Source organism: Natrarchaeobius chitinivorans, assembly GCF_003841505.1.
Taxonomy (GTDB): domain Archaea; phylum Halobacteriota; class Halobacteria; order Halobacteriales; family Natrialbaceae; genus Natrarchaeobius; species Natrarchaeobius chitinivorans.
Genome location: NZ_REGA01000015.1, coordinates 1 through 57671 on the forward strand (window position 1 = coordinate 1; position 57671 = coordinate 57671).

55 protein-coding genes and 1 tRNA gene (1 of these 56 running past the window's edge) are annotated in these 57671 nt (G+C 61.6%); 31 read left to right on the forward strand and 25 right to left on the reverse strand.

Going from position 1 to position 57671, the window contains the following annotated elements; translation table 11 throughout:
* The first annotated feature begins 757 nt into the window (after positions 1–757).
* Positions 758–2425, forward strand: a complete 1668-nt coding sequence (locus EA473_RS15400) for a DUF7845 domain-containing protein (RefSeq protein ID WP_243645275.1) — start codon at positions 758–760, stop codon at positions 2423–2425.
* A gap of 488 nt (positions 2426–2913) precedes the next feature.
* Here EA473_RS15400 and EA473_RS15405 read toward each other — a convergent pair whose 3' ends face one another.
* Together EA473_RS15405 and EA473_RS15410 are read right to left on the reverse strand one after the other, a co-directional pair.
* On the reverse strand, positions 2914–3237 hold the full coding sequence (locus EA473_RS15405; RefSeq protein ID WP_124196548.1) for a hypothetical protein: 324 nt from the start codon (positions 3235–3237) through the stop codon (positions 2914–2916).
* A 67-nt stretch (positions 3238–3304) separates the two neighbouring features.
* The gene (locus tag EA473_RS15410) at positions 3305–4435 is read right to left on the reverse strand and encodes a DUF1214 domain-containing protein (RefSeq protein WP_165875302.1); all 1131 of its coding nucleotides are present in this window, start codon (positions 4433–4435) and stop codon (positions 3305–3307) included.
* 324 nt (positions 4436–4759) lie between these two features.
* Here EA473_RS15410 and EA473_RS15415 point away from each other — a divergent pair, with 324 nt between their 5' ends.
* Positions 4760–5014, forward strand: a complete 255-nt coding sequence (locus tag EA473_RS15415; RefSeq protein WP_124196549.1) for a cupin domain-containing protein — start codon at positions 4760–4762, stop codon at positions 5012–5014.
* A 207-nt stretch (positions 5015–5221) separates the two neighbouring features.
* Here EA473_RS15415 and EA473_RS15420 read toward each other — a convergent pair whose 3' ends face one another.
* Positions 5222–5575 (reverse strand): winged helix-turn-helix transcriptional regulator, encoded by a 354-nt coding sequence (locus EA473_RS15420; protein ID WP_124196550.1) that lies wholly within the window; start codon positions 5573–5575, stop codon positions 5222–5224.
* A 75-nt stretch (positions 5576–5650) separates the two neighbouring features.
* The gene (locus EA473_RS22590; protein ID WP_207890198.1) at positions 5651–6907 is read right to left on the reverse strand and encodes a CHRD domain-containing protein; all 1257 of its coding nucleotides are present in this window, start codon (positions 6905–6907) and stop codon (positions 5651–5653) included.
* A gap of 256 nt (positions 6908–7163) precedes the next feature.
* Between EA473_RS22590 and EA473_RS15430 the strand changes: the two genes are divergently transcribed.
* Complete coding sequence (locus tag EA473_RS15430) at positions 7164–8036, forward strand: DUF4397 domain-containing protein (protein WP_243645276.1); 873 nt, start codon at positions 7164–7166, stop codon at positions 8034–8036.
* Between the two features lie 239 nt (positions 8037–8275).
* Here the strand turns inward: EA473_RS15430 and EA473_RS15435 are convergent, their stop codons facing one another.
* Complete coding sequence (locus tag EA473_RS15435; protein ID WP_124196552.1) at positions 8276–9400, reverse strand: HAD family hydrolase; 1125 nt, start codon at positions 9398–9400, stop codon at positions 8276–8278.
* Positions 9401–9883: 483 nt separating this feature from the next.
* Here EA473_RS15435 and EA473_RS15440 point away from each other — a divergent pair, with 483 nt between their 5' ends.
* The 4 genes from EA473_RS15440 (at position 9884) to EA473_RS23260 (ending at position 13269) form a co-directional block, all read left to right on the forward strand.
* The gene (locus tag EA473_RS15440; RefSeq protein WP_124196553.1) at positions 9884–10498 is read left to right on the forward strand and encodes a GAP family protein; all 615 of its coding nucleotides are present in this window, start codon (positions 9884–9886) and stop codon (positions 10496–10498) included.
* A 200-nt stretch (positions 10499–10698) separates the two neighbouring features.
* Positions 10699–12027, forward strand: coding sequence for an ABC transporter substrate-binding protein (locus EA473_RS15445; RefSeq protein ID WP_124196554.1), 1329 nt, complete (start codon positions 10699–10701; stop codon positions 12025–12027).
* A gap of 137 nt (positions 12028–12164) precedes the next feature.
* Positions 12165–12539 (forward strand): cupin domain-containing protein, encoded by a 375-nt coding sequence (locus EA473_RS15450; protein WP_124196555.1) that lies wholly within the window; start codon positions 12165–12167, stop codon positions 12537–12539.
* 466 nt (positions 12540–13005) lie between these two features.
* Positions 13006–13269, forward strand: coding sequence for a DUF7386 family protein (locus EA473_RS23260; protein WP_124196556.1), 264 nt, complete (start codon positions 13006–13008; stop codon positions 13267–13269).
* On the opposite strand, the gene EA473_RS15460 is transcribed toward EA473_RS23260, so the two are convergent.
* Both EA473_RS15460 and EA473_RS15465 read right to left on the reverse strand, forming a co-directional pair.
* Positions 13211–13474: an IS1096 element passenger TnpR family protein gene (locus tag EA473_RS15460; RefSeq protein WP_124196557.1), complete on the reverse strand. Its 264-nt coding sequence runs from the start codon at positions 13472–13474 to the stop codon at positions 13211–13213. The genes EA473_RS23260 and EA473_RS15460 overlap by 59 nt on opposite strands.
* Before the next feature lies 1 nt (position 13475).
* Complete coding sequence (locus EA473_RS15465; protein ID WP_124196558.1) at positions 13476–14438, reverse strand: DUF2800 domain-containing protein; 963 nt, start codon at positions 14436–14438, stop codon at positions 13476–13478.
* A 93-nt stretch (positions 14439–14531) separates the two neighbouring features.
* Between EA473_RS15465 and EA473_RS15470 the strand changes: the two genes are divergently transcribed.
* Positions 14532–14846: a ribbon-helix-helix domain-containing protein gene (locus EA473_RS15470; protein ID WP_124196559.1), complete on the forward strand. Its 315-nt coding sequence runs from the start codon at positions 14532–14534 to the stop codon at positions 14844–14846.
* A 5-nt stretch (positions 14847–14851) separates the two neighbouring features.
* On the opposite strand, the gene EA473_RS15475 is transcribed toward EA473_RS15470, so the two are convergent.
* Both EA473_RS15475 and EA473_RS15480 read right to left on the reverse strand, forming a co-directional pair.
* Positions 14852–15217, reverse strand: a complete 366-nt coding sequence (locus EA473_RS15475) for a cation:proton antiporter domain-containing protein (RefSeq protein ID WP_243645277.1) — start codon at positions 15215–15217, stop codon at positions 14852–14854.
* A 216-nt stretch (positions 15218–15433) separates the two neighbouring features.
* Positions 15434–17383, reverse strand: coding sequence for a glycoside hydrolase family 15 protein (locus tag EA473_RS15480; RefSeq protein ID WP_124196560.1), 1950 nt, complete (start codon positions 17381–17383; stop codon positions 15434–15436).
* A 389-nt stretch (positions 17384–17772) separates the two neighbouring features.
* On the opposite strand from EA473_RS15480, the gene EA473_RS15485 reads away from it, so the two are divergent.
* The 3 genes from EA473_RS15485 to EA473_RS15500 all read left to right on the forward strand — a co-directional run bounded on the left by EA473_RS15485 (position 17773) and on the right by EA473_RS15500 (position 22882).
* Positions 17773–18732 carry a TIGR03885 family FMN-dependent LLM class oxidoreductase gene (locus tag EA473_RS15485; RefSeq protein ID WP_124196561.1) on the forward strand — a complete coding sequence of 320 codons (960 nt, stop codon included), beginning with the start codon at positions 17773–17775 and terminating at the stop codon, positions 18730–18732.
* A 595-nt stretch (positions 18733–19327) separates the two neighbouring features.
* Positions 19328–20074 (forward strand): helix-turn-helix domain-containing protein, encoded by a 747-nt coding sequence (locus tag EA473_RS15495; protein WP_124196563.1) that lies wholly within the window; start codon positions 19328–19330, stop codon positions 20072–20074.
* Between the two features lie 198 nt (positions 20075–20272).
* On the forward strand, positions 20273–22882 hold the full coding sequence (locus EA473_RS15500; RefSeq protein ID WP_124196564.1) for a heavy metal translocating P-type ATPase: 2610 nt from the start codon (positions 20273–20275) through the stop codon (positions 22880–22882).
* A 106-nt stretch (positions 22883–22988) separates the two neighbouring features.
* On the opposite strand, the gene EA473_RS15505 is transcribed toward EA473_RS15500, so the two are convergent.
* Entirely contained in the window at positions 22989–23525 is a 537-nt protein-coding gene (locus EA473_RS15505; RefSeq protein ID WP_124196565.1) for a metal-dependent hydrolase, read from the reverse strand.
* Positions 23526–23557: 32 nt separating this feature from the next.
* Between EA473_RS15505 and EA473_RS15510 the strand changes: the two genes are divergently transcribed.
* On the forward strand, positions 23558–24115 hold the full coding sequence (locus EA473_RS15510) for a hypothetical protein (protein ID WP_124196566.1): 558 nt from the start codon (positions 23558–23560) through the stop codon (positions 24113–24115).
* Between the two features lie 78 nt (positions 24116–24193).
* Here the strand turns inward: EA473_RS15510 and EA473_RS15515 are convergent, their stop codons facing one another.
* Together EA473_RS15515 and katG are read right to left on the reverse strand one after the other, a co-directional pair.
* The gene (locus EA473_RS15515; protein ID WP_124196567.1) at positions 24194–24802 is read right to left on the reverse strand and encodes a DNA-3-methyladenine glycosylase family protein; all 609 of its coding nucleotides are present in this window, start codon (positions 24800–24802) and stop codon (positions 24194–24196) included.
* Positions 24803–24946: 144 nt separating this feature from the next.
* Positions 24947–27130: a catalase/peroxidase HPI gene (gene katG, locus EA473_RS15520; protein ID WP_124196568.1), complete on the reverse strand. Its 2184-nt coding sequence runs from the start codon at positions 27128–27130 to the stop codon at positions 24947–24949.
* A gap of 236 nt (positions 27131–27366) precedes the next feature.
* On the opposite strand from katG, the gene proC reads away from it, so the two are divergent.
* Genes proC through EA473_RS15535 form a run of 3 tightly spaced genes read left to right on the forward strand, consistent with a single transcriptional unit; the run spans position 27367 to position 30293 of the window.
* A complete protein-coding gene (gene proC, locus EA473_RS15525; RefSeq protein ID WP_124196569.1) occupies positions 27367–28146 on the forward strand; it encodes a pyrroline-5-carboxylate reductase in 780 nt (259 codons plus the stop codon).
* Complete coding sequence (gene proB, locus EA473_RS15530; protein WP_124196570.1) at positions 28139–28972, forward strand: glutamate 5-kinase; 834 nt, start codon at positions 28139–28141, stop codon at positions 28970–28972. The genes proC and proB overlap by 8 nt, the downstream gene beginning before the upstream one ends.
* Positions 28965–30293: a glutamate-5-semialdehyde dehydrogenase gene (locus tag EA473_RS15535; RefSeq protein ID WP_124196571.1), complete on the forward strand. Its 1329-nt coding sequence runs from the start codon at positions 28965–28967 to the stop codon at positions 30291–30293. The genes proB and EA473_RS15535 overlap by 8 nt, the downstream gene beginning before the upstream one ends.
* Positions 30294–30322: 29 nt before the next feature.
* On the opposite strand, the gene EA473_RS15540 is transcribed toward EA473_RS15535, so the two are convergent.
* The 4 genes from EA473_RS15540 to EA473_RS15555 all read right to left on the reverse strand — a co-directional run bounded on the left by EA473_RS15540 (position 30323) and on the right by EA473_RS15555 (position 34682).
* Positions 30323–30556: a PRC-barrel domain-containing protein gene (locus EA473_RS15540; protein WP_124196572.1), complete on the reverse strand. Its 234-nt coding sequence runs from the start codon at positions 30554–30556 to the stop codon at positions 30323–30325.
* Positions 30557–30663: 107 nt separating this feature from the next.
* Positions 30664–32007, reverse strand: a complete 1344-nt coding sequence (locus tag EA473_RS15545; RefSeq protein WP_124196573.1) for a RimK family alpha-L-glutamate ligase — start codon at positions 32005–32007, stop codon at positions 30664–30666.
* Between the two features lie 83 nt (positions 32008–32090).
* Positions 32091–33560 carry a flippase gene (locus tag EA473_RS15550; RefSeq protein WP_124196574.1) on the reverse strand — a complete coding sequence of 490 codons (1470 nt, stop codon included), beginning with the start codon at positions 33558–33560 and terminating at the stop codon, positions 32091–32093.
* Positions 33561–33932: 372 nt separating this feature from the next.
* Positions 33933–34682, reverse strand: coding sequence for a GNAT family N-acetyltransferase (locus EA473_RS15555; RefSeq protein WP_124196575.1), 750 nt, complete (start codon positions 34680–34682; stop codon positions 33933–33935).
* 147 nt (positions 34683–34829) lie between these two features.
* Between EA473_RS15555 and EA473_RS15560 the strand changes: the two genes are divergently transcribed.
* The 6 genes from EA473_RS15560 (at position 34830) to EA473_RS15585 (ending at position 40021) form a co-directional block, all read left to right on the forward strand.
* Positions 34830–35915 (forward strand): succinylglutamate desuccinylase/aspartoacylase family protein, encoded by a 1086-nt coding sequence (locus EA473_RS15560; RefSeq protein ID WP_124196576.1) that lies wholly within the window; start codon positions 34830–34832, stop codon positions 35913–35915.
* Between the two features lie 171 nt (positions 35916–36086).
* The gene (sdhC, locus tag EA473_RS15565) at positions 36087–36551 is read left to right on the forward strand and encodes a succinate dehydrogenase, cytochrome b556 subunit (RefSeq protein ID WP_124196577.1); all 465 of its coding nucleotides are present in this window, start codon (positions 36087–36089) and stop codon (positions 36549–36551) included.
* Positions 36552–36917, forward strand: a complete 366-nt coding sequence (locus EA473_RS15570) for a succinate dehydrogenase (RefSeq protein ID WP_124196578.1) — start codon at positions 36552–36554, stop codon at positions 36915–36917.
* Position 36918: 1 nt separating this feature from the next.
* Complete coding sequence (locus EA473_RS15575; RefSeq protein WP_124196579.1) at positions 36919–37809, forward strand: succinate dehydrogenase/fumarate reductase iron-sulfur subunit; 891 nt, start codon at positions 36919–36921, stop codon at positions 37807–37809.
* 1 nt (position 37810) lies between these two features.
* Positions 37811–39646 (forward strand): FAD-binding protein, encoded by a 1836-nt coding sequence (locus tag EA473_RS15580; protein WP_124196580.1) that lies wholly within the window; start codon positions 37811–37813, stop codon positions 39644–39646.
* A gap of 159 nt (positions 39647–39805) precedes the next feature.
* Entirely contained in the window at positions 39806–40021 is a 216-nt protein-coding gene (locus EA473_RS15585; RefSeq protein ID WP_124196581.1) for a hypothetical protein, read from the forward strand.
* 67 nt (positions 40022–40088) lie between these two features.
* On the opposite strand, the gene EA473_RS15590 is transcribed toward EA473_RS15585, so the two are convergent.
* Positions 40089–40283, reverse strand: a complete 195-nt coding sequence (locus EA473_RS15590) for a XapX domain-containing protein (RefSeq protein ID WP_124196582.1) — start codon at positions 40281–40283, stop codon at positions 40089–40091.
* Positions 40284–40492: 209 nt separating this feature from the next.
* On the opposite strand from EA473_RS15590, the gene EA473_RS15595 reads away from it, so the two are divergent.
* On the forward strand, positions 40493–40726 hold the full coding sequence (locus tag EA473_RS15595; protein WP_124196583.1) for a helix-turn-helix domain-containing protein: 234 nt from the start codon (positions 40493–40495) through the stop codon (positions 40724–40726).
* Between the two features lie 10 nt (positions 40727–40736).
* Here the strand turns inward: EA473_RS15595 and EA473_RS15600 are convergent, their stop codons facing one another.
* Positions 40737–41552, reverse strand: a complete 816-nt coding sequence (locus tag EA473_RS15600; RefSeq protein WP_124196584.1) for an HD domain-containing protein — start codon at positions 41550–41552, stop codon at positions 40737–40739.
* 136 nt (positions 41553–41688) lie between these two features.
* A complete protein-coding gene (locus EA473_RS15605; RefSeq protein ID WP_124196585.1) occupies positions 41689–42168 on the reverse strand; it encodes a redoxin domain-containing protein in 480 nt (159 codons plus the stop codon).
* A gap of 384 nt (positions 42169–42552) precedes the next feature.
* Here EA473_RS15605 and tatA point away from each other — a divergent pair, with 384 nt between their 5' ends.
* From tatA to EA473_RS15650, 9 genes are all read left to right on the forward strand, one after another.
* Positions 42553–42861 (forward strand): twin-arginine translocase TatA/TatE family subunit, encoded by a 309-nt coding sequence (gene tatA / locus EA473_RS15610; RefSeq protein ID WP_124196586.1) that lies wholly within the window; start codon positions 42553–42555, stop codon positions 42859–42861.
* Positions 42862–42875: 14 nt separating this feature from the next.
* Positions 42876–42948, forward strand: a tRNA-Arg gene (locus EA473_RS15615).
* 748 nt (positions 42949–43696) lie between these two features.
* Positions 43697–47125, forward strand: coding sequence for a type II/IV secretion system ATPase subunit (locus EA473_RS15620; RefSeq protein ID WP_124196587.1), 3429 nt, complete (start codon positions 43697–43699; stop codon positions 47123–47125).
* On the forward strand, positions 47122–49188 hold the full coding sequence (locus tag EA473_RS15625; RefSeq protein WP_124196588.1) for a type II secretion system F family protein: 2067 nt from the start codon (positions 47122–47124) through the stop codon (positions 49186–49188). The genes EA473_RS15620 and EA473_RS15625 overlap by 4 nt, the downstream gene beginning before the upstream one ends.
* Before the next feature lies 1 nt (position 49189).
* Positions 49190–49747 carry a DUF7287 family protein gene (locus tag EA473_RS15630; RefSeq protein WP_124196589.1) on the forward strand — a complete coding sequence of 186 codons (558 nt, stop codon included), beginning with the start codon at positions 49190–49192 and terminating at the stop codon, positions 49745–49747.
* Position 49748: 1 nt separating this feature from the next.
* Complete coding sequence (locus EA473_RS15635) at positions 49749–50375, forward strand: DUF7288 family protein (protein ID WP_124196590.1); 627 nt, start codon at positions 49749–49751, stop codon at positions 50373–50375.
* Positions 50376–50401: 26 nt separating this feature from the next.
* Positions 50402–51280 (forward strand): hypothetical protein, encoded by an 879-nt coding sequence (locus EA473_RS15640; protein ID WP_124196591.1) that lies wholly within the window; start codon positions 50402–50404, stop codon positions 51278–51280.
* On the forward strand, positions 51277–51744 hold the full coding sequence (locus EA473_RS15645) for a DUF7266 family protein (RefSeq protein WP_124196592.1): 468 nt from the start codon (positions 51277–51279) through the stop codon (positions 51742–51744). Before EA473_RS15640 ends, EA473_RS15645 begins: the two co-directional genes overlap by 4 nt.
* Positions 51741–52538, forward strand: a complete 798-nt coding sequence (locus EA473_RS15650) for a DUF7289 family protein (protein WP_124196593.1) — start codon at positions 51741–51743, stop codon at positions 52536–52538. Before EA473_RS15645 ends, EA473_RS15650 begins: the two co-directional genes overlap by 4 nt.
* Here the strand turns inward: EA473_RS15650 and EA473_RS15655 are convergent.
* The 6 genes from EA473_RS15655 to EA473_RS15680 all read right to left on the reverse strand — a co-directional run.
* Positions 52517–53764, reverse strand: a complete 1248-nt coding sequence (locus EA473_RS15655) for a hypothetical protein (protein WP_124196594.1) — start codon at positions 53762–53764, stop codon at positions 52517–52519. The two genes, EA473_RS15650 and EA473_RS15655, sit on opposite strands and share 22 nt — an antisense overlap.
* A gap of 158 nt (positions 53765–53922) precedes the next feature.
* Complete coding sequence (locus EA473_RS15660; protein WP_124196595.1) at positions 53923–54723, reverse strand: CheR family methyltransferase; 801 nt, start codon at positions 54721–54723, stop codon at positions 53923–53925.
* Positions 54720–55238, reverse strand: coding sequence for a chemotaxis protein CheD (locus tag EA473_RS15665; RefSeq protein WP_124196596.1), 519 nt, complete (start codon positions 55236–55238; stop codon positions 54720–54722). The genes EA473_RS15660 and EA473_RS15665 overlap by 4 nt, the downstream gene beginning before the upstream one ends.
* A complete protein-coding gene (locus EA473_RS15670) occupies positions 55235–56494 on the reverse strand; it encodes a chemotaxis protein CheC (protein ID WP_124196597.1) in 1260 nt (419 codons plus the stop codon). The genes EA473_RS15665 and EA473_RS15670 overlap by 4 nt, the downstream gene beginning before the upstream one ends.
* A complete protein-coding gene (locus tag EA473_RS15675; RefSeq protein ID WP_124196598.1) occupies positions 56491–57096 on the reverse strand; it encodes a chemotaxis protein CheC in 606 nt (201 codons plus the stop codon). The genes EA473_RS15670 and EA473_RS15675 overlap by 4 nt, the downstream gene beginning before the upstream one ends.
* 28 nt (positions 57097–57124) lie before the next feature.
* On the reverse strand, positions 57125–57671 hold the 3' end of the coding sequence (locus EA473_RS15680) for a chemotaxis protein CheA (protein WP_124196599.1). 3038 nt of this gene lie beyond the right edge of the window; the window shows 547 of its 3585 coding nt (coding positions 3039–3585); its start codon lies beyond the right edge, outside the window — the gene reads right to left on this strand; the stop codon is at positions 57125–57127.

Here is a 57671-nt window from a genome sequence, read left to right on the forward strand (position 1 = left end):
ACCATCTCCGCGACGGGACGCCAGAGGAGATTGTCGGTGATCGCATGAACGTCTCGAGCGACGTCCTCGAACAGCACTACGATCGGCGCACTGAACGCGAGAAAATGGAGCTTCGACGCCAGTTCATCAAAGAATCATGATCCGACCAATTACGAACGAAACCAGTACTGCATCGACGAATATCCGTCGCTTGGGAGACCAGCGTTCGCCGAATTATGTCTCCCCCGGCGAGTCCACTTGTAATTAAAAGCCATGGAGAGGGTTCTCTACCGCAAGGTAGGACCTTCGAAACGGCTGCATTCGCCACTTTTGGGCTGAGAACTACTCCCTCAGAGAATAGACTTCATCAGAAAATCAGACGCGGGCTAGCGCCTGCTGGCGGTTATTTGAGGGAACCGAGGTGGTTAGCGTGATCCGACGCTGGAACGGCGTCGATCGCGCGCCACTGATCTGTGAGTTCTGCGGCTGCGAGATCGATTATCCTGAGAAGCGCTGCGCGGCGCTCGAGGATGGGAGGTGTCGGCCGTGACTCGAGAGGCAACCGCGAGGGCCGGTCACAGTTTCCAGGCTACGACGGCCCCCAGCGGCGCACCGCTTCGATCTCCAAAACCGATCACCGGCCATTCAGTGGGGGTGATCGGGCGTGCGTGACGGCTACCTCGAGCGAGTTGAACCTTCTGCTGAGACGAGTCTCAGCACGTCGCTCGAGACAGTCGCCGATCCCACGCGTCGGCGGTGTACGGGGGAGGTGGTCTAAGTGGCCTCCCAGCAGTTCCTCGAGACCCAGTGCCACGAGTTCGACGCCTACCTCAATTTCGACGAGTACGGGCTGAAGCCGTACTACGGGCTCACCACCTTCCGGAAGGAGCACGACTGGGTCAATAACGGAAAGCCGTCGACGACGTTCGAATTCGACGGACGGGAATGGGCGGCCGTCCTGGACTACGACGATCAGCCGATTCTCCCGTGGTCAGATCCGTCGTACACGCTCGAGACGGCGTACCTCTATCGCGTCTACGTCGTCTGCATGGACGAGACGTACGACGAGAAGAGCGCCGACACCAGCCAGCGGGTGAAAGGTGGCACGTTCACCGTCTATCCGCGCTGGCCGGACATGAAGAAACGCGACGATGAGACGGGCGAGATCAGCAAGGTCAACGGCTACATGGATCTGGGTCGGCCGTATCTCACCGTCCGCGCTCAGGCCTCGAATATCGACTTCGCGAAGTACGTCGATCTCACGGCCGAGGCGTTCGCGGCGTTCGACGTTCCGCGTCGGTATTTCTCGAACCCGCACGAGTCGAGTACCGTCAACGACACCGCGGTGTACGTCCGCCCGAAGCGAGACGTGTCCGGGCCGATCTACGCGGCCGACGGACCGATCGCGCGCATTCACCAGCTGCTCGAGTCCGATCGATCGGGCTATCGCAAGCACGTCGAGGACAATCGGGAACGTCCCGGCGACCAGGTGACGACGATGGTCGATTCCGAGCGCGCGGCGAAGCTCATTCGGGGTCACAAGATCGGGAAGGAGGTGAAGCACTACTACATGCGGAACCCCGACAACTACAATCCCGATCAGTTCGGGTGGCATCCCAAACTCGAGGTGTCGTTCCAGACCTCGATCACGGACGAAACGATCTACTGGGACCGCGAGGATGCGCTCGACATTGAGCAGTGTCGGCGCGAGCTTGAGGAGATGCTGATGAACGTTCTCGACTGGGCCGGTCTCGACGTGACCGGCGGCGACGAGTACCACGAGGACGCGTACTTCGATCCAGAGCGTCGAAAGCGGCGTAGCCTGAAGCTCGTTGACTGTCCCCTTCCGGAGATCGAGAGCGAGCAGGAGAACGCCGTGATGCGTCTCTGGGGCGATATGAACGGAAGCGATCGGGAAGTCACCGAGCTGTTGCTCACGGATGGCGGTGAGATCTCGCCGAAGGACGCAGCCGAGAAGACCGGCTACTCCTACCGGACGATCCGGCGAGTGGTCGACCGACTCGAAGACTTCGTCCGGCACACCTACGGCAAGCTCGAAGTCGAGAGCGACTCGCTGCCCAGGAGATGCTCAAGCGCGTCATATCGGCCGAGGAGCAGTTCCGACGGGCGGTCGGAGCGACGACCATGCAGGTCGCCGAAGACGCGTCTGGATTCGAGAGCGGGCCGTTCGATCGGTTCAAGCGGTCGTATGAGGTCGGCGTTCGCGAGACAGACAGCCGAAGCCGAAAGCTCCTCCAGGTCCGGTACACACCAGCCGACCGAGATGAGGCCCTCGAGATCGCCCGCGAGGCGGTCACCAGTTACCAGCAACAGTACGATGATGAACTCGGTATCAGCGGTATCTGGATCAAATTCGAGTATGCCGACGGATCGACCGAACGGTTCCATCTCACGAACGTCTTCCAACTGTCGAAGGCTCGCGTGAACGTCAGCCGATCTCGAGAGGATCGTCCCCTCGACAGGACGCGGCGAAAGCTGCTCGAGGAACGCGAGAACCTCCCGCGACGGATGAAAAGCCGAAACGCGCTCGGCGGCTGAGCACCGCTTAGTGAGTGGCAACGCTATTTCTTCCTTTAATTTCGTCTTTTATCGAGTGATTTTTGCGTGGTTTCGTAGCTCGTCAGAGCAATCGCGTCGCTTCGACTCGATCGACTCGGTGAGGCTTGCGTGAGAAACCGGACGCGACGCGTCCGGGTCCCCCTTAGGGGGTGTGACTAAGGCCAACAGACCAAACTAACCGCTGCACCTTCGAAAAACTGGAGTGGAAACAGAGGATGGTGAGGATACGATTTAGCGAAGAACAGTTCAGGTCTCGATTTTTCAAGAAGACCTCCGTCCAGATGGCGAGGGATCCCATTGATCCGTTTCGACAGCATCACTTGGACCAATCGTCGCGAGGTCGCCCTCTCATCCCTAGTCACAAACGAGCGAACGGGTGTTGGTTTCGTCACGCTTCTCCGTTTGCTTCGATAACCGGACCGTCTTCTCATTCTTCTCTCGAATCACTTTCATGAACTGACCCCGAACAATGGACTCCTGGAAGCGGATGGGGGTCTCTTTTCGGGCCCATAGCTTGTGCTCGTGGTCGTCGTCACGCTTGCGTTCCAGCTGGCGATTCTCTATATCCCGATCGGCGTCCTGTTCGGGGTGACACCCCTCGGAGCCGTTCACTGGATGCAAACCGGCGTCGCGGTTGCCGCGTTCGTCGTTCTGATAGGTGCGTTCGCTCAGGTTCAAGATCGGCTGTTCGATCGGTATTGACCGTTACAACCTTCGAAGTTAGATTGAGGTCTGCACACGTGTCTCACTCGAGCGGCTCGGCTTCGGGGAACTGATAGCTCCCGTCGAGAATCTCCTCGCGGGGCCCGTAGAGCCGGACCAAGTAAAACCAGTCCTCTGGGGTGTAGAGGTAGTTCGGTTGATCGGGGTCACCGCCGAAATGAATTGTGATACTGCCGTCGTCGTCGGGCTCTGCAGTCACGTTGTTGAACGAGTACGCGTCGTACTCGTTTGCCTCGAGAAATCCGTCTCTGTTGTAGACGGTGACCGACCAGAACCCGTCGACGGGGACGTCGTCGACGGTGAGTGTGTGTGGCGTGTCGCCGTCGTTCTGGTCGGGGACCTCTGGCATATAGATCGTGTCCGGCTGCGGAACTCCGCTCGGTGTCACACTAACGAGCAAGTACTCCACGGGGTCGACCTCGTCGACGTCGCCAATCCCGCCGCCGAAGTCGTCCATCGTTTTCATGAGTGTGACGAGCGCGGCGAAGAGTTCGTCGTGTGCTTGGCGGTCCCAGTTGGGGACCTCGAACGTGCCGGCCGAGTCCTGGCTCACTGCGAGTTCGTCCTGTAATCCGTGGACGGTCTCTACGTCGTCCGGATCGGTCGGGTCGACGAACGTGCGGATCATGACCCACGTGTACCGCGTCCCGATCTCGTCCTGGGTCAACGTGTACTCGCCGGGATCGTGGTGCGTCTCTTTCACATACGCGTCCTCGTCGAGGACGACCATCGACTGGTGACGGTCACCGACGTCCGGTTTGGTAACGGTGACCGGTTCGGTCAGGTCGAAGACTCCACTCGAATAGAACGTGTCACGATTGGGTAGGGCTAAGAACCGCACGTCAGGTTCGACTACCGTTCGGAAATGATGAAGCTCCCCGAACCCGCCCTGTTCGACGATGTTCTCCATTATTAGATGTATCTCTGACCGTGGGAAGTTTTCCCACGTCACTGGGACTGTCTCGTCATCTGCTGACGTCTCGTTTTCAGCCCCCTGGGTGTTCGCCTCCGAGGGGGTTTGGCTGGCAGTAACGCTGCCGACGCCCATCGCGAGCAGTCCGGCGAGGCCCGCCCCGCGAAGCGCGGTTCGGCGCGTTGCCCGCAGCAGTTTGGCGTCTGATTCTGGCGTCGTATGGTGTGTTTCGTTGCTCATGGCTCATACCGCTCCGAGTGGCACACAGCAGCAGTTGGGGCCAACCCACACGTTCGCACTCCAGCATTCCATATAATACAGTGGCGAGACTCGAGAATACTATCACGACACGATGATAGTGGTGGACGGATGACAATCTCTGCGTTCTCGATCGACTATCTGTACGTATAGTGAGCGGTCACGGACCGCAGTTCGTGTTGTACTCCCGCTGAGTATCTCGCACGTTTCGCCCGGTCTATCCACAAATTATCAGAAACTGTCTACAAGATACAGAGGGCAGAGGATGAGTTAGCACGACCGTCAGTACGAAGCGGAAGACGAGCGATGGCCGAATCACGCCGATTTAGACGCCAGAACATACACCCACGCCGGGTACAGATCCTCTACGTTACGGAGGGGGACGGAATCGTCGCAACGCGCGACGAAGAGCGGGAGGGCTCGGAAGGTGATTTGATAGTCTTCCCTCCCGGTAAAGAACACTGGCATGGGAACACAGAGGATGCGACGTCTCCGTTCACCCACGTCTACTTCCTCGCTGAACCGGGGGACGGTGAGCTGACGGTTCTGGACTCCCCGTAAGCCCGAGGAGCGAGACTCTCGACTCGGTTGGAACGATGGTTGGGCGGCGGTGGCTTACCAATCTGGGGAGATGAAGGCGTCTACTCGGGCGTGCGCCTGAACAGCGCAGGACTGCTGCTCCGGCGAATCACGTGCGGGATTCTCCTGCCGAGACACGGGACAGAGAGGGAGATCAGGTCGAATCCCACAGTATCGACAGTGGGTCGCTCACGGTTCTGAGGACTGGTACACACGACCCCATCGGTCGAGCTCCTCGATAACCCCCTGCAACTCTCGGCCGGTGCTCGTGAGTGAATATTCCACTCGTACTGGCTTCGTCTCGAGAACGCGTCGCTCGGCTATTCCCTGTTCCTCGAGATCGGTTAGCGACTCGGAAAGCACCTTCCCCGAGATGCCGTCGATCTGGGTCTTGAGGTCGCTGAACCCTTGTGGTCCGACCTCCAGTAGTTGGCGGACGATTGTCGGGTGCCACTTCCGTCCGAGGACGGTCGATGCTGTGATCAGTGGGTTGTTGCCCGCACCTCTTACCAGTTCCTGAGGCTGCTCTTTTGCCGTCGACATCGCTGGTACTCACACTCCGAACCCCTATGTAGCAACGGGGGTAGCGATACCGACCGAAGTGAGATCTAGACGGACTTACTCGTCGGTATCGTCGTCAGTCCCGGGTTCGTCGGGTGCGTCGTCGTCCTCGCCGTTCTCGTCCGGGTCTTGCTCGGGTTCGTCCGCCGAGTCGTCGTCTTCCTCGGCATCGTCGACCGGTTCTTCGGCATCAATTTCGTCGTCGAGATCTGCGGTCGGTACCTCCCCGAAAGCTTCCTCCGGGGGTTCGACGCCAGCGTCGACGAACAGCTGTTCGATACACTCGTCCAGGTTCGGGTTGAGCCGCTCGTAGATCGACTCGCCCATACCGAACCCGTCGTCGAGGACGTCGACCGCCGAGATGATGACCCGGTCGCCGAGATTCAGGCGGAACTCGCCCTCGACTTGCTCCTCGGCGGGCTCTGGCTCCCGAACGTCGATCGTTCGCTCACCCTCGACCGGACCGGCAGGGAACGAGCCCATCGCGCCGATCGTCCACTGCTCGAGTTCGGGGTACTCGTCGGGCCCCATGAGCTCGAGGAGGTAGAGTACGGCTTCCGGAAAGTCTCCGACGATCCGAACCGTGTGGCAATCGAGGAACTCGATCACGTCCTCGGCGTCGAGATCGTCGTCCGGCTCCTCGTCATCGGGATCGACCTCGTCGGGGTCTTCGTCATCAGGGTCCCCCTCCTCCGGGATATCGACAGCCGGCTCGCCCTCGAGGATCGCTTCGGCGGCGTCCTCTACCGTCACGAGCTGGCCGCGAATCTCGCCCTCGGGATGGTCCTCCGTGTGAACGTTGACGTACGCGTTTCCGTCCCGAATCTCGCCGACGAGTCCCTCGATGGTCCCGCCAGCCTCACCGCCGACGTGTTCGTCTGTGATCCGATCCGTCGCGAGGACCCCGTCGAATCGACCGTCGAGCAGTTCGGGGGTATCGGCCTCGGGTTCTGGATAGAGCCAGGCGACGACGGGACCGTCCTCGTCGACCTCCCCGAGGTGGACGTGCGCCTGATCGACGTCCTCGATCGCATTGACGAGAAGTGCGAACTCGAGTTCGGTCCCCCCTTCGGTGAGGGCGAACACCGCTCCGCCCGTCGCGTCGGTCTCAACCGGCTCGGGCTGTTGGCCACCGGTCATGGCGGCGAGGAAGAGGCCTTCATCCTCGAGATCGGCGTCCTGTACATTTAGGGCAGAGACAGTCGCCGGGCCAAGTGCAGCCCCCACTGCAGCGGCCCCACCGAGCGCCAGTAAATCGCGCCGTCGAACGTCGGAGTCGTTCCGGTCTTCAGTGCTGGGACGTGAATCATCCATGGTCCGTTGCGTTGCACGCAACTTACGGTAATAATACCGTACTGTCTCATCGGTTACCTGGTGACCTAACGGTAAGGCAGGTCAGGGGCATTTCGACGCCCCGTACTGTTTTGTTTGTCTCCGGCTCTGCTATGCAGTCGCTAAGCCGGGCCACAGCGTTGGATATCGACACTCCGGACTACATCGGCCTGCGTCTGCAGGTGGGAGCACTATTACCGATATCGGCGTCGATGACAAGCGCATGATTGGAGATGGCGTGAGCCGACGGCGAATTATACAGATCGGCGGCGGCCTCGTGGTGGTCAGTGGCGTCGGAGGTACTACGGTCGCCTCGAGTGACCACGAACCGGACGACCAGCCAGCCGATACCGACTTCCGCACTCGAGTTGCACACCTCTCACCCGACGCACCCAACGTCGACATCTACGTCGACGGAGAGCGGGTCCGCGAGGGCATCCCGTACGGGACGGTCACCGACTACCGCGACCTCCCGCCTGGCACGTACACGGTCCAGGTCGTTCCCGCCGGTGAAGATCCGTCCGAAGCAGTGCTCGAGGAGACCGTCGAGGCCGGCGACGTGGATCCCACCGTCGACGGACTCCTCGCAGTGATCGGCGAAGTGGCCGCCGAAAACCAGCCCCTCGAGGCGCTGTTTCTCGACGACGACAACAGCCCGGTGGATCCGGGTACCGCTCGCGTTCGCGCCCTCCACGCCTCACCCGATGCGCCTGCGGTGGACGTCGTTGCCGGTGAAAACGGTGAGGCGCTGTTCGAGAACGTCGCGTTCGGTGAATCCGGCTACACCGAGGTCCCGGAGGGCGAGTATCCACTCGCCATCTATCCTGCGGGTGACCGGGAGAACAGCGTCTTCGAAATCGACGTTTCCCTCGCCGGCGGAACCGTCTACTCCGCGTTCGCGATTGGCTACCTCGAACCGGAGAGGGCACCCGCCGATGAGCCGTTCGATATCCTCCTCACGGAGGACTCCCTCCCGGACGAAGAGGACGTCGAGCCGGACGAAGCGAAGCCTGATGAAGACGAACCGGAGAAAGAGCCTGAAGAGGAGCCGAAAGAAGACGAACCAGAGAAAGGCTGCGAGAAGGACGAGGAAGAGAAGAAGGCTACGTGATACTGCCGCCGCCCACCGTGGAAAATTCTCGCTGCCATGGGGTAGTGAGTGTATTCATACAGGTACAGCCGAACGTATGAGCAAACGCGATACGTTTGCGATGTTCGAAGCACTCACAGCGATATGAGTGAGGTGAGAGGAGAGCAGACGCGCAGGAACGCCACCGAGTTTCCCGTCGATGTCGCCGTATCGGCCGTTCAGCGGTGGTGCCCGATCGAGATACATCGGATGGGGTCGCCTCAGCTATCTGCTTGCTCGAAGGGGAAGACGTACTTCCAGTCGTCTTTCATACTGGTGACGACCCAGCCCCGCTCCGCTGCGACGTCGATAAATGGCTGGGCAGACTCGTCGACCACCTCACCTGTTAGGTCTTCGTCCATACTATAGGTATACTCACGCTCGGCGTCGTCGTGGTTAACCAGCAGGTACAGCCGTGGGCCGTCCCCTGCATCGGCCCACTCGAGCATCTCGCGGTCTCCAACGTAGTTGCCGAACGCCGCGATGGGTTGCCTGCCGATGAACTTTTGGATGCCGATTGGCTTGCCATCCTCGTCGTCGACGAAGTCGATCTCCGGAAGCTTTACCAGCACCGGCTCGCCGTCCCGGATCTCGTAGCGGGTCTTCCCAGTCGAGCCGACCACCTGCTCTGGTGGAATTCCGTACGTCGGTTCACTCATCGGTCGCATGAAATCGACGCCACCGCCGGAGACGATGAACGTCTCGAACTCGTTCGCCCGCAGAAACGAGAGAAGCTCCAGCATCGGCTGATAGGCGAGTTCAGTGTAGCGCCGGTCGAAACGCGGATGGCGCGCGGTGTTCAGCCAGTCGGTCACGATTTCTTCAAACTCGGCTGTGGTCATTCCGGCGTGCGTGGCAGTGAGCAGTTCGACCAGCTCTTGCTGGCTCACCGCCGCCAGCGTCTCGAGGTCGTTCTCCAGCGCCGCCTGGAAGTGTTGCTCGTCCTCCCACTCCGGGTGCTGGGGAGCCAGCTCTTGTATTCTGTCCACTGTAAAGGCGAGTTGGGCGTACACTGGCCGCTCGACCCACAGCGTGCCGTCGTTGTCGAACGTAGCTATGCGCTCAGCGGGTGGCACGAAGTCGGGGGAGTCTGGCGTGGTCACCGCCTCGACGAACGTGAGGATGGCCTGCTTGGTCTGGCCGTCGTTCCAGGACGGAAGCACCTCAGCGGTCTCGTTTCGACTCAGGTGGGCGTTCGCACTCGGATCAGTTCGCTGGGCCGTGGCGCTACCGGCGCCCAGCGCGAGTAAGCCGGCGAGACCTGCCCCGCGAAGTGCGGTTCGGCGGGTTGCTCGCAGCGGTTCGAAGTCCGATTCCGCAGTCGTGTCTGGTGGTTCGTTGCTCATGGCTCGTGTCTCTCTGAGTGTCCCACCGCAGCAGGTACGACCAACTCACACGCCTCCACTCCAGCATTCCATATAATCCAGTAACGATACTCGAGAAGGATTTCACGACACGATGATAGTGATCGATGGATGACTATCTCTGAATTCTCGATCGACTACCTGATTCTGTAGTGACCGACCACGGACCGTAGTTCGCGCTTCACTCGTGCCTTCTATTCGACTCGTCGTGATTAACACCGCTGAACGGTGTACTCGTTCATTTCGGCCTTCAGCGACAGCGCTGGCTAGCAATAGCAACAACCTCCTTCTAAAGATCGGGGTATAATGTCGGTGGAACGTGTATTCGGACGAAGGCTGCATGAGTACAGTTGACAATCACCAACACTCGGCACGTGGTGTTCCAATCGACGTCAGTCATAGTCGTGAGCCGGAACTCTCGAGTGTCGACGGACAGGCCGCGATCACGCGTGTAATCCTCGAACGATGAACTTCCTGGTGATTCTCCCGCTGGTATTCGTCATGATCGGAGGGCCGCAGATCCTCAGCGCCATCTTTCTGGCCACGAGCGAGGATTGGCGGCGGAATTCGGCCGCGTTCGTCTTCGGCGCCTCCCTCTCCATCAGTCTCGTCGTCACGCTCGCGTATTATCTCGGCAGTGGCGTTCGTCAGGGCGGGTCGAACCGAATGCTGCAACTGCTCGTGCTCGTCGTTCTCCTCGCCGCGATGGTGCACGTCTACCTGAAGCGCGAGCAATCGGAGCCACCGACGTGGATGGGCAAACTCGAGACGGCGAATCCGAAGTTCTCGTTTCAGCTCGGATTCCTGCTCATGGGGTTCTTTCCGACCGACATTCTCACGTCGATCACCGTCGGAGCCTACCTCGCGAGTCACGGCGATCCGCTGTGGTACGCGACCGGGTTCGTCTTACTGACGCTACTGTTCCTGGCCGTTCCATCGCTTTCCCTGGTTATGATCGGTGACCGTGCGGAGACGCTCCTTCCGAAGGTTCGCACGTGGATGAACACACATTCGTGGATCGTGAGCGAAATCGTGATCCTCATCTTTGTCGTGATCACCATCAACAACATCGTCGGGTGACTCTCTATCGAAGAGGACAGTGGCGCCGGGACACCACGAAAAGGCGGTGCTTCCGGGTACCGTGTACACGGATAGCGACCGTCGCGGTCAGCACTGAGACGTTACCGTCGACGTTCCTCGAGTACAGGTTCAGGTCGAGGAAACTCACGCTAACCGCCGGAAAGCTACTTTGCGAACTTTGTGGGGAGTTGGAGTGGACGATGTCGCGAAGATCTAACGCCAGTGAACAGGAGCGGCGGAGCACGAATCGTCGACGGTTTTTGAAAGCGACCGGGGGAGCAGGCGTCGTCGCTCTCGCAGGCTGTCTGGGTGTCGAATCGACGGTAACCGCCACCACTTCCGAAACGGACGATAGGAGCGACGAAGACGACGGGGGTGACGAGATGCCGATGGACACGATTACGCTCGGCGGATCGATGAGTCTCTCCGGCGACCTCTCCGACCTCGGACGGCTGTATGCGGACGCGTACGAACTGACCATAGAGCGCATCAACAACGCCGGCGGCGTCGAAGCGGGCGACGGGACCACCTACGGCCTCGAGTTGGTCCTGCGAGACGACGAGAGCGACCCCTCTAGGAGCGAAGCCATCTATCAGGACCTCGTCAACCAGGCGGGGATCGACTACCTGGTGGGGCCGTACTCGAGCGGGATTACATTGCCGGCCAGCGACGTGGCGGCGAGCGCCGAGCGGGTGATGGTTGCGGGTGGCGGCGCCAGCAGCCAGATATTCGAACGCGACAACGAGTGGATTTTCAGCCTGTTACCGACCGCCGACACCTACTCCACCACGAGTATCGAGATGGCGATGGCGCAGCCGGATCCACCGTCATCGGCAGCGATCCTGGCCAAAGCGGATCCGTTCAACCAGGACGTTGCGGAGGGCGCACGCGGAAACCTGCAGTCGGCGGGAGTTGACGTCGTCGTCGACGAGACGATTCCGGATGAGACGACCGACATCTCGACGTATCTCGCGCTCGTCGAGGATGCCGATGCGGACGTTCTCCTCCTGTGCGGCTATCAGGACGACGTGGTGATCACGGCCGACCAACTGGCGAGCGAGAACGTCGACGTCGACGTGGCGTGGGCGCCGGGTGGCAACTTGACTGACTCGTTCAGGGAACAGACCGGAGAGAACAGCGACTACTGGTATGGCCCGTCACCGTGGGCGACCACCGTCGACTCTCCGGACGACGTTTTTGAATCGACGAGCGAGTTTATCTCGGCCATCGAGAGCGAGTACGGGTACGAACCCACCTATCACAGTGCGGCAGCCAGCGCCGTCGTCCAGACGTTCCAGCGTGCGTTCATGGCCGTCGACGAGCTGACGCCGAGAACCGTGCGTGACGCCATCCGCGAGACTCAGTTCGAGAGCCTCTACGGGGCCGTTCAGTTCGACGAGGACGGTACTATACCGAGAGAGATGGCGGTCTTCCAGTGGCAGCCGGACGCGGGCAGGCAACTCGTGTGGCCGGAGGAGAGCAGCGAAGCCGACCCCATCTATCCGACGCCGACCTGGAACGAGCGGTAAATCAGTCGGACCGTGAGAGGTGGTGCTTTCCGCCCGCTCGAAACGGAGTATTCGTTCTTCACAGAGAGTGAATGTCATTTGAACGTCGAATAGCGATTTAAGCCTCCGTGGGTCGCCAATCGGGTTGAGGACGCACCATGGACGTGACGAACACCGCCGAAAAGACCGAGTGGGACCATCCAGTTCAGGTGACGACGGCACTGCTCTCCGAGAGTGTCGAGAGCGAGTTCGGCGGGAATACCGTTCGCTCGGCCGAGGTAACGTTTCGACCGGGTGAGCGAACCAAGTTCCACATCCACGCCGGGATACAGATCCTCTACGTTACGGAGGGGGACGGAATCGTCGCGACACGCGACGAAGAGCGGGAGGTATCGCAAGGTGATTTGATAGTCTTCCCTCCCGATGAAGAACACTGGCACGGGAACACAGAGGACACGACGTCTCCGTTCAGTCACGTCTACTTCCTCGCTGAACCGGGGGACGGTGAGCTGACGGTTCTGGACTCCCCGTAAGCCCGAAGAACGAGACTCTCGACTCGGTTGGAACGATGGTTAGTCGGCGGTGGCTTACAGAAAAGAGCCGCTGTGTATATCCGGAGTGCTCAGCACGTTAGGCAAACGGTTGGGCGCTGCAAGTTCGCCGAATCGGTTTGTGATGGCTCCTGGCCGAATATCCAGTCAATGGTAACCGTTCGGACCGCCGATATCAGGGTACTTTGTTGTCACACAGGAACCACCAGCAGCGCGTTTTGAAAACCTAATCTCAAGTGCATTAGGCAGGGGTTCGACGTAGATGTATTCACCGACCGCGATGTATGCACGATCCAGCTCGTTCGAGTCCGATGGTGTGCATATATTTCTGCCAGGTGACGGCGAGCGAGCGGCGATTCACGACATCGAGCTGAATCCTATTTAAACAGGACTAGTTCAGTGACTCCAGAGAAACACTCTAGGACCCCCGGTGCATACATCGGTTTATATGGGTTCGACGAAACAGACGACACTCCGACTGAGCGACGAACGACACCGGCTTCTCGACGAGGCCAAGGAGATCGGAGCCAACGGCCAGTACGATGATCCACCGAACTCGGACGTTATCGACGCGGCACTAACGCACCTCATCGAGTCTCGAGAGAACCTGGACGCAGCGAGAGGGGAGATCGACCCTACGACGATCCAGCTGTTCAATACCTCAGTACTGGGCCTTCGCTACCGGACATCGATCGAGAGCCGATGGCGGTAACTGACTGAGAACGCTGGTACTTCACGTCGCTTTGCCAGTAGTCCTGATCAGCACCGAAAAACCAGAGATGATCCTGGTCGAGCCCTATCGATTCGTTGATGACTGCTTGGAACTCCTCGAGCGTTCGGTCCTCGCCGACGACGATATCTCGCCACAGCGAGGTCGGATCCCACTCGAGTTTGACGCGGAAGCGATAGGCCGTCATCTCACACCTCCGCACCGGATCGGAAGCTCGTGAGGTCGTTGATGCGCCGCTCCAGTTCCTCGATCTCTTCGCGTAGTTCTTCGGCCTCGTTCCCCTCGGTCGCAGCCAGCCGGTCTTTGAGGCCCTGGAGCCGCGTCTCCTTCTCCTGTTCGTCGACCTCGGCCTTGCGGACGTACTCGCGCTCTTCGAGATCGTAGACGTCCGACGGAGCCACCTCGGTTACCTCGAGTGCCTCGTCGACTTTCGCCGAGTCGACGCTGGTGACCCGCTCGCGCGGAATGCCTGCATCCTCGAGCGTCTCGAGGACCTCGTCTTCGTCCCGGAGCGACCGATACGTCCGCCCGGTCCGCTGGACGGAGCCGAACTGTCCGTGAACGGGCTGGTCGTGATGAACGCGATCGAGGAGAACGTCTGCAACGTCCCCACGGAGATCGTCGGCATCTCGCTGCACGTCCGAGAGCAGCGTATAGAGGTTGACCAGCGAGGTAGTTTCCAGAGCCTCGAGTTCGGAGACGTCGTAGCGCTCGAGTGTATCGACCAGTAACAGCGCGTCCGAGTAGACCGCGAGATCGGGTTCCGTCCGTTCCTCGTCACTGTCGGAAGAGCTTCCTCGAACGAGTTGCGACGGCGTCGGGTCGTCGGTCTCGCTGAGTGTTCCGGCTTGCGTGTCGATCTCGAAACGCGGGTGGAGGCTCAACACCGCCGGGTACGGGTCGGCTTCTGGTGGGAGGCGATCGAGTTCGAATTCTGTGACACTATCCCGAACTCGGCCGACGAGCGTTTCGAACTGCTCTCGCTGGAGCGGGCGCGACTCCTCCGGGTCGACGAACTCGACGATGACGCGATGCTCTTGCACGTCCGTAATTCGAAACCGCTGCTCGGACAGCGGCGTGATGAGTGTCGCGTCGTCCTCGAGCGCCTCGCACTCGGCGAGCAAATCACTCCACGTAGACGCGAAGGTCATGGATAATACATGCACCTAGGGCGGTAAAATCGTTCGCAGCACGACTGACCGTCTATAGGAGGTGTGACCGCACTGTTATCTATCTGTACTACCATGAAGTACGCCAACGTCAGCGTCAAGTTCCCCGAAGAACTCGATCGGGAACTCGAGCAGTTCCTCGAGGAGACGGGCGTCTACACGAACAAAAGCGAGTTCATCAAGGAGTCCGTTCGCCGCCACCTGATCGAACTGAACAACGAGCCGGCGATCGCGGCGCTCCGCGTCGAACAGTTACTCGCTCGCGCCGAGCAGGAGCCAGTGAGTGACGACGAACTACACGGCCGACTCGACGAGCTTCGTCAGCGTGTCGACGAAGAGGAGATCGCAGACGCGGTTGCAGCCGCTCGCGAAGAGACAGCCGACGAGTAGGCCGATCACGCGTGAAGATCCTCGATACGAATCTCTGGGTTTTCGGAACGCTTGGAACGAACGATCGAGCGGAACGTCTCCTCGACGACCTCCTCGCGAACGGAAACCACGGCGAGAATCGGTGCGATGACCGTCGGCCCGGTGGTGACCAGTTGCGCGCCGACGAGAAACGCGATGTCCCAGTCCGCACCGAGCAGAAGGCGAACGGTCAGCGCCGTTCCGACGAACGCGATGGCTACGCCGATCGTGATCGTCCGATCGACCGTCTTCGATGCCTTCCGGACGACCCCGTACTCGAGGTGAAACGTCCCCTCGAAGATGATGATGACGGCGACGAGGACGACGGTGTCGAGACTGACGTGAATGGACACTGACTCATCGTCCTCCGAAACGGGGAGTACGACGATCCGCGTGCCACACACCGAACGATCGACGACCTCGGATGTGCTTGTCGAACCGCACGGGAACCATACGACGTGGTCCCACACCGAGTCACAAAAAGCGTCCACTCGGACGATCGAACCGGATCGATGCAGTGTCGACGTCGCGTTCGGAGCCGACGAACGCACAACGGCGGGATCGACGATTCAACTGCCGTGGCGCTGAAACAGCGGAGCGTCCGATCCGCTCGAGAGCTCCTCTGGCGGGAGCTGGTCGGATCGCTCGCTCGCACTCGCGAGATAAATTGCGCTGTTGATCAGGCCGATGTGACTGAACGCCTGCGGGAAGTTTCCGAGAAACTCGCCGGTTTCCGCGTGGATCATCTCCGAGAGCAAGCCGATCGAGGAGGTGTGCCCGACGAGAGTCTCGAAGAGGTCCTCGGCCTCGTCCAATCGATCGGAGAGCACCAGTGCGTCGACCAGCCAGAACGAACAGATGAGGAAACCGCCGGGTTCTCGCGGACGAGCAGGGCTGTTGGCGAACCGAAACACGAGGCCGTCCTCGGTGGTCAGTTCCTCGAGGAGGGTGTCGATCGTGTTCTGTACCCGCTCGTCGTCGGCCGGCAGGAAGTCGTACAGCGGGATCAACAGGGCCGTCGCGTCGAGCGCTTCGTCGGCACCGAAGAACTGGACGAAACTCCCCAGTTCCTCGTCGTAACCGCGGTCTTCGATCGCGTTCCTGATCGCCTCGCGTTCGTCTTCCCACCGATCGACGGGCGCGTCGCGATCGTACTCCTCGGCCAGGCGGAGCGCTCGATCGAGCGCGACCCAACACAGCAGTTTGGAGTGAACGAAGTGTTCGTGTAAGTCACGAAACTCCCATATGCTCTTGTCCTTTTCGTCCCAGTGGTCACAAACGTACTCGGCGAGCGCGTGGACCGACTCCCAGTCGTACTCGGAGAGACCGTTTTCGTATCGGATCGTCTCGTAGATGCCCTGGACGATCGTCCCGTAGATGTCGAGTTGCTCCTGGGTCGCCGCGGCGTTTCCGATCCGGACCGGCGTCGAGTCCCGATATCCGGAGAGATTGTCGAGGGTCTCCTCGCCGATCTCCGCCTCGCCGTGGAGCCCGTACAGCGGCTGGATTTCGCCGGGGTTCTCGTGTCCGATCTCTCGGAACCACTCGAAGTATCGGTGGGCCTCGTCGGACTGTCCCACGCTGTGAAGCGCCTGGATGGTGAATTTGGCGTCGCGGATCCAGTTGTAGCGGTAGTCCCAGTTGAGCTCGCCGCCGATCTCTTCGGGAAGCGACGCCGTCGGCGCGGCCGGAATCGACCCGGTTTCGTCGTGAATCAGGAGCTTGAGGACGAGCGCGGAGCGAACGAGCACGTCCTGCCACTCGTCCTCGAAGTCGAAGAGATCCGTCGCCGATTCCTCGCAGGTGTCGAGCCACGTCCGCCAGTAGTCGATCGTTCCCTGGAGTACCTTCTCGTACTCGTCGTCGGAGCGGTAGTCCGGCGCGCCGTACTGGAGACAGAACCAGCGTGTCTCGTCCTCCTCGATCGTCGCGGTGGCGGTCGCAGTCGCGTCGTCGACGTCGAAATCGACGTCGGTGTGGAGGTAGAGTCGCTCGACGTCGCGGTCGTGTTCGTCCTCGGGCTCGGCGTCGCGTTCGTCCGTTTCATCGTCCCCGAGCGCGTCGCGCTCGGTCGCGATTACGTCTCCGTCGTCGTCGATTTCGATGGCGGTCGTCGCCCGCGCGTAGTCGAAGCGCGGCTCGAAGACGACGTCCAGCTCGACGGTCCCCGAGACGCCCTCGAGTTTGCGGTAGACCGCTTGCTGAAATCGTTCGTCCGGCGCTTCACCTTCGCGCACCGGCATACAGTCCGTCACCGTCACGGCGCCGTCGTCCGTTTCGAACGTCGTCTGGAGAACGTTCGTTCGATCCACGTACTCGTGGTTCGACTCGTACTCGCTCGCGGGTTGGACGGCGAACCGACCGCCGTCCTCGGTGTCGAGGATCGCCGCGAAGACGCTCGGAGACTCGAGGTGCGGAAAGCTACACCAGTCTATCGAGCCGTTCCGGCCGATCAGGGCGCAGCGATCGTCGTTACCGATGATCCCGTAGTCGTCGATGGGGAGAAACTCCTCGTTCATTCGATCCGAATGTACTGCTGTACCGCGGCTCGTTTTCGAACGGTGCGACGTTGTTCGAATTTCACCCGTACCGGGAAAAGTGTGGTTTATGGCCGCCTGAACTGTTTGGTATTCGGATAGTTGCGTGTCGGTTTCACTCGGGGGTTCCGGAGTCACGACTCGCGATGGCACGATTCGCGAAACACGCCGAGGGATGCGGAGGGATCCGGTGAAGCGACCGCCACTTCTCCGAGTCCGCTCGGCGGCTGGTATCATGCATGCGCAACCTGTACAACTAAGGTTCTTTTTCCGGTGTATTTGCCCGTGCTCTCGTCGCGTGGTCGATCGGTCGAGACTCTTCTCGGGTCTCGAGCTACGATGCGGGAGATTGCGCTGACGCTACTTCGCTCATGACAGACATTGGATATCACGCCTCACACGAGCAGTTCGCACCGAGTGCCCTCCTCGAGTGGGTCCAACGCGCGGACGAGGTGGGGTTCGATCACGCGCTCGCGTCGGATCATTTCCACCCCTGGAGCGAGCAACAGGGCGAGTCGGGGTTCGTCTGGTCCTGGCTCGGATCGGCGATGGAGGCGACCGAGATGACGTTCGGGACGGTCAACGCTCCCGGCTACCGGTACCATCCAGCAGTCATCGCCCAGGGTGTAGCGACGCTAAGAGAGATGTACCCCGAGCGGTTCTGGCTCGCCGTCGGGAGCGGCCAGCTACTCAACGAAGGCATTACGGGCACGAACTGGCCCGTCAAAGACGAACGGAACGCCCGCCTCGAGGAATGTGGCGAACTAATGCGGCGACTCTGGGACGGCGAGGAGGTGACCCATCACGGTCACGTCGAGGTCGAACGGGCGCAACTGTACTCCCGGCCGGAGACGCCGCCGCCGTTGATCGGCGCGGCACTCTCCGAGGAGACCGCGTCGTGGCTCGCAGAGTGGGCCGACGGCATGATCACGATCGCGACGCCGGACCACGAGGACGACGCCAGCCGCGTCGACGCGTTCCGGGAAAAGGCACCGGAGAAACCGGTTTATCTCAAGGCTCAACACTCCTACGACGACACGGACGAGGCCGCACTCGAGGGAGCGTACGAGCAGTGGCGTACCCAGTGCGTGCCGGGAACGGTAACCCAGGAGCTTCGGACTCCCGAGGACTACGACGAACTCGGGGAACGAATCACTACAACCGACGTCGAGGAGAACGTCCGCGTTTCCTCGGATACCGAGGATCACGTCGAGTGGCTCGAATCTGACCTCGACCTCGACGTCGACAAGGTCTTCGTTCACAACGTCAACACGAACCAGACTGAGTTCATCGATGCGTTCGGGACGGACGTGTTGCCCGTCCTCGAGTGACCCGTCGGACACCACTCGTTCTGGTCACCGTTCGCTCGCTTGTGACCCCCTGTGATCTCGAACGCCGCTTGCAACCCCCTGTGATCTCGAACGCCGCTTGCAACCCCCTGTGATCTCGAACGCCGCTTGCAACCCCCTGTGATCTCGAGCGTCGCTTGCGGACGCTCTGTAATCACGAATGTCGTTTCTCGACGACGTACACGCGAATTTTCACGGGGATTGAAGTCGGCCCCTCCCCACCACCGAGCGGGGTGATTGCCTTGCGCGACCACAATCGCGTTGTGGCCGTGTGTCGTCGCTGCGACGCCGCGTATGCAGCGAAAGAACTTGCAGATGGCAGTATCCGCCCTATTGGAACACACTGCTGTTCCTGTGGGTCGAACCAGTTCCGGGCGTTCCAGTGACTCGGTGCGCAGCCATCCGGTGCAGTCGCCCTTTTTACGCGGGACCCAGACCGGTCGCAACCATACCGGAACCGACCGATAGCAGTCCGTATCAGGCCTCGAGCAGCCGAGAGTTCGGCCCACCCGGTGTCGAACGGTGCCACAACCCGACGAAAGACACGCATTTGGCGCGTGAGTCCGTACTCCCGCTGATGAGAGAATTCGTCTTCGCCCTCGAATACGAACCGGGAACGAACCCGGTCGCCGACGTCCTCGCGGCATATCCCGAGACGTCGATTCGGTCGCTCTCGTGTCACGTCAGCCGGGATAGCCTCTGGCGTGTCGATCACGCGAACGGTCCCGACGAGGCTCTCGAGGCGCTCGAGCGGGCTTACGAGAACGCCGACTACTTCGCCGATTGTCTCGTCAAGGACGACTGCGGTGCCGACTGCGAGGTCCAGGTACTCGATCGATCGACCGACACGCTGGTCGTCTACACCTACTGGGAGCGGACGGACGCTTGTACGTCGGTTCCCCACGTGGCCCTCGAGCACCTCGGTGAGGGGTTGCTGTTCGAGACCTACCGCGAGGGACGGCGCTACCGGTGGCGAATCGTCCTCGGAAACGGCACACCGATCCACGACTTTTTCGACGCACTGAGCGACGAGGTCGGCGAGTGCACGGGCATGGAGATGCTTCGACTGACGGAACTCGACCCCGAACGAACCGGCGTCTCGCCGGAGGAGACGCTTCCCGACGAACAACGCGACGCGCTCGAGGCCGCGGTCGAACACGGCTATTACGAGACACCGCGGCGAATCGATCTCTCGGAACTCGCCGACCGCCTCGACGTGCCGCGCTCGACCCTCTCGTATCGACTTCGACGAGCGGAAGCGGCGCTCGCGACGGCCTTCGTCGACGAAGAGGAATCGATCGAACGGATCGCGGCGAACCTTTGAGACTGATTGCTGTACCTGTGTGCCGGAGCGGCCGCGCCATGGCACCCGGTCGCTCCGGTATTGGCGTGCAGTAAGCCGTATTAAACGGAGTGGTGTCGACCGTTAGCGGCGTCATCACGACCGATTCGGCCCAGACCAGCGACTGATTTGGCACACGCCAAATAACTCGTATGGGAACGTATCGACTAGAGTCCGGTGATGAACGATTCGTCGTCCGAGCCGGCCTCGAGTGCGGGGTCGAACCGGACCAGCGAGTTGGGGGTTCCCGAAATGGACTGCCCCTCGTGTGCGGGAAAGATAGAGCAAAGCATCGAGCGCCTCGAGGGAATCGAGAGTCTCGAAGCGCGCGTAACGAGTGGCCGCCTGATCGTCGAGTACGATCCGACGCGTACCGACGAGGGTGCAGTGTGCGAGCGCGTCCGCGCTGCCGGCTATGCGGTCGAGGCTACCGAATCCGAGCGCACGCTGTCGGTTCCGGGGATGGACTGTGCCTCCTGTGCGACGAAAGTCGAGAACGCGCTCGCGGACGTCGACGGGGTCGAGACGGTCGAGACGCGGCCGACGTCGGGGCGAGTTACAGTGACCGCAAGCGACGGGCTCGACGTCGATCCGGTCGTCGAGGCAATCGAGAGCGCGGGCTACGAGGCGACGCCGACGAGCGACGAGCGCGACCGCCTCGTCGAGAGTCGGACCGTCTGGAAGAGCCGGCGGGCACTTGGGATCGGCGTCGGCGCTGCCCTCGTGACCGCCGGGATGGCACTGAAGTTCGTCGTTCCCGCTCTCGACCCGGCGCTGTGGACGGTCGCGGGTCGAACGTACGCGCTCTCGCACCTGCTGTTTATCGCGGCCGTCGTGGTGGCCGGGACGCCGATCCTCCGGAACGGCTACTACTCCGCGCGCAATCGCAGCCTCGACATCGACTTCCTGATGAGCGTCGGCATCGTCGCCAGCGTGGCGGCCCACCATCCCTTCGAGGGGGCGTTGCTCGCCGTGCTGTTCTCGGTCGCGGAGCTGTTAGAACGCTTCTCGATGGATCGTGCGCGCGATTCCCTGCGCGAACTGATGGACCTCTCGCCCGAGACGGCGACCGTCGAACGCGCGGACGGCACCGAGGAGACGATTCCGGTCGACGACCTCGAGATCGGCGACCGCGTCGTCGTCCGTCCCGGAGAGAAGGTTCCGGCCGACGGAACGGTGCTCGCGGGCGAGAGCGCGGTCGATCAGTCGCCGATCACCGGCGAGAGCGTTCCCGCGGACAAGACACGCGGTGACGACGTCTACGCGGGAACGATCCTCGAGTCGGGCTACCTCGAGGTCGACGTCGAACGCGAAGCGGACGAGTCGACCATCGCCAAAATCGTTCGACTGGTCGAGGACGCCGAACGCGAGCAGACCGAACGCGAGCAGTTCATCGACCGGTTCGCGAGCGTCTACACGCCGGTCGTCGTCACCGTCGCGGTCGCGTTCGTCCTGGTGCCGCCCCTGGCGTTCGGCGCGTCCTGGAGTTACTGGTTTCTCGTCGGACTGACGCTGCTCGTGATCTCCTGTCCCTGCGCGCTGGTCATCTCGACGCCGGTCAGCGTCGTCTCCGGGATCACGGCCGCCGCGCGAAACGGCGTGCTCATCAAGGGCGGCCGTCACCTCGAGGCCGTCGGCGAGAGCGACGTCCTCGCGGTGGACAAGACCGGTACGCTGACCGAAGGCGACCTCACGGTGACCGACGTGATCCCGCTCGAGGGGGCCGACGAAGACGACGTGTTGGGCCGCGCGAGCGCCGCCGAACGGCGGAGCGAACACCCGATCGGTCGGGCGATCGTCGGCTACGCGGAGGAACGGGGGGTCGTCCCCGGTGTGGACGACGGAGCCGACGTCTCCGGTTTCGAGGCACTGACCGGTCGGGGGGTCCGGGCCGAAATCGACGGCACGACCCACTACGTCGGCAAGCCCGATCTGTTCGACGGCCTCGCGGACCTGGAACACGTCCACGCGACGACCGACGGCGGGGTCGAACTCGCGTCGATGGGGTACGAATCCACTCCCCAGTGCGAACGCGAGGGCTGTCTCGACGTGGTCGCGGACGTCGTCCCGAAACTCGAGGCCGAAGGGAAGACGGTCGTCGTCGTCGGAACCGAGGATCGACCGCTCGGCGTCGTCGCCGTCGCGGATCGGGTCCGGCCGGAGGCGAAGTGGGCGGTCGACCGCCTGCACGAGCAGGGCGTCCGCGTCGTCATGCTCACGGGCGACAACCAGGGGACCGCCCGCGCCATCGCGAACGAGGTCGGCATCGACGAGTACCACGCGGAGTTGCTCCCCGAAGAGAAACTCGAGTGGATTCGCCGACTCGAGGGGAGATCGGACGGAGTCGAAACCAGTTCGGACGCGGAAGGGAGCGAATCGGACCCCGGAGGCGAAATCGAGAACCGCCACGTCGCCATGGTCGGCGACGGCGTCAACGACGCGCCCGCGCTCGCGACCGCGACCGTCGGCATCGCGATGGGCGCGGCGGGAACCGACACCGCCCTCGAGACGGCGGACGTGGCGCTGATGGGCGACGACCTCACCCGACTGCCGTACCTCTTCGAACTCTCGAGTAAGGCAAACGGCGTCATCCGACAGAACATCTGGTCCAGCCTCGCCGTAAAGGCGGTGCTGGCGGCCGGAGCACCCGTCGGGATCGTCACGGTGATCCACGCGGTCGTCATCGGCGACATGGGAATGAGCCTCGGTGTGACCGGCAACGCGATGCGACTGGCGAACGTCGAACCAGAGACGCCGGCACAACTCGAGGCGGGCCGGCGGGACCGGTAGGCGGTCCCCACGCCGGTTGGCGATCGGACGCGTTCGAGTCGCGTTTCTCGAGAGAGGAATCGGTCGCTCACGAACGCGTTTCGACGTCCGGTGTGAGATTGGAGACTCACGAACGGATTCGCCCGATCACCCGCCGAATCGGCTCGAGGCCCGGGCGGCCGTCGTGCCACCAGAGCGCGACGCCGCCGACGAGGATCACGGCCTCGAGCCACAGCGTCGTCACCTCGACGCCGGCGACGGCTCCGAGCGTCTTCACGCCGGAGTACTCGGGCATCGGCGTGATCGGCCAGAACAGGAAGCCGAGTTCGTGGTAGTCGCCCGAGAGCACGTGCCACGGGACGTCGGTCGCGACGTGCGAGAGGTAGCCGATAGCGAACGCGACGCCGAGGAGTTCCCGTCCTCGAGCGCGGGTGACCACCCAGACCGCGAGGACGAGCGGGATCGCGAACAACAGCGAGTGCCCGACCGTTCGGGTGACCTCGACGACCCCCGCGGCGGCCAACGACTGGTCGAGCAGATCCGGCAGCGCTGCGCCGAAAATCGCGACGAGTGCGGGCAACTCGGCGGGTGACGTACCCCGAGTTGCCCGCGTGTAGCCTGCATAACAGAGGTAGCCGACGGCGAGGTGGACCACCGGTTGCATTCACGCCCGCTACGCGGTCCGTCGAAAAAGGCGTGACGACGGTCCCGACGCCCCAGCGGGTCCGCGACCGGTTCGGAACGAAAATCCATTTGTTCCATTATGTTCTCGAGGAACGTACGTCCCCGAAATCACTCGCCCCGGCCGCAATCGTCGCCCTCCTCGCGGGCGCTACGGAGGCGTTCGTCCGACACGCGACCGTTCTCGGAATCGAGGTGTTCGATCTCGGCGTCGAGGCGACCTCGCTGGTGGCACCCGGTGCGAACGCCGTTTCGTTGCTGGTCACGCCGATCGCCGTGTTCGCGGTCGGCTACCACTTCGCTCGAGCGGCCGACGACTATCGGGCGACCGCTTCCCTGGCGGCCGTCCTGTTTCTCGTCGCAGCCATCACCAGCGCCGCCGTACAGATCGGTCTCGGCCAGTACACCGCGAGTTCGTACGTCTCGGTCGGACACGGTGTCCTCGTCCACCTCGAGACAGCAGTCTCGACCGGCCTCGCCGTGACGGTCGCCGGACTCGCGGGCGTCGGCACGCACCTGGCCCGAAACGGCCCGGCGCGGCCCGACTCGGCCTCGAGTACAGGCGGCAGCTAATACCGGCTGTTCCGAGTCGTTACCGGTCGATCGTAACACGGCGGGCAATCGATCGACGATCAGTTATCGCCGACCACATCAGGCCTCGTACTCGGCCCAGACGTACCGCGTCGCGAGGCTCCGGTACGGTCGCCACGGCTCGGCGATCTCGCGCATCTCCGCTCGAGTCAACTCCTCGCCGTCGGCGTACAGTGTCTCGATGCCCCGACGAACCGCGAGGTCGCCGAGGGGGAGCACGTCGGGACGCTGGAGGACGAACACGAGGTACATTCGGGCGGTCCACGCGCCGACGCCCGTTATCTCCGTGAGCTCGTCGATCACCTCCTCGTTCGTGTGCCCGGCCAACCCCTCCCGCGTGAGGTCGCGTTCCCGGAACGCTCGCGCGGCGTTTTTCACGTAGTCGGCTTTCGTTCGCGAGAGGCCGGCTTCGAGTAACTCCTCCCGTGGAGCTGCGAGGACGGCCTCGGGAGTAACGGTTCCCTCGAGGACCTCGAACACCCGCTCGCGGACCGCCGCCGCGCTCGCCGTCGACAGCTGCTGGTTGATGATCGAGACGCACAAGCGCTCGTACTCGTCGACGTCCGGATCGAGCGGGTGAGGTTCGCGTCGATCGACGACCGCCGCCATCACGGGATCGGCCCGGAGGACTGATTCGGGATCGGTATCGGCAGTAGGATCGACCGTCATTCGCGTTCGACGGTGAGTTGGCTCGAGCGAATAAAAGCGCGTTGCTCGCGGTACGTGACAGGCCGGAGCGGACGCGTCGTCCCGGTCAGTTCCGGTGTTCGACCGGGGGATGTGATCCGCGACGACCGACCACCGGCGCGAACGTTACTCGAGATCGAACCGGTCGTGTTGCATCACTTTGCTCCAGGCGTCCACGAAGTCGCGTACGAACTTCTCCTCGGCGTCGGCGGCGGCGTAGACGTCCGCCGCGGCTCGAAGTCGGGAGTTCGAACCGAAGATGAGGTCCGCACGGGTCGCCGTCCACTCGAGTTCGCCCGTCTCGCGGTTTCGAAGCTCGAAGACCTCGCCATCTTCGGTGTCCGTTGGTGCTTCCCAGCCCATGATGTCCTGGGAGTCCTCGGCAGCCTCCCACTCGTAATCCATGTCGAGCAGGTTCACGAAGAAGTCGTTGGTCAACGCCTCCGGTCGGTCGGTGAGGACGCCGAGTTCGGAGTCCTGATAGGTCGCGTTCAGTGTACGCATCCCGCCGACCAGTACGGTCATCTCGGGCACCGTCAGGTCGAGCAGGTCGGCCTTATCGACCAGCAGCTCTTCCTGGGACTGGTCGGCCTCGTCGCTGTAGTAGTTACGGAACCCGTCAGCCGGGGGCTTGAGCGCCTCGAAGGAGTCGACGTCGGTCTGTTCCTGGGACGCGTCGGTGCGGCCCGGTTCGAACGGAACCGTCACGTCGTGGCCCGCGTCGGCCGCGGCCTCTTCGACGGCCGCGTTGCCGCCGAGCACGATCAGGTCGGCGAGCGAAACGCGTACGTCGTCGGATCGGGACCCGTTGAACTCCTCCTGGATCTCCTCGTAGGTCGAAAGCACCGTCTCGAGTTCCTCGGGTTCGTTGACTTCCCAGCTCTTCTGGGGCTCGAGGCGGATTCGTGCGCCGTTGGCACCGCCGCGCTTGTCGCTGTCGCGGTAGGTCGACGCCGACGCCCAGGCGGTCTTGACGAGCTGGGAGATCGAAAGCTCCGAGGCCAGGATCGTCTCTTTGAGTTCGGCGATCTCCTCGTCGCCGATCAGGTCGTAGTCGGCGTCGGGGATGGGATCCTGCCAGAGCATCTCCTCGTCCGGCACTTCCGGACCGAGGAAGCGGTCCGTCGGACCCATGTCGCGGTGGATCAGCTTGTACCAGGCTCTCGCGAACGCATCCTGGAACTCGGCGGGGTTCTCCTGGAACCGCTCGATGATTTCCCGGTAGTCGGGGTCGCGCTTGAGCGCGATGTCCGTCGTCAGCATCATGACGTCCTCTTTTTCGTCCGGATCCTCGGCACCCGGCGCGGCCTCGTCGAGTTCGCCGTTTTGCGTCGTCCACTGCCAGGCACCGCCGGGTCCCTTCTGGGGCCACCACTTGTACTCGAGCAAGTTGTCGATGTAGCCCATATCCCACTGGGTCGGCGTGGCGTTCCACGGTCCTTCGATTCCGCTGGTGATCGTGTCGGCTCCCTTCCCGGAGCCGTGGCTACTCTCCCAGCCGAGCCCCTGCTGGTCGATCGGGGCCCCCTCGGGCTCCGGACCGACGTGCTCGTCGGGATCGGACGCACCGTGGACCTTCCCGAACGTGTGGCCGCCGGCGATGAGCGCGGCCGTCTCCTCGTCGTCCATCGCCATCAGGCCGAACGACTCCCGGATTCGTTCCGCGGACTTCTCCGGGTCCGGCTCGCCGTCCGGTCCCTCCGGATTCACGTAGATCAGGCCCATGACGGTGGCGGCGAGCGTTCCTTCGAGTCCACCCTCCTCGTCGAAGCGATCGGACGCTTCCCACTCGTCTTCGGGACCCCAGTCGACGGCGTCGTCGGGCTGGTAGTCGTCTTCGCGTCCGCCGGCGAAGCCGAACGTCTCGAATCCCATCGACTCGAGGGCGACGTTCCCGGCCAGGACGATCAGGTCGCCCCACGAGAGTTTGCGGCCGTACTTCTGTTTGACGGGCCAGAGCAATCGGCGCGCTTTATCGAGGTTCGCGTTGTCCGGCCAGCTGTTGAGCGGAGCGAACCGCTGTCGGCCGCCGGAGGCACCGCCACGACCGTCGCTCGTTCGGTACGTGCCGGCGCTGTGCCACGCCATCCGGATGAAAAGCGGTCCGTAGTGGCCGTAGTCGGCCGGCCACCACTCCTGTGACGTCGTCATGACGTCCTCGATATCCGCTTTCACTTCGTCGAGGTCGAGGGATTCGAACTCCTCGGCGTAGTCGAAGTCCTCGTCCATCGGGTCGGACGGACGAACGTTCTGATCGAGCATGGAAACGCTCAATCGGTTCGGCCACCAGTCACGGTTTGATCCAGTCATCACCCGGCAATTGCTGGCTTCCCCTATTAAGATTGTCTAACTCGGTAACGAAGTCTCCGAATGAAGAAAAACTTTCTTTCGGATCAGTGAATTTTCTGCCGGCAAGAAAGATCGATCGGACGAACGATGGAAATCGGGACTCTCACGCATGCGAACGTCGCGTCACCCTCGGCGAGGCCAGTTCGAGGCGAAATCAAAGTTGCTATGTCCCCCTCGAACCGTGTAGTGTACATAGAATGGTACGTGCCAGCGTCATTGGGTGTGGAAACATGGGGAGTGCCCTCGTACGGGGCCTCTCGAGAACCGGGAATCACACGGTGATCGCGTGTGACGTCGACCCGGACGCTCTCGAGTCGGTAGCCGAAGACTGTGCGGAAACGACGACGGATCCGGCGGCGGCGGCGGCCGACGCCGACATCGTCTTCGTCGCGGTCAAGCCGGGCCTGGTCGTCGACGTCGTCAGCGAACTCGATCTCTCGCCGGAACAGACGCTCGTCTCTATCGCAGCCGGCGTTCCCACGACCGTCCTCGAGGAGTATACGGACGCGACGCTCGTCCGGATCATGCCGAATCTCGCCGCCGAAACGGGCAACATGGCGGCGGCCGCGACCGGAGCCGACATTCCCGACGACGTCGAGGCGGCCCTCGACGACGTCGGGGAGTTCGTCGAAGTGGACGAGGCCCAGATGGATATCGCGACGGCGGTCAACGGAAGCGGCCCCGCGTTCGTCTTCTATCTGATCGGCGCGATGAAAGACGCTGGCGTGGACGCGGGCCTCGAACCGGAGGACGCCGAGGTCCTCGCCGCACAGACGTTCAAAGGGGCCGCGGAGACGGTTCTGCGCTCGGACGCGAGTATCGACGAACTGATCGACGCGGTCTGTTCGCCGAAGGGAACGACGATCGAGGGAATGGAGGTCCTCTGGGACAGCACGGTCGGGGAAACGGTCGGCGAAGCCGTGACAGCGGCCGAAACGCGCTCTGCGGAGTTAAGACGGGAGTTCGACGATGAATGAAACTGTCGAACTGAGCGTCCTCGAGGAGACCAGACAGCTCGCGGCCGACGCCGACCGGGCCGTCGTCAAAGCCGGAACGAACTCGCTGACCGACGACGAATCGAATCTGGACGACGAGAAACTCGACAAACTCGTCGACGACGTCGTCGACCTGCTCGAACGGGAGACGGAAGTCATCCTCGTCTCCTCCGGTGCGGTCGGCGCTGGCAAGGGTCGCGTCGATTACTCCGCCGATACCGTCGAGGAGTCCCAGGCACTGTCGACCGTGGGGCAGTCTCATCTTATGCGCCGGTACACGGAGAGCTTCGAGCGCTACGACCGAAAGGTCGCCCAGGTCCTGCTCACCCAGAACGACCTCGATAACCCCGATCGGTTCACGAACTTCAAGAACACGATCGAAACGCTACTCGAGTGGGACATCGTCCCGATCATCAACGAAAACGACGCGGTCGCGACGGAGGAGATCCGGATCGGCGACAACGACATGCTGTCGTCGTCGGTCGCCATCGGCGTCGATAGCGACCTGCTGGTCACGCTCACCGACGTCGGCGGTGTCTATACGGGCAATCCGAAAGAAGATCCTGCCGCCGAGAAGATCGAGGCCGTCGGCCGCAACTACGACGAGGTGCGGGAGCTCGTCGAGGACAGCTCGAGCAGCCAGTTCGGGGGAATTCGGACGAAAGTCGACGGCGCACGGTCCGTCAGCGAACACGGTATTCCGGCGGTCATCGCCCGCTCGACCGAACCCGACGTCCTCGAGAAGATCGCTGCTGGGAAGAGGGTCGGGACCGTATTCGTCCCGACGAACGGTGTGATCGATGACTGAGAAAGCTACCGAAACGAAAGTCGATGAGGCACAGTCCGCCGCGCTGGAACTCGCGAAGTACTCCGACGAGCGCCGATCGGACGGCCTGTACGCGATCGCAGACGCCATCGAGGCGAGCCACGAGGCGATCCTCGAGGCGAACGAGGTCGACGTGGCGGAAGCAGAAACGATGCTCGAGGCCGGCGAGTACAGTCAGGCGCTGGTCGACCGGCTGAAACTGACGCCGACGAAACTCGAGAGTATCGCGGAGATGGTTCGCAGCGTCGCCGAACAGGACGATCCGCTCGGGAAGACCCAGACCGCTCGCAAGCTCGACGACGGCCTCGAACTCTACGAGCAAACGGTACCGATCGGCGTCGTGGGGACGATCTTCGAGTCCCGTCCGGACGCGCTCGTCCAGATCGCCGCGCTCGCGCTCAAGTCCGGAAACGCGGTCATCCTGAAAGGCGGCAGCGAGGCAAGCGAGTCCAACAGAGTGCTGTACGAGATCATCCGGGAGGCGACGGCGGACGCGCCCGACGGGTGGGCACAGCTCATCGAAGCCCGGGCCGACGTCGACACAATCCTCGAGATGGACGACGCGATCGACCTCGTCATGCCGCGGGGAAGCTCCGAGTTCGTCCGCTACATCCAAGACAACACGAGCATCCCCGTCCTCGGCCACACCGAGGGCGTCTGTCACGTCTACGTCGACAGCGAGGCCGACCTCGAGATGGCGACGGAGGTCGCCTACGACGCGAAAGTCCAGTATCCGGCGGTCTGTAACGCGGTCGAAACCCTGCTGGTCCACGAGGACGTCGCCGAGACGTTCCTTCCCGAGGCCGTCGACCGGTACGAAGCGGCCGACGTCGAACTCCGCGGCGACGAGCGAACCCGCGAAATCGTCGACGTCGAGAGCGCGACCGAGGAGGACTGGTCGACGGAGTACGGCGACCTGATCCTCTCGATTCGCGTCGTCAACTCCCTCGAGGCGGCGCTCGATCACATCACCACCTACGGCTCCAAGCACACGGAGTCGATCCTGACCGAAGACGGAGATCGTGCGAGCACCTTCATGCGGAGTCTCGACTCCGCGAGCGTCTTTCACAACGCCTCGACACGGTTCAGCGACGGCTACCGCTTCGGCCTCGGCGCGGAGGTCGGCATCAGCACCGGCAAGATCCACGCTCGCGGCCCGGTCGGACTCGAGGGCCTGACGACCTACCAGTACTACCTCGAGGGCGACGGACAGTGCGTGGGGACGTACGCGGGTGCGGACGGAAAGGAGTATCTCCACGAGGACTTCGACGGGACGTGGACCCCCGGTTCCCGCTCGGAGTGACGCGAGGGTCTACTCGACCATCAGGTGGGTTACTCGACGATCAGATAGTCGTCGAGCGATTGAACGCGTCCGGCGGGGACGAGCAACGTTCCGTCGTCGGTGGTCTCGAAGCGTGTGACGTCGTCACTTTTCGGATCGACGAGGACGTACTCGAGTGCGCCGGTTTCGACGTTCATCGAGACGTTGTGGACCGTGCCGAGTTCTTTGCCGTCCGTTCCCATCACCGGCTTGGTGGAGAGCGTGGATGCGAGGACCGTCGTCATGCGAGGACCTGTTAGTGAGACTGGTCAATAAACCGATCGGAATCGGCCGGTCGCGGATCGGATGAAAACCGGGAGGCGGCCGGTCGTTTCAACTTCGAGGGTCGGTACTACTCCTCTTCTTCAGGCGTGTCCGGGGCGTCGCGGTCCGTTCGGCGACTGACGTCCACGCGGTAGTTCTCTAAGATGTCCCGGCCGAGCAAGACGGGATAGTCCATGTGATTGCGATCCTCGACGCTCGCGGTGACGGTGTGCTGGTTGCCGCCGACGCCGACGACGACGTCGACAACTGGCCGACTCTTCGCCGTTTTGGAGCTTCCGGAGCGGATTCGCGTAATCGACTTGATCGGTCCGGCACCGATGTCGGCTGCGAGTGCGGTGTCGATGCTCGTCCGCGTCGCACCCGTGTCTGACTTTGCGAGGGTGGTTTTCGACCCGCTCGTTCCCGAGAGAACGATCTCCTCGGTGTAGCCGATGATGGCGGGTTCTTCCTGGGGTTTCGTCGTCTGGACCGGCTGGGCGATCGGCTGGGAATCGTCGAGGACCGCCGACAGCTCCTCGACCCGCTCGTCGTCGACCTCGCCGCCGGCGCGTTCGATCGCGAGTTTTGCGATGTGCGGGGCGGGGCTGACGTGCGTGGCCTCGTACAGCCCTTTGAAGCCGGCCGTCGGGTTGACCTCGAGGACGAACCAGCCCTCGTCGCTCTCGACGAGATCCACACCCGCGTAGTCGAGATCGACTGCTTCCGCCGCACGCCGAGCGAGGTCTTCGACCTCGGCGGGTAGATCTTCGGTCGCGTTTTCGACGGAGCCGCCCAGTGCCACGTTCGTCCGCCAGTCGTTGTCCGGTGCGTACCGGTACATCGCGCTGATAATTTCTCCGTCGACGACGTACACCCGGACGTCGCGGTGTCTGACGTCCTCGCGGTCGACGAGTTCTTGCAAGAACGCGTACCGATTTCCGACTTTCGCGTTGACGGGATCGTTTCGGCCGACTTTCCAGGTGCCGCCACCGTGAGTTCCGATCGCGGTTTTGTACACCGCCTCGTCGCCGTAGCGCCCGCGGGCGGCGTTTAACTGTTCGCTGTTGAGTGCGAGCGTGACGTCGGGAGTGCGAACGTCGTTCGCCGCGAGCGTCGTCGCCGTCGAGAGCTTGTGAATCGCCGTCAGGACCGAGGCGGGTTCGTTGAGCGTCGGAACGAGTTGGGCGAACGTGTTCGCGAGTCCGAGATCCTCCGCGGGCTGTTCGGTGTTCGAGAGCAGCATTCGGTTCGCGATCACGTCGACCGACGGCTCGAGGACGACGCTCCCGTCGGAGACGCTGACGGAGGTGTTTTCGGTCCGAAGCCACTCCGTGTCGTGGCCGAGCGCTTCGACGGCGTTCAGTATCGCTTTCGTTTCCTTGCTGACGTGCAAACTGAGAACCCCGACAGTGACGGGATCAGAAGTGGTCATACCTGAGATACACAAGACGATCGGATAAGTATTCCCAGTTGACTGCACGTAGGGACGCTGTTCCCGAAGATCGTTCCCCGAAATCAACCGATAACCGACCGGACTTCCTGTGGGTCGACGAGACCGCTGACGACGACGAGGACGGCCCACGTGAGCGCGCCGAGTCCGATCGCGCCGAACAGCGTCGGGAGACTCGAGATCGTCGGTGCCACGAACAACACGGCAGCCGCCATCACGCCGGTAATTCCACAGATTAGCCCCATCGAGCGGGCCACCTGTTCGACGCGAAGTGAAAGCTCGGCGTGGACGATGTAGACGTTCACTGCGACGTACACCGAGTGGGTCGCGACGGTGGCGATCGCCGCACCGACCACGCCGATCGTCGGAATGAGTATCAGGTTCAGGACGAAGTTAGCCGCGGCCGTTCCCCCTTTCGCGATGGCACGCGACCGGGCACGCCCGAGGTAGTCGAGACTGTCGCTCGTCAGGTTCGTGATCGCCTGCAGGACGACGAACCCCGCGAGAATCTGTAACACCGGAACCGCACCCGCGTAGTCGGCCCCGAAAATCATCGTGATAAACGGCTCCGCGACGATCACGATCCCGGCCGCAGCCGGCACGTACAACATCATCGTCTGCGTGAGCGACGTCTCGTAGATCCGACGCGCCTGCTCGAGGCTGCCCGATGCCTTCTGCTCGCCGAAGTTCGGCGAGATCGTAAACCCGAGCGCTTCTGCCGGCGCGAGCAGGAAGTCCGTGATCTGCTTGCCGAGCGTGTAGAAGGCGACTGCCGCGGGCGTCAAAAAGACCCCGACGAGAACGGTGTCGATCTGTTTGTCCACGACGTTGGCGCTTCGCGTCGCCGTCAGGGGGACGCTGTACTCGAGGAGTCGTCGCGAAAGGCCGGATTCGTACTCGTCGGCCGGTTCGTACCGTCGGTAGAAGCGCTCGTAGAGGATCGTCAGCCCGACGGCGGCGGCGATGGCGTAGCCGACGACGTAGCCGAACAGCGCGCCGAGCGCGCCGAACCCCGCGAGGACGAACGCGACGGCGAAGACGAGCCTGAAGAGTCCGCTGATCGCCTGGATCGCGGCGCTGTACCCAAGCTCGTTGAACCCCTGAAAGGAGATCTGCGTGAAGACGTTAAAGGAGTTGGCGACGATGTAGATGACGCCCGCAGCGAGAAACGGTGCTGCACTCGGATCGCCCAGAAGGACGGCGATCTGCTCGTAAAAGAGCAACAGGCAGGTCGAGACGATTCCGATGATGACGAGTTTGAAGACGATAGTCGACCGCAGCAGGTGAGGAATCTGGCCCGAATCCTTCTCGCTGTACTCGGAAATGTAGCGCGCGGCCGACTTTCCCAGGCCGACGTCGGCGAGCAACTGAACGACGGCGAGGATGCCGATCGCCCAGTACAGCGCGCCGTAGCCGTCCGGGTCCAGCAGGTATCGTGCGAGGACGAACATCAACAGCGCGCTCGAAATCATGTAGATCGCGCGAGCGACGAGCGTCGCTTTGAAGCCGCGAACGATGTGTTCTCTGGTACTCATAGCATCATCTCCGACGGATGGTACCGGCCCGCAGATCGCACCGAGCGATACTGTCGGACGGAAGTCAATGACGAGAGTTCGCCGGCGTGGTGCGGCGTATTCTCACGATGGTTCTGTCCGGCAGTATACTATCTCGATTATCGAAGTGATGGATTGTAATGCGGAGACAACAGCCGGCCCGGATCGACCAACGCGCGCCTACACCGATCGGAGTGAGCGACCGATCGCAACTCGATGGAGAGAAGCGTCTACGAGGGGGTGTACGGTCCGGCTACCGGTAGTAGGGTCGTATTTGGTTTCCAGGCCGCGGGGACGACGATGCGCCGTTCAAACCGCGACAGCAACGAATTCGTCGGGTGACCGGTCGCCCCACTACAGGTACGACGAGTCCCACCGCGTCGCTTTTCGCCGATTTCCACACTCGTTGCACTCGACCCGCCCCATCGAATCCATCGCGTTGTCGATCGAGTTGCAGTTGCCACAGAGCAAGGCGTAGCGCTTCGCGCGGTCGTCGCTCTCGTAGGCGGTGTAAAACGGCGCTTTCGATCCGCGGGCGGCCTCGCCGTAACTGACGTACACCGTCTCGCCGTCGATCTCGAGTTCGTCGACCGCACCCCATCCCTCGTCCTCGAGGTCGGCCTCGACGTAGACGTTCTCGGTGAACGTCTCGTCGCCGATGTCGACCTCGTTCTTACCCGCCCGTTCGAACCCGTGATTCCGGTAGAACTCGTTGCCGCCCTCGTTGTCCTCGAGGACGAAACACTGGATCCGTTCGGCCCCCTTCTCGAGGAGTTTCTCCCGCGTCCGGACGAGCAGGCGAACGCCGATCCCGCTGCCGCGGTGGTCGGGACCGATGTGGAGCCAGAGGACGCGCCCGCTGCGGTGTTGGGACCCGATCAGATCGTTCTGGGAGAAGCCGACGACCTCGCCGTCACGTTCGACGACGAGCACGAGCGATCGCTCGTCGGTGAGTTCGTCGCCGAAGGACTCCCCGTACCACTGCGCTATCGCGTCGTCGACGGTGTCTGCATCGAGGAAATCTGTGTACGTCGAACGGAGCGAACGCTGGGCGATCGACCGAATGGCGTCGACGTCCGAGTCGGTGGCCTCACGAATGTCCATGCCCTCCTGTAGCATGGCATCGTACAAAACGTATGCTGTCGATCGCAAGCGTGGCAACGGATCGATCGGTCGTCACGGACTCGTTACTGACGCCTCACCGACAGAATCGAAGACAAGACTCTCGTCACTGCCGTCCGAGAGACGTGTATGAACGACGATGCCTCGAGCGACGAACCGCCCGGGGAGCGATCAGGGTCTGACGCCACCGACGACGCGTTTACGTACAACGGTGGCCGAGTCGATCCCGGCGAATCGGCGAACATCCGGTACAGCATCAGCGAAACCTATCTCGGCGATCCGGTCAAGATTCCCGTAACGGTGGTCAACGGTGCCCATCCGGGCCCGACGGTCTTTCTCTCCGCTGCGGCCCACGGCGACGAACTCAACGGAATCGAGGTCGTACGCGAGGTCGCACACGACTGGAACCACGCCGAACTCCACGGGACGCTCGTCTGCCTGCCGGTGATGAACGTCCCCGGGTTTCTGGCACAGGAGCGGTACCTCCCGATCTACGACCGGGACCTCAATCGGTCGTTTCCCGGCCGGGAAGGGTCGACCAGCGCGCGCCGGATGGCCCACCAGATATTCACCAACTTCATCGAACCCTGTGACCTCGGTATCGACTTCCATACGTCGACGCGCGGCCGAACGAACATGCTCCACGTCCGCGCGAGCATGGACGACCCGACGGTCAGTCGCCTCGCCAACGCGTTCAGTTCGAACGTGATCATCGCGGGCGAAGGTCCCGCCGGTACACTGCGTCGTGAGGCGACCGAAGCCGACGTCCCGACGATCACCGTCGAGATGGGCGAGGCCCACCGCTTTCAGCGCCCCCTGATCGATCGAGCACTGACCGGTGTGGCGAGCGTCCTCGCCGAGTTCGGCTGTCACCCCGATTCGTCCGTCCACTGGCCCGGATGGCGAACGGTGATCGACGACGACGACGAGAAGACGTGGCTTCGCGCCGACGCCGGTGGAATCGTCGACATGAAACGCGGTCGCGGTGCGCTCGTCGAGGAGGGCGAGGTGATCTGTACGATCACCAACCCGTTCAAGGAGGAAGACGACATCGTCACCGTCGAGGCACCGTTCACCGGCCTGATCGTGGGCGTCCTCGAGAACCCGGTCGTCTATCCGGGGAACCCGCTCTGTCACCTCGTCGGTCTCTCGGCGGATACGTTGACGGCGCTCGAGCGCGAGCGGACTACGGAGCGCTCACAGGCCGAACTCTGATCGGCGAACCGAATCGTCCCGGGGAGCGACTGATCGCGTGTCACGACGACCCCTCATACTCGGGTGTCACGACGCTCCGTCATACCCAAGGGTGTGAACGGACGCGATGCCTGCTGGAAAGAGACAAAAGTAACTTCTATACCTCCACGGTCTAACCGTCCACACGAGCGCATGAGTCAGTCTTACAATCGCGGCCTAATCGAGGACTACGGCCGCTGGAAGGAGTTCTCGGCCGGCATGTGGGCGTGGATCTTCCACAAGTTCACCGGGTGGATGCTGATCGGCTATCTGTTCACTCACATCGCCGTGTTGAGTACGGCAATCGGGGCAGCACAGGGCGAAACGGTCGAAGTGTTCGCGGAGGATCTGCCGAACGTCGAGGGGACCGGCCTCACCGAGGTCGACATCTACACGGCGACACTCGGCGGGCTCGAGGGCCTGTTCATCGTTCGGCTCCTCGAGGTCGGTCTGCTCGCGGTGGCCGTCTTCCACATCCTGAACGGGCTCCGTCTGCTGATGGTCGACCTCGGAATTGGACTGGAGGCACAGGACAAGAGCTTCTACGCCTCGTTGATCCTGACGGGAGTCATCACCGTCGCGAGCGTACCGACCTTCTTGAGGGGGGTGGGCTTTTAGATGGCAGAACGATACTCCTCGTTCGCGCCGGGTGGAACCGCGTGGCTCCTCCAGCGCATCACAGCGGCGTTTCTCGTCGTCGTTCTCGCCTTCCACTTCTTCCAGCTTCACTTCGTCAACCACGCGGCCGAGGTCACGTTCCTCGGTACGCGCGCCCGAATGGAGAACCTCGGTTACTTCCTGGTGATGGTGTTGTTCCTCATCGCCGGGACCTTCCACGGCGTCAACGGCGTTTACAACGCACTCGTCAATCAGGGCCTCAGCGGCACCCCCAAGAAGGTAGTGCTCGCGGTCCTGACGATTGCAAGTGTGGCACTGATCGTCCAGGGAATCTGGGTTGCACTCGCGATGGCGGGGATGATCTAACATGAGCACGCAACAACAGGAACCGGAGACGCAGGAGCCGGAAACGCAGGAAGCACCGGAAGACCCCGAGATGAAAGGGGCGGAGTCGCCACAGCAGCGGCGACTCAAGAAAAAACAGGAGGGAATGGTCGACGAGCGATCGGAGGCGGAAGCCGAAGCCGAGGGCGAGACGGTTCACATCAAGGTGTTCCGCTACGACCCGGAAGTCGAAGGAAAACAGGAACCGCGTTTCGACGACTTCTACGTCCCCTTCGAGAAGGGAATGACCGTCCTCGACGCGGTGATGTACGCCCGCGACGAGTACGACTCCTCGCTGACGTTCCGCCACTCGTGTCGACAGGCGGTCTGTGGTTCCGACGCGTTCTTCGTCAACGGCTCACAGCAACTGGGCTGTAAGACGCAGATCTCCGACCTCGAGCAACCGGTCCGTATCGAGCCCCTGCCCCACCAGGAGGTCGTCAAGGACCTGGTCGTCGACATGGATCACTTCTACGACCAGATGCACGCCGTCGAGCCGTACTTCAAGCAGGAGGACCTGCCGGAGGGCGAACTCGAAGAACAGCGCCAGAGCAGGGAAAACCGCGAGAAGGTCAAGATGTCGACGCGGTGTATCTGGTGTGCGGCCTGTATGTCCTCGTGTAACATCGCAGCCGGCGACAACCAGTATCTCGGTCCGGCAGCGATCAACAAGGCCTACCGCTTTGCGATGGACGAACGCGAAGACGAGGAGATCAAAGAGCACCGACTCCGCATTCTCGAGCAGGAACACGGCGTCTGGCGGTGCCAGACCCAGTTTTCCTGTACCGAAGTGTGTCCGAAAGATATCCCGCTGACCGAGCACATTCAGGAACTCAAGCGGGAAGCGGTCAAGAAGAACCTGAAATTCTGGTAATATGTACGAACACGACGTCATCGTGGTCGGCGCGGGCGGCGCCGGCCTCCGAGCCGCGATCGCAGCGAACGAGGCGGGAGCAGACACGGCGATCGTCTCGAAACTCCACCCGGTCCGCAGCCACACCGGCGCGGCCGAAGGCGGGATCAACGCCGCCCTCAGAGAGGGCGACGACTGGGAACTGCACGCCTACGACACGATGAAGGGCTCCGACTATCTGGGCGACGCGCCCGCAGTCGAGACCCTCGCACAGGATGCCCCCGAGGAGACGATCAATCTGGAACACTGGGGGATGCCCTTCTCACGAGAGGACGACGGCCGCGTCTCCCAGCGCCCGTTCGGCGGCCTCTCGTTCCCGCGAACGACCTACGCCGGTGCCGAAACCGGCCACCACCTGTTGCACGTGATGTACGAGCAGGTCGTCAAACGCGGCATCCAGGTGTACGACGAGTGGTACGTGATGAACCTCGCGACCAGCGACGAACCGGACCCGAACGACCGTGAGTGTCACGGTGTCGTCGCCTACGACGTCCAGTCCGGTCAGATCGAGGGCTTCAAAGCCAACCAGGGCGTCGTCCTCGCGACAGGCGGACCGGGACAGGCGTTCGATCACACCACCAACGCCGTCTCCTGTACCGGCGACGGCCACGCGATGGCCTACCGCGCCGGCGCGCCGCTCGAGGACATGGAGTTCATCCAGTTCCACCCGACGTCGCTGCCGTCGACCGGCGTCCTCATCTCCGAGGGCGTCCGCGGCGAGGGCGGCATCCTCTACAACGCCGAGGGCGAGCGGTTCATGTTCGAGTACGGCTACGCGAAAAACGACGGCGAACTCGCGAGCCGCGACGTCGTCGCCCGCGCGGAACTCACCGAGGTCGGTGAGGGCCGCGGCGTCAACGACGAGTACGTCCACCTCGACATGCGTCATCTGGGCGAAGAGCGTATCCTCGACCGCCTGGAGAACATCCTCCACCTCGCGGAGGACTTCGAGGGCGTCGACGGCCTCGTCGAACCGATGCCTGTCAAACCCGGCCAGCACTACGCCATGGGCGGCATCGACGTCGACGAGAACGGCCAGACCTGCATCGACGGCCTCTACGCGGCCGGCGAGTGCGCCTGCGTCTCCGTCCACGGGGGCAACCGACTGGGCGGCAACGCGCTCCCCGAACTCATCGTCTTCGGCAAGCGCGCCGGCCGTCACGCCGCCGGAGAGGACCTCGGCGAACCGGAAATAGAGACCGGCTACGGCGACGACGTCGAAGACGAAACCGACGCCGACCTTCCGGTTCAGCCCGGCGCTGCCGGCGTGGGATCGAGCGGCGACGTCGCCGCGGACGGTGGCGTCGCGACGGGCGTCGGTTCTCTCGAGCGTGCGGTCGAACGCGAGCGCGAACGCGTCGATCGGCTGATGGACAAAGACAGCGGCGTCCAGCACGCCGAGATCCGCTCGAAACTGCAAAACGCGATGACCGACTACGTGAACGTCTTCCGGACCGAAGACGGGGTCAAAAAGGCGCTTTCGATCATCCGAGAGTGTCGCGAGGAGTATCAGGACGTCTACGTCGACGATCCGTCGCGGACGTTCAACACCGACCTCCAGCAGACCTACGAGACGCGCAACCTGATCGACGTCGCCGAAACGATCGCGCTCGGCGCGCTCGTCCGAAACGAGTTCCGGGGTGCACACTGGCGACAGGAAAACCAGATTCGCGACGACGAAAACTGGCTCAAACACACGCTCATCTCCTGGGACGGCGGCGATCCGTCGATCTTCTACCGACCGGTCATCCTCGAGGGCGAGGACAAAACGTACGAGCCGAAAGAACGTAGCTACTGACTCGCACTCGGTTTCTTCCCCGGTCCGCACTCCTCACGTCCTTCGGTCTCTCGTCTCGGGTCCTCCCGTTTCCGTCACGCTCGCTTTTCACTGGCGGGTCCGAGTAGCCGGCGTGGAAAACAGTCAGACATTTCACATGATCGGCCGAAACTCCCGTCGATGGACGAAGCGCAGCTCCAGCGACGGTTGTTTCGGATCGAACGACTGCTGGTCGCGTGTCTCGTCTTGCTCGTGGCCGTCGTCGTCATTTTGCTTGGAACAGTCGCTCGAACGCTCGGCTTTCTGCTCGGTCTCGTCCTCGTCCCGCTCGCTGCCCTGGGAGTCGTCCTTCTCGGTCTCGAGTGGGTGAGTTCGTCGTTCGACAGCCGAAACTGAACGCGCGACAGGTCACCGACCCACCGACGCGGATAGACGAACGCGGCGACCGGTATCCGTCGGCGGATCAGGCACCGAGCATCTCGAGAAGGTCGACGCCGACGTCGAAGTACTCGATCAGTTTGTACCCGACGAAAATCCCGACGATACCCATGACGCCGGGAAGTTCCGGCGGTGCGGGGATCGGAATGTTCAGGAATCGAAACAGGGCACCGGTCACCAGGCCGGTCAGGAGTGCAAGAACCGTGATGTGAGTCGACATCGCATACACTCATCTTCGGGGAGCGTACAAAAACGATACGACGATCGGTACAATCACTGATTCCGTCGAAACCGCCCGCCTCAGCCCGTCCTCGGTGATTTCTTCCGCCGATCGACAGTCGTTCCACCGAAGAGAGTTACCGCCGCGAGCCGATATTTCGACGATCGTTGAAATACAGATTTAATATCGTCGAAATTCAGATGTCGAATATGAACTCGACAGTGGAGCAGGAAATCGACGTGGCGGTGCCCGACGACATTACCACTCCGCGAGCGAAGCTGGTTTACTACTATCTCGCGACGAACGGGGGAGCGACGGCTGACGACATTCGTTCGGACCTCGACATCAGCAAGGGAAACGCCCTTTCGATCATCGGAACCCTCCGTGAACGGGATCACGTCGAGCGGGAGAACGGGCGGTACGAACTTCGACGGGTCGAGTGAGAACGAGGCCCTATAGTTCGATCCGCTCGACCAGTTGTTCGTGCGATTCGTTCGTGTTGACTGCGACGATACGAATCTCGTCTTCGAGTCCCGATCCACGGAGTTTCGCCTTCAACAGATTGTCGACCTGGTAGACGCCGGCGGCGTTCGTCATCGCGATTTCGACCATGACCGGACAGGCCTTCCCTTCGTACAGTGACACGCGCTTGATCGCTTGACTCGAGAGCGTGTTGATTCCTCGACCGCCGTGTTCGTAGGGGATACGAGACCGGCCGCTTTCCATATCCAGCGCGTCGGAGACGCGAATTACGCCGGCTTCCGTCGTCAGCGGCGTTTCGGCCGTGTGATGACAGAGTATCGCGTGTAACACCTCGCCTTTCATTCGAACGGTATCTGCGAGATCGTAAAACTCGTCGAGAACCCGGTCGAGGATGGTGGCGGCAAGCGGGATCGAGTAGTAGACGTGTTCGTCTCGGTGGACGACGTGGCCGACGTCGTGTAAGGTCGCCGCGAGCGCGATGATGACCGATTCGTCCTCTTCGGCAAGTCCCTGCTGGCGAGCGCCGTTGAAATCGACGTCGCCCGCCTTGAGCAGATCGTACAGACACAGCGCTCGATTCCGAACGATCTCGATGTGTTTCGTGCCGTGGTCGTTGTACTGCATCCGGTCGACCGCGTTGACGTTCTGGGCCTCGAGATACGTCTGAATTTCCTCGTCGTCGTCGACGAACTCGAGGACGGTGTTTAACTTCTCGTCCGGAAAGTTGTGGTCGTCGTCGGGAGAGTAGACGCGTTGGGGATCCTCGTCGGCGGCGAAATCGTTCATACCGAATCGTCGACTGCCGACTAAAAAAGCCCTGCGCTGAGTGGCAATCAGGGTGCTATCATACGGTTTACTGTACGTCGTTGCCGAAGACCGGGCCCGTCCCGCGGTCTCCGGTATACAGGTACAGCAATCCGTATCAGGCCGTCTCTTCGACCGCAGCTTCGACTTCGGCGTACTCGGGTTCGACGCCCGGGTCGTCGCTGACCCACGAGTAGACGACCTCCCGATCGTCGTCGACGACGAACACCGATCGCTTGGCGACGCCGTAGACGCCGAGATCCTCGAAGTCCATTTCGATCCCGTACTCCCCGATCACGTCTCCGTTGAAATCGCTCAACAGGCCGAACTCGAGGTCGTTTTGCTCGCGGAACTCGTTGAGGGCGAACGGGGAGTCACGGCTGATCCCGTAGACGGACGCGCCGACGTCGTCGAACGCCGAGAGGCGACCCTGGAACGTACACATCTCGTCGGTACAGACGCCCGTGAACGCGCCGGGGAAGAACGCGAGGACGATCGGGCCCTCGGACGCGAGCGCCTCCGAGAAGGTAAACGAGTCGACGTCGCCATTTGCAAGCGGTACGGTGAAATCGGGTGCGGTGTCACCAGTTTCAGGCATCGTCGTTCGATTACGTTCTCGCGGGAAAGACAGTTTCGTTTACGCACCATTTTCGATCCCCCGCTCGACCGACCCACGAGGCCAAACGCACTGTCGGCCATCAGTTCCGGGAGAGCGCGAACCTGTACCCGGTTTCCGGGAAACCGTTACAACGGACCGTCGCAAGCGTGTGTGACGGAGCACGAGTCACTCGACGGGGTTCGATTGGCGCCGCCTCGAGCAGCAACCGGTCCGCGAGCGGGAGTGCATTGATATTTCCCGATTACTCTCCCCCTCACGGCCGTTTCGACCGGAGATCGGTCTCGAAGCATGTATGCGGACTTTCTTGAATCACTGCCCGAGGCAAAAAGGTTATAATTGCCAGCCGGTAACCCACGCATAGAGATGGTAGCCGAAATCGCACCGCTGTTCATCCCTGGTGCACCCGGGGGTCCGGAACTACTGATCATCCTTTTCATCGCCATCTTGCTGTTCGGGGCAAACAAAATCCCGAAGCTGGCCCGTTCGACAGGGGAGGCCATGGGCGAATTCCAGAAGGGGCGTGAAAAGGTCGAAACAGAACTCGAGGAAATGCGCGACGGAGAATTCGAGGACATCGACGAACCAGACGAAGACTTCGTCGATACCGAGCCGGTCACCACCGAGGAGACGGACTCCGAAACCGAAACCGAATCGGAGACCGAATCGAACTAGCCTTTTCTCGAGAAGGGCGTGTGGCCTAGCGGAGAGGGCAGGAGGTTCCTAACCTCCTGATCGCGGGTTCGAATCCCGTCACGCCCGTTTTCGTGCTGAGCGTCAGCGAAGCCGAAAGCGGACCTGGACGGGGTTCGAACGAGACCGAGGTTCCGCGAACGCAGTGAGCGGGTTCTCGGGCGTGGTTCGAATCCCGCCACGTCCATATTCCTGCGACCGACAGCGGGGCCGATACCGGGACGAGCGGGATTCGGAAAAGAAAACAACGAGAGAGCCGAGCCGTTCGCATCGTTCGAATTCCGCCACGCAGTGATTCGGATTGCTGCACCGATATGCCGGTAGATCGCAGACGGACTCCCGACCAACACGAGCGTCTACCGGCTCGCAACCGAGAACACGTCGTGTGCGCAGTATCTCGATCTGTGTCGGTTCACCGAATGCAAACGCGCTATGTAGCCCGCCCGACAAAAGTCAACCATTTGATCGTTTGTGCGAACAGAAGACGGAGATTATATTTACTATTTTGGCCAGAATTTCAGTCTACGTGTACCGTTGAAACGGAAAGACACCAGCTCGAGTACGATGGGAAGAAAACGCGACGTTCGAAGGAGCCGTGGTATGTGGACCGCTATTCGATTATCCCCGTATATAGGCAATTAACGACAACTGGCTTTCGATGAAAGTCGATAATGTACACATTATGGTGTGTCTGGTCGACGAGTGTAAATAGGTAAATTATCGGTTTCAGGTCCGATAAAACGAACACACGGCAGAGTTATCAGGAATGATAATCCGCACATGAATTTTTTGAAGGGTGAGGGTTTGGATGGTACCAATGGCTATTGACGAGGCCGACCAATCGGATGCCGGGGAATTTTCGGAGGGCAAGGCATCCGATTCCGCGTCGGGGGCACCATCGGGTCAGGTCGCTGAAACGGAATCGGGCACGTCGGTTCGCGTCGGCGACTACACGTGGGCAGACTTCATGCAAGAGTTCGGGCACGCCGACGACGTTTCTTCCCTCTATTCGGAAGCGGAGTCGAGGGCGAGTGACCAACTCGGATTAGATACCGACGAGAACGCCGCGAGAGTTCCTCGAGGGGACGACTGGGATCGCGTCGAGTTCGATCCCGACGCGTACCTGGGATATCACCCGGACGAGTTGACCGAGTGGATCCTCCCGGTCTGTGGGGACGGCGCGGAGTTCCTCCAGGACCGATTTCTCGAGCACTGCGATCCGGAAACCACACCGGTCGTCAAGGACGTCTGGTCGTGGGAACACTACAAGTGGGAGTACTACTACGACGAAAACGGAAACAGGCCGCGCGACGGCGACGGCGAGATCGTCCCCTTCGATGGCGAGGAGGCACTGGGATTCGATCCGGATCACGTCGACGAACAGCTCTCACACGGTGACGACATCGCGATGGCCCTCGACGAGATCATCGACGAACGGACGGTCTCGGTTCAGGACGACTTCGACGAAGACGAGTTCTTCTCCACTGACGACGGCAACACTACCGTCACCAACCGGTACGACCTCGAAAAAGCGGTTCCACTCGAGAAGAAAACCCACTTCAGGGAGGTAGAGCGCTACTGGGTGAACAAACCCTACGCGTGCGTGATAATCTTTCACTCCGAGAAGGAAAACGAGAAGAAGTACTACGTCGTCGAGCCGTATCTCAACGAGATCGAACTGGAACTCGAGGAGTTTCTGACCGGAAAACTCAGGCGTGCGATCAAGTACTCCGAAGAGGGAATACAGAAGAAGGCGAACGAAGAGGGGAGACGGGCGGTGATCGAAACGGAGACCAGACGACTGCTAAAGCGGTACGATCTCTTCGAAAAGACCGCTGGAAGTACGAAAGCGGGACTCCTCGAGTCGATACAGACGGTGCTATCGGACGACGACGAAGACGAGCCGGAGGCGACCGAACTCGAGGGGATCGAAGTTCGGCCGGAACCGATCGTTCTCGAGGAAGACCCTGATACGTTATCCGAGTACCAGGTCGAGAAGCTGTTGTACCTGCTCAAGCGCGATTTCATCGGCTACGAGCGAATCGACGGAATCAAACACGACATCAACGTGGAGGACATCTCGTGTGACGGGTACAACTCGCCGGTGTTCGTCTACCACTCCGAGTACGAACAGATCATCAGCAACATCTATCACGGCGAGGACGAACTCGACGACTTCGTCGTCAAACTCGCACAGCGATCGGGGAAAGGGATCAGCAAACGACTCCCACAGGTCGACGCGACCCTCCCCGACGGATCACGTGCCCAACTCACGCTCGGGAAAGAAGTCTCGGACCACGGGACGAACTACACGATCCGTCAGTTCAAAGACGTCCCGTTTACCCCGATCGACCTCATCAACTGGAACACCTTCAGCCTGGACGAGATGGCGTTTCTCTGGCTGGCGATCGAAAATCACAAGAGTCTGATCTTCGCTGGCGGAACAGCATCCGGGAAGACGACGTCGCTGAACGCCGTCTCGCTGTTTATTCCGAGTAACGCAAAGATCGTCTCTATCGAGGACACGCGGGAGGTCGAACTCCCACAGCGTAACTGGATCGCGAGTGTCACCAGACCGTCGTTCAACGACGACTCTGCTGGGGACGTCGACGAGTTCGACCTCCTCGAGGCCGCGCTTCGTCAGCGCCCCGACTACATCGTGATGGGGGAGATCCGGGGTGAAGAGGGGCGGACGCTGTTTCAGGTCATGTCGACGGGTCACACGACCTACACCACGTTCCACGCGGACTCCGTCGACGAGGTGCTCAAGCGGTTTACTACCGACCCGATCAACGTCTCGAAGACGATGTTCACCGCGCTGGATCTGGTTTCGATCCAGACGCAGACGCGGGTTCAGGGAACGAAAGTCCGCCGAAACAAGTCACTGACCGAAATCAACCACTACGAGGCCGAACACGACGAGATCAACGTACAGGACGTCTACCAGTGGCAGGCCGAAACCGACGAGTTCCTCAAGATGGGGGACTCGAACACGCTAGAGGAGATTCAGTTCGATCGCGGGTGGAGCAAAGAAAAGCTGGAGGAAGAACTGTTCAAACGTGAGATAATCCTCGCGTACCTCATCAAAAACGAACTCAACACCTACGCCGAAGTCGCTGCAACCGTCCAGGCGTTTATCAACGATCCCGATACGATCCTGACCCTCATCGCAAACGGCCAACTCGAGGATAGCCTCGACGACCTCCGGGAGATGGAGAGCGTCCTGATCGACGTCGATCAGGACAAAGAAGCGCTCGTCCCCCGTCCGTCCTCGACGACGGAGACGTACAACCTCTCGATGGACATCCTCGAGCGCGCCGAAGAGTCGTTGTTCGACGAGTATCGCGGCAAGGTTCCAAGCGGCCTCGCGAGCGCGCTCGGCGACGTCGAACCCGAAGAGCCGATCGATGTCGAATCGGACGACGAGTTCGACTTCACCAGCGGCCTCGACGAAGCGGAGTGGGGACTCGACGACGATTCGGCGAGTTTCGATTCGGATATCGACGAGGCGGACGAACCCGACTGGTTCGAGACGGAAGACGGAGTCGCGACCGCATCGGCCGACGATCGACTCGAACCGGCCGACGACGATACCCCGGCGATCGAGCCTGCGGACGAGACGGACGTCGAGTCCCTCGAGACAGCGAGAAGCGAAACCGAGGGGAGCGATGCCCTCGACTCACCGAGCTGGGATACTGACGACGCGTCCGAACCGGCCGAAGCCACTCCCAGTGAGGGAGTGACTGGCTCTGAAGCGGAGGAGTCGCTCGGGGGGCTGTTCGACGATATGGACGAGACCCTCGAGACGATCGACGAAGTCGAGCCCAGCGAATCGACGTCCTCCGGTGGCACCGAGAACCGAACCGACGGTCCGACGTTCCCCGAAGGTGAACTCGATGCGGTGTTCGATCCCGAGCGGGACGACGAGGAGACCTCCGCGGATTTCAGCGACGAACTCGAGGATACGCAACCCCCCGATAGCCACTCCGGCGAGAACGAAGACGAACGACCCCGTGAGGACACCGAACACGAGCGGTCCCGTGAGGACACCGAACACACCGACGAATCGATCTTCGGAACGCAACAGAACTCGCCGTTCGGGGACGAACCCGACGACGAACCCGACGGAGGGTCACTATTCGACGGTGTGACCGACTCGAGCGACGGCGATTCCCTGTTTGATCGGAGTACCGACGAGTCCGGAAACGACAGTGAAAGCGAGGAAAGCGAGGAAAGCGACGAATGAGCCTTCAGACCGACGACCGTGGCGTCGGCGGGGGAGACGGCGTCTCGACCGGCTCGGACGCACTCGGAGATGCGTTTTACCCCCTGTACCGACGGCTGTTCGACGAAGATAGCGAGTTCGTCTCCGACGTCGAGACCAAACTCGCCCAAGCGCGGATGACCGACACCGTCGAACTCTATCTCTCGCGAGCGCTCGGGATCGGCGTTATATCCGGGTTCGCGCTGTGGTTGCTCGGAATGGTTCTCGGCTGGGGCCTGTTCGCGACAGGGCTGATCCACGTCGAGCACATCATCGGAATCCCGGTCGGAAACCCGACGGTTCTCGAGATAATCGAGTTACTCCGAATTCCGACGCTTATCACCGTCACGGGACTCGTGTTCGGAACGATCGGATTCGTCCTCGGGTTCGGATCGCTCGTCGCGATTCCGTACTCGCGTGTCTCGAATCGAAAACGCGAGATCAACATGTTGCTCACCGACTCCGTCTCGTTTATGTACGCGCTGTCGGTCGGCGGGCTCAACCAACTCGAGATCATCGAGGCGATGGCCGAAGCCGACGACACCTACGGCGAGGTCTCGAAGGAGTTCCAGAGCATCGTCAAAGAGACCGAGTACTTCGGCGTCGACTACCGAACCGCGATCCGAAAACAGGCGATCGAAACGCCCAGCAACGAACTGTCTCAGTTTCTGACCGACATGCTTTCGATCGTCAACAGCGGCGGTGACATGCAGAGTTTCCTCGAGGACAAGAAGGAAAAACACATGCGAACGGCCAAGCAAGAGCAAGAGCTCACCCTCGAGACGCTCGAGTTGTTCGGCGAGATGTACATGACGTTGTCGTTGTTCCCGCTGCTTTTGATCATCATCATGGTCGTCATGCAGATGATCCCACAGGCGGAGGTCGCCGACAACTTGCTTTACATGACGGTCTACGCGTTGATTCCGCTGATCGGAGTCGCGTTTATCGTCCTCGTTTCGACGGTCAAACACGACGAACCCGGCGACGGGTATCTGACCATGAGCGGGACCGGACGACGCGTTCAGGACCCCCGCGATCAGGGAGTGCTCAACCTCGGCCTCGTCAATCAGTTCGCGGGCGAACGCAACATTTTCGACCGAATCAAAAACCGAGAGGGTGCTCACGAGACGATGAACGTGTTGCGACAACCGCACGTGTTCTTCCGGGATAACCCCCTGTACACGCTCGCACTGACGGTCCCCGCGTCGCTTGCGGTCGTCGCCGCCGCAGTCGTCAACGGCTCGGCACCGCTCTCGTGGACCGGGCTGTTGTCCAACCCGATCTGGGGGACCTTCATCTACGTCTACGCTCCCCTCTACATCATCGCCATCCCGCTTGCGATTTTCAGAGAGTGGAACGTCCGCCACCGGACCGCCGTCGTCAATCAACTCTCCGAGGACCTCCGAAAGCTCTCGAGTTCGAACGATACGGGTCTGACGTTACTCGAGTCGCTCAAGACGGTCTCCGATACCACGAGCGGAAAACTCGCACGCGAGTTCGAGTTGATGCACACGAAGGTCAACTACGGGATGAGTCTGAAGGAGTCGCTAATCGAATTCAACAACAAGTACCACATTCCCAGGCTCGCACGAACGACGCGGCTGATCACCGAAGCCCAGGAGGCGTCGAACCAGATTTCGGACGTCCTCCGGACCGCCGCACAGGCAAGCGAGAACCACGACGACCTCGAGCGAGAACGGAAGTCCCGAACCCGAATGCAGGTCGTCATCATCATCATGACGTTCATGACGGTCCTCGCCGTCATCGCGATCCTCAAGACGCAGTTCATCGACACGATGGCCGGCCTCGGAACCGGCGGCGCGACGAGCGGGGCCGAGGCGGGCGACGAACTCGCTGATGCGGATCTCAGCGAGAACATCGACGTCGACATGCTGTCGGTGTTGTTCTTCCACGCGATCACACTGCAGGGGATCATCTCCGGGTTCATCTGCGGGTATATCCGTGATGCGGACATCCTGAGCGGCCTGAAGTACGTGATCGCGCTCGCGACGATCGCGCTCATCGGCTGGACGATGGTGGCCTGAGATGACTCGAGAGCGACCACGGACGGTGTCGGTGGGCGTTCGAGGACGCGGACAGACGACACAGGATTTCGTCGTCGGAATCGGGATCTTCGTGATCGCAGTCGCGTTCGTCTTCACGACGGTTCCCGACTTCATCGCGACCCAGACGGCGTCGATCGACGGCGACGACACGGCCCAGGTCGAGCGAGTCGCGTGGACGGTCATCAACGAGACGGAGACGGAGACGCCGAACGAACTCGATGGGCACGTGTTCGCGAGAAAATACATCGATAAGGATGATTTGGAAGAACCCCTTGGCTTACGTGCTACGGATGATCACCGATTCGATCGTGTGAATATTACCGTTCGCGCGCTCGATGCTGGTCCTGATGAGGAACCACTGAACGTGACCGTTGGAGTGCCTGGCGCTGGTGGGCCTTTCGCTGCTGGTGATGAATACGACAACGAGCCGGCAGCTCAGATCACTCGTATCGTGACGGTTACGAACGTCGATGTGGGGCCGGACGAACCCATCGACCACGAGGGAGAACCCGTGAAACTCGAGGTGCGGATGTGGTAACATGAAGACGAATCGCCAGCCGGACGATCAGAGAGGGCAGATGTACACACTCGAGGGGTTCGCGGCGGCGGCGATCGTCCTCTTTGCGCTGTTGTTCGCGATGCAGTCGGTGGTGGTCGCACCGGGGACCGGTGGGGCGATCGATCAGACGGCTCAGGCACAGAACCAGCAGGAATTACAGGACGCGCTCGTGGTCGCGGCCCACGCGGAGGAAGGTAACGGTTCCCTCTCTGAACTCGTCCGCCACTGGGCCGAACTGGGGTACGTCGACGAGGAGGATTTCGCGGAGTACTTCGTCCTCGGCGGGATTCTCGAGGACCACTTCTCCGGGTCGGGCGTCGGCGATCGGTACGGCGTCGAGTTCGTCTACCTGAACGAGAGTGAAAATTCGAACGAAATCGAGACGGAAACTGCGCCGGTCATGGGGTCGTACACCACCGATCCCAGCGCCGTGACGGCGAGTTATACGGTGACGTTACACGAGAACCAGAACATGACCGAAATCGACAGGACCAACGGAAGGATCGTCGACAGCGGCGAATCGATAAAAGGGAACGAAATCCCGGACGGTGCTCCGGACACCGATCACATCTACAACGTCGTGGAGGTGCGGGTGACCGCATGGTAACGACCGACACTCCGGATCGGGGCCAGATGATCCTCATCGGCGGAATCGTCATCGCGTTCGTCGTCCTCGGAACGATCGTCGCCTTCAACGGATTAGTTCATACTGAGGAGTTGTCCTCGAGCGAGACCGGACAGAGTATGGCGCAGGTAGAAACGACCGCATCTGAACTCGAAAACGGAGTCCAAGGATTTGGGTATTCGTACGTAGAAGAGCACGAAGACGGGTTCGAGGGCAGACTCGGCGAAGAGGACTTCGCGGATCAGTTCTATGACGAGGACGAGTGGGAGAGTGCCCTCAACGAGGAGTTCTTGCCGGTCTTTCAAAACATGACGACCGAACGAACGCCTCACACACTCCGGGTGACTGACGTATCTGGGTCCGTATCGATTAGCGCAATAGACGGTGAAAGTCTCCCCGGACGGAGCGGGACTGAAGAAGAGGTATTAAACCGTACTGGTTCGCACGGATATCTATTCGAATTCGAAGCAAGCGGTTTTGACAGGGGTGCGGGCAACAACGAGGCATTCACTATCGAAACCCCTGACGGAGATGAGTTTGAGTTCGTCGTCGACCAAGGTCAAGAAGAAATTAGACATCCTAACGGAGTGTGCGATGTTCAAGACAGGATCGATGGCGTCGATTTCATGTCTGGTGAAGTCGACACACGCTCAGGACCGGACAGTTGTGACTTCGAAGTCCTAGAGCGGGGAATGGAGATCGAACGGGTCGAAGTAACGGAACGCTCGAGCGAAATAGATTACGACCTCATCGGCGTTGGGAGTGTCCAAGAGGGGGCCGGTGCTGAAGAATTTCCGTGGGTGGCCGAAATAACGTATACGTACGATTCCAACGAGGTCGCGACCGAACGGACGATCGAAGTCGATCTCTACAGTGATCTACTATGAAGAGCGTTCTGGCCCACGATTCGCGCGCCCTCTCGAGTGCCATCACTCACGTTCTCACGATGGCGATGACGACCATCCTCATCGCGGGGCTGTTCTTGAGTTCGGGGGCGATGCTCGAGACGCAGACGGAAATGAGCGCCGACGGATCCCTCGAGACGATCGGCGAGCGGCTGGCGGGAGAGATTACGCGGGCGGATCGACTGGGCAGTGGTGGGGATACGGTGACCATCACGACGAACCATCCCCGAACAGTTGCAGGCTCGTCGTACAGCGTGGAATTACGCGAGGACTGTGACGGACCGCTTCTCGACGGCGGGACGAACTGTCTCTATCTGGCGACGAGTGTCGGCGGGACCGAGGTGTTCGTCCCGATTTCGGACGACGTCGATATCGAAGCCGGGAGTTCGGCGACCTCCGGAACGATTGAAATTGTCCACGACGGAGACAGTGTGGGGGTTCGATGATCCGCGAACCGACGACACGGGAGAGTTCGCCCGACGAGCGGGCAGTCACCGAACTGCTGAGCTTCGTTCTCATCTTCTCGATCGTCCTCACCTCCGTCGCCCTGGTGGGGCTCGTCGGCTTTCAGGCGATCGAAGACTATCAGGAGAACGAGCGACTCGCGAACGCCGAACGATCGATGGACGCGTTCGCCACCAACGGAAATCAACTCGTGAAAAACGACGCCGTCACCCACCGGTCAAGTGATCTCCGGCTACGACAGGGAACCGTCTCCCCCGGCGAGGCCGGAACCAGACTCGAGATACGGGTAACGAACAGCAGTGGACCTGACGATCACTGGTCGTGGGACGACGAGTACGGCTCCGACGATCTCGGCGCGTTCGTCTACGAAAGCGGCGGTCCGTCCGAATCGATCGCTTACGTCGGCGGCGGCGTCTTCCGCGAGAGCGACGGAACGAGTGGCGTCCTCTCCGAGCCGATGATTACCTGTCGCGAGGAGACGAACACCGCACTGATCTCGCTCGCGAAAATCTCCGAAGACGGTCGATCGATCCAGAGCAGCGAGGCCGTCGAGTTCCGAATGGCACACGAGGGTAGTACGAGGGAGTACTACGACGAGGATGTCGAGTCCGTCGAGATCGAAGTCGACAGCGGCCCGTACGAGGACGGCTGGCAGACGTACCTCGAGAACGACGAGCACTGGAACGAGGGGACAAGCCAGTGGGAATGCGATGCCGACCGGGTGTCGATCGATATCGTCGAGATCGATATCGACTACCCGGAACTGGACGACTGATCCCAGTCGCCGGTTACCATCACGCGTAATCCGGCTCGAGAGGCGAGCGCTTCGACTCGAGCGGCGTGTTCGTCGACGTCGCCGCCCGTCTCGAGATACAGCCCGTTCGAGAGCTGTCGCCTCGTGGCCATCGGCGAGCCGTCGGCCCGTGTGGGCTCGTCGTTCAGGACGGTGCCTTCCCCGTCCGGAGCCCAGGGGAGCCTGATACCCGAGAGTCCGCGTTCGAAGAGGTACTCCGCCGCGTGAACGAGCGCCTCGTCCGATCGGGAGTGGCCGATCGCGCCGATCGAGCCCCGATCGTTAAAAAATCGGGCGACGAATTCGCCGTCGGTTTCTGCGCCGTCTTCGGCTGACTCGCCGTTCGCATCCGCGAGTGTGTCGGGGTCCGACTGGCCGTCTGGTCGATCGTCGAGTTCGTCAGGGGAGTGCTCGACGGCGACCGATTCAGACTGTTCGGCGCCTTCTGGTCGGTATTCTCCGTCGTCTACGTTCCTCCGCTGGTCGGCTCCCCCCTCGACCGATTTCGTTTCGCCGCTGGGGGACGAGGAGTCGGTAAAGCGCAGCGAAACGTCCGACGAATCGGATTCGAATCGATCGTACTCGTCGCCTGAAAAGGAGACGACGAGGCGGTCGAGGAATCGTTCGGCGGCGGACTCGAACTCGCCTGCGTACGCGTCCCCGCCGCCGATTGCCGTCGTCAGCCGCTGCGCGATCGACTCGACGATCGGCGCTCGCTCGAGGGCGAGTTGGCGGGCGACGTGCTCGCGGGAGTGGCGCTCGAGGCGACCGGCGAGTGCGGCCCGCGAGAAGTGGGCGAACGACGATTCGTGGTCCGGAAGCGACGGAAGCCGACAGGCGAGTCGATCGACGTCCGTCGTCCCGGCGAGCAGGAAATACTCACGGCCGTTCGTGTAGATCGTACGGTCGACGCCCGTCCACGACATCGCTTCGAGAAGCTCCCTGGCACGAGCCTCCTCGAGGGAGGTATCGAACGGTTCGACGGCGACGAAGACGGCGGGGATCGAGTCGACCGAGAGGACGTACTCGAGGCGGACGTCCTCGACGGTGGCGTCGGCCAGCGTCGAATCCGCGTGAACGTCCCACCCGAGGGTCTCGAGAAACGGCGTGACGAGCCAGGTTCGCGTTTCGCGTTCGGTCGTCGGGGGTGACGAATCGACCAGCGTCCGCGAGCGGGAAACGAACGAGCGAAAGTCGGGGCCGGTCATCGTTCGGACGTATTCGGTCGACGATCATGTAATGGTCGGTGTCACTCAGCGAGAGAAAGACGCCTGGCCAGCCAACAGGAGTCGTCGGTCGGGTTACCGCACGGCGTCTGGGGCCAAAACCGTACTCTCCCGCAGAATCCGTCGATTTCGGACGTCTATCATTCCCGCTGATAGATTCGGAGTCGCGCGTCTCGTACCGCGAACTCGGTGCTGAGAGTTGGGGGAATCGTCTCCGCCTTGCCGATCACGAGATATCCGTTCGGGCGAAGCGACCGGGAGATGACCTCGAGCATCGGCTTTTTGTACTCGTTGTCGATGTAGATGAACAGGTTACGACAGACGACCAGGTCGAACCCGGATTTGGGGCCGTCGTTGATGAGGTCGTGGCGCTCGAACGTCACGTCGCGTTTCGCCTCGGGCCGGATTCGATACGTCCGGTCGTCGACGTCGACGTACCGGTCGTACTCGTCGAGAAAGTCCAGTTGCTCGCGGATGTCGACCGTCCGCGACTCGGTGTAGACGCCGGATCGCGCCGTTTCGAGGGCCGGCTCGCTGATGTCGGTGCCGAGAATGCGAAGCGAGGACGCATCGATCTGCGGATCGTCTCGAACGAGCATCGACAGTGAGTAGGGTTCGCGCCCGTCCGCACACGCCGCACTCCAGATCCGAATTTCGTCGTTCTCCCGGGAAAGCGTCCGGAGAACCGATCGAATCCCGGACCAGACGTCCGGATTTCTGAAAAATCCGGTTACGTTGATGCTCATCGCCTGGAGGAGCGCTTCCTGTTCGTCGGCCTCCGTTCGAAGCAACTCGAAGTACTCCTCGTAGCTCTCACACCCCGTTCGACGCATTCGAGAAGAGACGCGGCGATCGAGATAGCTGTCGTTGTAGTGGCTCGTCGCGAACGCCAGTTCGTCCTCGACGAACTCGAGGAGAGCCACCAGAGCGTCCTCGATCACAACTCCGTCACTCCGTTTTCGTCCTCGTCTGAGGTCTTTACGAGGAGCGTTCCGGTCCCGGGAGTGAACTCGACGGTCCGACCGTGTGTCCCGCCGACGTCCTCTGCAACCAGCGGAACGCCGAGTTTCTCGAGTTCCTCTCTGGCCGCATCGGCGTTTCGTTTGCCGACGCCGTCGCCGAAGCTATCGAATTCGAACATATCACTCCCGCCGGCGATTTTCGCCTCGACGGACGTGTAGCTCGCGCCGCGTTCGACCATGCGTCGAAGGAGCGCCCTGATCGCCGTATCCGCGTACTTCCCCGGTTTCCGATCGCTGTTTGTCGCCGTATCGCCGTCCGGCAACATCGCGTGTGCGAGTCCACCGATCTCCCCGTCGGGATCGTACAGTGCGATCGCGAGACAGGATCCCAGGCCGTAGGATTTGAGCGTGTCGTCGCCGTCGCTGACGGCCAGTTCGGAGATTCCGACCTGGACCGATGTCGGCGCGCCCGGTTCGCTTCCGTAGGTCTTCATGCGTTATCGACTTCCTGAAACGTTGCAGTCGTCGGCGTCTCCTCGATGCGGTCGACGTCGAGGTCGTTCAGTGCGCGTTCGAGATCCGATTCGTCGGCGATCGCGTACACTTCACAGTCGAACTCCCGGTCGTCGGCGACGACGTGCGTGTCGAATACGAACGCGAACTCCTGGTTCGTACCGAGTTTGACGATGACGGGGTCGACGGCAGCGCCACCGAAGTCGTGGACGAACTCCGGCGTCGAGTGATCGATCGCAGTATCCAGCACGTTCGCCCACCCGTCGAGAAAGCCACTCGCCATGATGTTCCCCAGTTCCTCGATCGCACTGGTTCCCATCTCACCGAACCCGTCTTCGTCGATCGAAGACGGAACCATCGCGTCGACGATTTCGCGTGCCGACTGCTCGTCGAACAGGAAGATAAGGTAGCCACTGGGGACGCCTTCGAACTCGAAGGCCACGCTGACCAGTTTCTCGTCGGGGACTTGCTCCGGGATCGTCTCGAGCGAGACGAAGTTCAATCGACGGATATCGACGCTGGTTTCGATGCCGGTGAGCGTCGTCGCCGTTTTGGCGACCTCCTCGGCACCGCGTTCGGCCATCCGATCGAAGCCGTCGAGTTTGTCGTACTCGATCCCGTCGCTCGTCCGGAGCCGATCGAGCAGCGTGGCCATCGACTCGCGTTTCGGAAAGAGGTAGTGGTTGAATCCGATTTCGGTATCGACCGCCTCGATCCGACTCTGAAAGAGCAAGGCGAGGTCGTCGCGTTCGGGTGCTTCGTCGACGTCTTCGAAAAACGGCTCTGCCGTCTTCCCGTCGACGAACTCGGGGGTCGAGACGTCGATAACGGTCTCGAGGACGTCCGCCCAGCCGTCGACGAATCCGCTGTTCATGATGTGACCGACTTCGGTCGTCGCACTTCGACTCATGCGATCGAACTCGTCGGCTTCGACCTCGAGATTCGAATCCGGATCCGCCTCTTCGAGGAGGGTTTCGACGATCTGGATCGCGTTCTCTCGCTCGAAGACGATCAGTGAGTGGCCCTCGATCGCGCCGGATAGTTCGACTCGGACGCCGACTTTCGACCTCGAGTCCTCGAAGTTTCGCCGGATCTCTCGGCCCCGCATGAAGTTGAGCTTCGTCACGCCGACCCGGGTTTCGACGCCGGTCATGTGTGTCAGTCGACCCGCAGCGAGCCCCGTCCCTTCTCGAGCCATTCGATAGAACGTTCCAAGCGCGTTAACGTCGAGTTTCATGCGGTTTGAACTTCGATCCCGTTGACCATTTCGACGAACTCCTCGAGGTCGGGGAACGCATAGATTTCCGCTTCGATCTGATAACTCGGCACTGTGAGATCTGAGTCGAAAAACAGCGCGAGATCGTCGCCCCCGAGACCGGCCGTTCGAGTGACGATGTCCCCGCCCGGCGCGTAAACGAGTTGTGGCGCAGCGATGTCGATCACTCGGCCGAGAACGTCGGCCCAGCCGTCGATGAACCCGCTGGCCATCATGTTCCCCATCTCTTCGACCGCGCTTCTGGCCATCTTTCCGGAGACGTCAGACATGTCGTCGACGACGTCGCTGAGCATGATCGCCGTGATCTTCTTCGCGCTCGCTTCCGGAAACAGGATGAGGATGTGTCCGTGGGGCGGATCGAGGAGACGAACCCGGACGCCGACGCGTTTTCCAGGATCGAGTTGCGTTTCGATGTCGTCGACGTCGACGAAGTTCGTTTTCGTCACCTCCATCTGGGCGTTTTCACCCGTTAGTTTGCTCATGTTGTCGGCGACGCCGTTCGTTCCGACTTTCGCCATTTCGTTGATGAAACTCAGCTTTCGGATGTCGACTTTCAACGTCATTGGATACTCCGTGTGTGTTCGTGTACGTTCATAGTGTTGTTACGTCGATGATGTTGACGACTTTCCCTCTCCCCCGAACCGTTGCACCGCTGAGGCCGGGAACGCCGCCCATGAACCCCTCGAACGGTTTGACCACGACTTCCTGCTGGCCGTGGACCTCATCGCAGTGTAAGACGACCGGGCGTACGCTATCGCGGATCCGGACGACGACGCCGTCACCGTTTGCACTCCGGCCCGGCGTCTCGAGCGTCTCGTCGAGATCGATCACCGGATACGTTTCGTCGCCGGTCGAAAACACCCGTTCGTCGTCGACCGTTTCGATCGCGGCCGCGGTTTCGACGTCCTGGACCGCCTCGGTCGGGACGCCGAACTCCTCGTCTCCGCTCTGGACGAACAGGACGTCGTCGATAGCGATGGAGACGGGGAGCGTCATGGTGACGGTCGTCCCGTCACCAGGCTGGCTGTCGATCGAAACGGTGCCATCCATCTCCTCAATCGTCCGTTTGACGACGTCCATGCCGACGCCCCGTCCGCTGACGTCGGTCACTTCCGTGGCCGTCGAGAGCCCGGAGTGG

Coding starts and splice junctions, on each gene's coding strand:
- EA473_RS15410 (WP_165875302.1), bottom strand. CDS start 4,435: ATGAGCAACGAAACACACCATACGACGCCAGAATCAGACGCCAAACTG.
- EA473_RS15415 (WP_124196549.1), top strand. CDS start 4,760: ATGGCCGAATCACGCCGATTTAGACGCCAGAACATACACCCACGCCGG.
- EA473_RS15420 (WP_124196550.1), bottom strand. CDS start 5,575: ATGTCGACGGCAAAAGAGCAGCCTCAGGAACTGGTAAGAGGTGCGGGC.
- EA473_RS22590 (WP_207890198.1), bottom strand. CDS start 6,907: ATGGATGATTCACGTCCCAGCACTGAAGACCGGAACGACTCCGACGTT.
- EA473_RS15435 (WP_124196552.1), bottom strand. CDS start 9,400: ATGAGCAACGAACCACCAGACACGACTGCGGAATCGGACTTCGAACCG.
- EA473_RS15440 (WP_124196553.1), top strand. CDS start 9,884: ATGAACTTCCTGGTGATTCTCCCGCTGGTATTCGTCATGATCGGAGGG.
- EA473_RS15445 (WP_124196554.1), top strand. CDS start 10,699: ATGTCGCGAAGATCTAACGCCAGTGAACAGGAGCGGCGGAGCACGAAT.
- EA473_RS15450 (WP_124196555.1), top strand. CDS start 12,165: ATGGACGTGACGAACACCGCCGAAAAGACCGAGTGGGACCATCCAGTT.
- EA473_RS23260 (WP_124196556.1), top strand. CDS start 13,006: ATGGGTTCGACGAAACAGACGACACTCCGACTGAGCGACGAACGACAC.
- EA473_RS15460 (WP_124196557.1), bottom strand. CDS start 13,474: ATGACGGCCTATCGCTTCCGCGTCAAACTCGAGTGGGATCCGACCTCG.
- EA473_RS15465 (WP_124196558.1), bottom strand. CDS start 14,438: ATGACCTTCGCGTCTACGTGGAGTGATTTGCTCGCCGAGTGCGAGGCG.
- EA473_RS15470 (WP_124196559.1), top strand. CDS start 14,532: ATGAAGTACGCCAACGTCAGCGTCAAGTTCCCCGAAGAACTCGATCGG.
- EA473_RS15480 (WP_124196560.1), bottom strand. CDS start 17,383: ATGAACGAGGAGTTTCTCCCCATCGACGACTACGGGATCATCGGTAAC.
- EA473_RS15485 (WP_124196561.1), top strand. CDS start 17,773: ATGACAGACATTGGATATCACGCCTCACACGAGCAGTTCGCACCGAGT.
- EA473_RS15495 (WP_124196563.1), top strand. CDS start 19,328: ATGAGAGAATTCGTCTTCGCCCTCGAATACGAACCGGGAACGAACCCG.
- EA473_RS15500 (WP_124196564.1), top strand. CDS start 20,273: ATGAACGATTCGTCGTCCGAGCCGGCCTCGAGTGCGGGGTCGAACCGG.
- EA473_RS15505 (WP_124196565.1), bottom strand. CDS start 23,525: ATGCAACCGGTGGTCCACCTCGCCGTCGGCTACCTCTGTTATGCAGGC.
- EA473_RS15515 (WP_124196567.1), bottom strand. CDS start 24,802: ATGACGGTCGATCCTACTGCCGATACCGATCCCGAATCAGTCCTCCGG.
- katG (WP_124196568.1), bottom strand. CDS start 27,130: ATGACTGGATCAAACCGTGACTGGTGGCCGAACCGATTGAGCGTTTCC.
- proC (WP_124196569.1), top strand. CDS start 27,367: ATGGTACGTGCCAGCGTCATTGGGTGTGGAAACATGGGGAGTGCCCTC.
- proB (WP_124196570.1), top strand. CDS start 28,139: ATGAATGAAACTGTCGAACTGAGCGTCCTCGAGGAGACCAGACAGCTC.
- EA473_RS15535 (WP_124196571.1), top strand. CDS start 28,965: ATGACTGAGAAAGCTACCGAAACGAAAGTCGATGAGGCACAGTCCGCC.
- EA473_RS15540 (WP_124196572.1), bottom strand. CDS start 30,556: ATGACGACGGTCCTCGCATCCACGCTCTCCACCAAGCCGGTGATGGGA.
- EA473_RS15545 (WP_124196573.1), bottom strand. CDS start 32,007: ATGACCACTTCTGATCCCGTCACTGTCGGGGTTCTCAGTTTGCACGTC.
- EA473_RS15550 (WP_124196574.1), bottom strand. CDS start 33,560: ATGAGTACCAGAGAACACATCGTTCGCGGCTTCAAAGCGACGCTCGTC.
- EA473_RS15555 (WP_124196575.1), bottom strand. CDS start 34,682: ATGGACATTCGTGAGGCCACCGACTCGGACGTCGACGCCATTCGGTCG.
- EA473_RS15560 (WP_124196576.1), top strand. CDS start 34,830: ATGAACGACGATGCCTCGAGCGACGAACCGCCCGGGGAGCGATCAGGG.
- sdhC (WP_124196577.1), top strand. CDS start 36,087: ATGAGTCAGTCTTACAATCGCGGCCTAATCGAGGACTACGGCCGCTGG.
- EA473_RS15570 (WP_124196578.1), top strand. CDS start 36,552: ATGGCAGAACGATACTCCTCGTTCGCGCCGGGTGGAACCGCGTGGCTC.
- EA473_RS15575 (WP_124196579.1), top strand. CDS start 36,919: ATGAGCACGCAACAACAGGAACCGGAGACGCAGGAGCCGGAAACGCAG.
- EA473_RS15580 (WP_124196580.1), top strand. CDS start 37,811: ATGTACGAACACGACGTCATCGTGGTCGGCGCGGGCGGCGCCGGCCTC.
- EA473_RS15585 (WP_124196581.1), top strand. CDS start 39,806: ATGGACGAAGCGCAGCTCCAGCGACGGTTGTTTCGGATCGAACGACTG.
- EA473_RS15590 (WP_124196582.1), bottom strand. CDS start 40,283: ATGTCGACTCACATCACGGTTCTTGCACTCCTGACCGGCCTGGTGACC.
- EA473_RS15595 (WP_124196583.1), top strand. CDS start 40,493: ATGAACTCGACAGTGGAGCAGGAAATCGACGTGGCGGTGCCCGACGAC.
- EA473_RS15600 (WP_124196584.1), bottom strand. CDS start 41,552: ATGAACGATTTCGCCGCCGACGAGGATCCCCAACGCGTCTACTCTCCC.
- EA473_RS15605 (WP_124196585.1), bottom strand. CDS start 42,168: ATGCCTGAAACTGGTGACACCGCACCCGATTTCACCGTACCGCTTGCA.
- tatA (WP_124196586.1), top strand. CDS start 42,553: ATGGTAGCCGAAATCGCACCGCTGTTCATCCCTGGTGCACCCGGGGGT.
- EA473_RS15620 (WP_124196587.1), top strand. CDS start 43,697: ATGGCTATTGACGAGGCCGACCAATCGGATGCCGGGGAATTTTCGGAG.
- EA473_RS15625 (WP_124196588.1), top strand. CDS start 47,122: ATGAGCCTTCAGACCGACGACCGTGGCGTCGGCGGGGGAGACGGCGTC.
- EA473_RS15630 (WP_124196589.1), top strand. CDS start 49,190: ATGACTCGAGAGCGACCACGGACGGTGTCGGTGGGCGTTCGAGGACGC.
- EA473_RS15635 (WP_124196590.1), top strand. CDS start 49,749: ATGAAGACGAATCGCCAGCCGGACGATCAGAGAGGGCAGATGTACACA.
- EA473_RS15640 (WP_124196591.1), top strand. CDS start 50,402: ATGATCCTCATCGGCGGAATCGTCATCGCGTTCGTCGTCCTCGGAACG.
- EA473_RS15645 (WP_124196592.1), top strand. CDS start 51,277: ATGAAGAGCGTTCTGGCCCACGATTCGCGCGCCCTCTCGAGTGCCATC.
- EA473_RS15650 (WP_124196593.1), top strand. CDS start 51,741: ATGATCCGCGAACCGACGACACGGGAGAGTTCGCCCGACGAGCGGGCA.
- EA473_RS15655 (WP_124196594.1), bottom strand. CDS start 53,764: ATGACCGGCCCCGACTTTCGCTCGTTCGTTTCCCGCTCGCGGACGCTG.
- EA473_RS15665 (WP_124196596.1), bottom strand. CDS start 55,238: ATGAAGACCTACGGAAGCGAACCGGGCGCGCCGACATCGGTCCAGGTC.
- EA473_RS15670 (WP_124196597.1), bottom strand. CDS start 56,494: ATGAAACTCGACGTTAACGCGCTTGGAACGTTCTATCGAATGGCTCGA.
- EA473_RS15675 (WP_124196598.1), bottom strand. CDS start 57,096: ATGACGTTGAAAGTCGACATCCGAAAGCTGAGTTTCATCAACGAAATG.